48 protein-coding genes (1 of these 48 cut by a window edge) are annotated in these 57,671 nt (G+C 69.7%); 15 read left to right on the forward strand and 33 right to left on the reverse strand.

The features are described 5' to 3' along the window. Positions 1–1,367, reverse strand: the 5' portion of a protein-coding gene (locus tag AB0333_RS07095; RefSeq protein ID WP_366217962.1) for an aminomethyl transferase family protein. The gene continues 16 nt to the left of window position 1, outside the view; 1,367 of the gene's 1,383 nt are visible here — the first part of the coding sequence; its start codon is at positions 1,365–1,367; the stop codon falls past the left edge of the window. Positions 1,368–1,599: 232 nt separating this feature from the next. Here AB0333_RS07095 and AB0333_RS07100 point away from each other — a divergent pair, with 232 nt between their 5' ends. Next, entirely contained in the window at positions 1,600–2,628 is a 1,029-nt protein-coding gene (locus AB0333_RS07100) for an ABC transporter substrate-binding protein (RefSeq protein WP_366217964.1), read from the forward strand. Between the two features lie 111 nt (positions 2,629–2,739). Here AB0333_RS07100 and AB0333_RS07105 read toward each other — a convergent pair whose 3' ends face one another. The 3 genes from AB0333_RS07105 to AB0333_RS07115 all read right to left on the reverse strand — a co-directional run bounded on the left by AB0333_RS07105 (position 2,740) and on the right by AB0333_RS07115 (position 6,598). Continuing rightward, complete coding sequence (locus AB0333_RS07105; protein ID WP_366217966.1) at positions 2,740–4,296, reverse strand: long-chain fatty acid--CoA ligase; 1,557 nt, start codon at positions 4,294–4,296, stop codon at positions 2,740–2,742. A gap of 204 nt (positions 4,297–4,500) precedes the next feature. Then, positions 4,501–5,520, reverse strand: a complete 1,020-nt coding sequence (locus AB0333_RS07110; protein ID WP_366217968.1) for an ABC transporter substrate-binding protein — start codon at positions 5,518–5,520, stop codon at positions 4,501–4,503. A 76-nt stretch (positions 5,521–5,596) separates the two neighbouring features. Beyond that, entirely contained in the window at positions 5,597–6,598 is a 1,002-nt protein-coding gene (locus AB0333_RS07115; RefSeq protein WP_366217970.1) for an ABC transporter substrate-binding protein, read from the reverse strand. Between the two features lie 170 nt (positions 6,599–6,768). Here AB0333_RS07115 and AB0333_RS07120 point away from each other — a divergent pair, with 170 nt between their 5' ends. Further along, positions 6,769–7,242, forward strand: coding sequence for a MarR family transcriptional regulator (locus AB0333_RS07120; protein WP_366217972.1), 474 nt, complete (start codon positions 6,769–6,771; stop codon positions 7,240–7,242). A 176-nt stretch (positions 7,243–7,418) separates the two neighbouring features. Here AB0333_RS07120 and AB0333_RS07125 read toward each other — a convergent pair whose 3' ends face one another. From AB0333_RS07125 to AB0333_RS07145, 5 genes are all read right to left on the reverse strand, one after another. Next, positions 7,419–8,426: an ABC transporter substrate-binding protein gene (locus AB0333_RS07125; protein WP_366217974.1), complete on the reverse strand. Its 1,008-nt coding sequence runs from the start codon at positions 8,424–8,426 to the stop codon at positions 7,419–7,421. Between the two features lie 63 nt (positions 8,427–8,489). Continuing rightward, positions 8,490–8,963 carry a MaoC family dehydratase gene (locus AB0333_RS07130; protein ID WP_366217976.1) on the reverse strand — a complete coding sequence of 158 codons (474 nt, stop codon included), beginning with the start codon at positions 8,961–8,963 and terminating at the stop codon, positions 8,490–8,492. Between the two features lie 107 nt (positions 8,964–9,070). Beyond that, positions 9,071–10,252: an acyl-CoA dehydrogenase family protein gene (locus AB0333_RS07135; protein WP_366217978.1), complete on the reverse strand. Its 1,182-nt coding sequence runs from the start codon at positions 10,250–10,252 to the stop codon at positions 9,071–9,073. A gap of 4 nt (positions 10,253–10,256) precedes the next feature. Continuing rightward, positions 10,257–11,225, reverse strand: a complete 969-nt coding sequence (locus AB0333_RS07140) for an amidohydrolase family protein (RefSeq protein ID WP_366217980.1) — start codon at positions 11,223–11,225, stop codon at positions 10,257–10,259. An 8-nt stretch (positions 11,226–11,233) separates the two neighbouring features. Continuing rightward, complete coding sequence (locus AB0333_RS07145) at positions 11,234–12,163, reverse strand: SDR family NAD(P)-dependent oxidoreductase (RefSeq protein WP_366217982.1); 930 nt, start codon at positions 12,161–12,163, stop codon at positions 11,234–11,236. A gap of 223 nt (positions 12,164–12,386) precedes the next feature. Between AB0333_RS07145 and AB0333_RS07150 the strand changes: the two genes are divergently transcribed. Then, positions 12,387–12,953 carry a MarR family transcriptional regulator gene (locus AB0333_RS07150; RefSeq protein WP_366217984.1) on the forward strand — a complete coding sequence of 189 codons (567 nt, stop codon included), beginning with the start codon at positions 12,387–12,389 and terminating at the stop codon, positions 12,951–12,953. Positions 12,954–13,197: 244 nt separating this feature from the next. Further along, the gene (locus AB0333_RS07155) at positions 13,198–14,553 is read left to right on the forward strand and encodes an MFS transporter (protein WP_366217986.1); all 1,356 of its coding nucleotides are present in this window, start codon (positions 13,198–13,200) and stop codon (positions 14,551–14,553) included. A gap of 169 nt (positions 14,554–14,722) precedes the next feature. On the opposite strand, the gene AB0333_RS07160 is transcribed toward AB0333_RS07155, so the two are convergent. The 11 genes from AB0333_RS07160 to AB0333_RS07210 all read right to left on the reverse strand — a co-directional run bounded on the left by AB0333_RS07160 (position 14,723) and on the right by AB0333_RS07210 (position 25,731). Next, positions 14,723–15,400, reverse strand: coding sequence for a 3-oxoacid CoA-transferase subunit B (locus AB0333_RS07160; RefSeq protein WP_366217988.1), 678 nt, complete (start codon positions 15,398–15,400; stop codon positions 14,723–14,725). 2 nt (positions 15,401–15,402) lie between these two features. Continuing rightward, a complete protein-coding gene (locus tag AB0333_RS07165; protein WP_366217990.1) occupies positions 15,403–16,164 on the reverse strand; it encodes a 3-oxoacid CoA-transferase subunit A in 762 nt (253 codons plus the stop codon). A gap of 217 nt (positions 16,165–16,381) precedes the next feature. After that, positions 16,382–17,587, reverse strand: a complete 1,206-nt coding sequence (locus AB0333_RS07170; protein ID WP_366218111.1) for a thiolase family protein — start codon at positions 17,585–17,587, stop codon at positions 16,382–16,384. 101 nt (positions 17,588–17,688) lie between these two features. Continuing rightward, on the reverse strand, positions 17,689–18,138 hold the full coding sequence (pcaC, locus tag AB0333_RS07175; RefSeq protein WP_366217992.1) for a 4-carboxymuconolactone decarboxylase: 450 nt from the start codon (positions 18,136–18,138) through the stop codon (positions 17,689–17,691). Next, positions 18,135–18,941, reverse strand: coding sequence for an alpha/beta hydrolase (locus AB0333_RS07180; RefSeq protein WP_366217994.1), 807 nt, complete (start codon positions 18,939–18,941; stop codon positions 18,135–18,137). The genes pcaC and AB0333_RS07180 overlap by 4 nt, the downstream gene beginning before the upstream one ends. Continuing rightward, positions 18,938–20,521 carry a lyase family protein gene (locus AB0333_RS07185; protein WP_366217996.1) on the reverse strand — a complete coding sequence of 528 codons (1,584 nt, stop codon included), beginning with the start codon at positions 20,519–20,521 and terminating at the stop codon, positions 18,938–18,940. Before AB0333_RS07185 ends, AB0333_RS07180 begins: the two co-directional genes overlap by 4 nt. Before the next feature lie 244 nt (positions 20,522–20,765). Then, positions 20,766–21,407 carry a protocatechuate 3,4-dioxygenase subunit alpha gene (gene pcaG, locus AB0333_RS07190; protein WP_366217998.1) on the reverse strand — a complete coding sequence of 214 codons (642 nt, stop codon included), beginning with the start codon at positions 21,405–21,407 and terminating at the stop codon, positions 20,766–20,768. After that, positions 21,397–22,122: a protocatechuate 3,4-dioxygenase subunit beta gene (gene pcaH / locus AB0333_RS07195; RefSeq protein ID WP_366218112.1), complete on the reverse strand. Its 726-nt coding sequence runs from the start codon at positions 22,120–22,122 to the stop codon at positions 21,397–21,399. Before pcaH ends, pcaG begins: the two co-directional genes overlap by 11 nt. Before the next feature lie 245 nt (positions 22,123–22,367). Continuing rightward, positions 22,368–23,600, reverse strand: coding sequence for a 4-hydroxybenzoate 3-monooxygenase (locus AB0333_RS07200; protein WP_366218000.1), 1,233 nt, complete (start codon positions 23,598–23,600; stop codon positions 22,368–22,370). Between the two features lie 171 nt (positions 23,601–23,771). Then, positions 23,772–24,686: a helix-turn-helix domain-containing protein gene (locus AB0333_RS07205; protein WP_366218002.1), complete on the reverse strand. Its 915-nt coding sequence runs from the start codon at positions 24,684–24,686 to the stop codon at positions 23,772–23,774. A gap of 115 nt (positions 24,687–24,801) precedes the next feature. Further along, complete coding sequence (locus tag AB0333_RS07210) at positions 24,802–25,731, reverse strand: DUF559 domain-containing protein (protein ID WP_366218004.1); 930 nt, start codon at positions 25,729–25,731, stop codon at positions 24,802–24,804. 337 nt (positions 25,732–26,068) lie between these two features. On the opposite strand from AB0333_RS07210, the gene AB0333_RS07215 reads away from it, so the two are divergent. Further along, the gene (locus tag AB0333_RS07215) at positions 26,069–27,757 is read left to right on the forward strand and encodes an IS1182 family transposase (RefSeq protein WP_366218113.1); all 1,689 of its coding nucleotides are present in this window, start codon (positions 26,069–26,071) and stop codon (positions 27,755–27,757) included. A gap of 56 nt (positions 27,758–27,813) precedes the next feature. Here AB0333_RS07215 and AB0333_RS07220 read toward each other — a convergent pair whose 3' ends face one another. The 3 genes from AB0333_RS07220 to AB0333_RS07230 all read right to left on the reverse strand — a co-directional run bounded on the left by AB0333_RS07220 (position 27,814) and on the right by AB0333_RS07230 (position 30,753). Then, positions 27,814–28,608 carry an ABC transporter ATP-binding protein gene (locus AB0333_RS07220; RefSeq protein ID WP_313816775.1) on the reverse strand — a complete coding sequence of 265 codons (795 nt, stop codon included), beginning with the start codon at positions 28,606–28,608 and terminating at the stop codon, positions 27,814–27,816. A gap of 187 nt (positions 28,609–28,795) precedes the next feature. Further along, positions 28,796–29,695, reverse strand: a complete 900-nt coding sequence (locus AB0333_RS07225; protein ID WP_366218006.1) for an ABC transporter permease — start codon at positions 29,693–29,695, stop codon at positions 28,796–28,798. Further along, positions 29,692–30,753, reverse strand: a complete 1,062-nt coding sequence (locus tag AB0333_RS07230; RefSeq protein ID WP_366218008.1) for an ABC transporter permease — start codon at positions 30,751–30,753, stop codon at positions 29,692–29,694. Before AB0333_RS07230 ends, AB0333_RS07225 begins: the two co-directional genes overlap by 4 nt. 213 nt (positions 30,754–30,966) lie before the next feature. Here AB0333_RS07230 and AB0333_RS07235 point away from each other — a divergent pair, with 213 nt between their 5' ends. From AB0333_RS07235 to AB0333_RS07250, 4 genes are all read left to right on the forward strand, one after another. After that, entirely contained in the window at positions 30,967–31,875 is a 909-nt protein-coding gene (locus AB0333_RS07235; RefSeq protein ID WP_366218010.1) for a LysR family transcriptional regulator, read from the forward strand. A 68-nt stretch (positions 31,876–31,943) separates the two neighbouring features. After that, on the forward strand, positions 31,944–33,059 hold the full coding sequence (locus AB0333_RS07240) for an ABC transporter substrate-binding protein (RefSeq protein ID WP_366218012.1): 1,116 nt from the start codon (positions 31,944–31,946) through the stop codon (positions 33,057–33,059). Further along, complete coding sequence (locus AB0333_RS07245; RefSeq protein WP_366218014.1) at positions 33,056–34,819, forward strand: thiamine pyrophosphate-binding protein; 1,764 nt, start codon at positions 33,056–33,058, stop codon at positions 34,817–34,819. Before AB0333_RS07240 ends, AB0333_RS07245 begins: the two co-directional genes overlap by 4 nt. A 93-nt stretch (positions 34,820–34,912) precedes the next feature. After that, positions 34,913–35,956 (forward strand): ABC transporter substrate-binding protein, encoded by a 1,044-nt coding sequence (locus AB0333_RS07250; protein WP_366218016.1) that lies wholly within the window; start codon positions 34,913–34,915, stop codon positions 35,954–35,956. A gap of 17 nt (positions 35,957–35,973) precedes the next feature. Here the strand turns inward: AB0333_RS07250 and AB0333_RS07255 are convergent, their stop codons facing one another. The 4 genes from AB0333_RS07255 to AB0333_RS07270 form a co-directional block, all read right to left on the reverse strand. After that, entirely contained in the window at positions 35,974–37,608 is a 1,635-nt protein-coding gene (locus AB0333_RS07255) for a dihydrolipoamide acetyltransferase family protein (RefSeq protein WP_366218018.1), read from the reverse strand. A 26-nt stretch (positions 37,609–37,634) separates the two neighbouring features. Continuing rightward, positions 37,635–38,708 (reverse strand): transketolase C-terminal domain-containing protein, encoded by a 1,074-nt coding sequence (locus tag AB0333_RS07260; RefSeq protein ID WP_366218020.1) that lies wholly within the window; start codon positions 38,706–38,708, stop codon positions 37,635–37,637. Further along, positions 38,705–39,901, reverse strand: coding sequence for a thiamine pyrophosphate-dependent enzyme (locus AB0333_RS07265; protein WP_366218022.1), 1,197 nt, complete (start codon positions 39,899–39,901; stop codon positions 38,705–38,707). The genes AB0333_RS07260 and AB0333_RS07265 overlap by 4 nt, the downstream gene beginning before the upstream one ends. A gap of 153 nt (positions 39,902–40,054) precedes the next feature. After that, the gene (locus AB0333_RS07270; protein ID WP_366218024.1) at positions 40,055–41,164 is read right to left on the reverse strand and encodes a histidinol-phosphate transaminase; all 1,110 of its coding nucleotides are present in this window, start codon (positions 41,162–41,164) and stop codon (positions 40,055–40,057) included. A gap of 82 nt (positions 41,165–41,246) precedes the next feature. Between AB0333_RS07270 and AB0333_RS07275 the strand changes: the two genes are divergently transcribed. Next, positions 41,247–41,669 (forward strand): phage holin family protein, encoded by a 423-nt coding sequence (locus AB0333_RS07275; protein ID WP_313818011.1) that lies wholly within the window; start codon positions 41,247–41,249, stop codon positions 41,667–41,669. A gap of 1,578 nt (positions 41,670–43,247) precedes the next feature. Here the strand turns inward: AB0333_RS07275 and AB0333_RS07280 are convergent. Beyond that, positions 43,248–43,709 carry a hypothetical protein gene (locus AB0333_RS07280; protein WP_366218026.1) on the reverse strand — a complete coding sequence of 154 codons (462 nt, stop codon included), beginning with the start codon at positions 43,707–43,709 and terminating at the stop codon, positions 43,248–43,250. 189 nt (positions 43,710–43,898) lie between these two features. Between AB0333_RS07280 and AB0333_RS07285 the strand changes: the two genes are divergently transcribed. Both AB0333_RS07285 and AB0333_RS07290 read left to right on the forward strand, forming a co-directional pair. Further along, positions 43,899–44,513: a flavin reductase family protein gene (locus tag AB0333_RS07285; protein ID WP_366218028.1), complete on the forward strand. Its 615-nt coding sequence runs from the start codon at positions 43,899–43,901 to the stop codon at positions 44,511–44,513. Between the two features lie 175 nt (positions 44,514–44,688). Continuing rightward, positions 44,689–46,185: a DUF1846 domain-containing protein gene (locus AB0333_RS07290; protein WP_366218114.1), complete on the forward strand. Its 1,497-nt coding sequence runs from the start codon at positions 44,689–44,691 to the stop codon at positions 46,183–46,185. Between the two features lie 47 nt (positions 46,186–46,232). Here AB0333_RS07290 and AB0333_RS07295 read toward each other — a convergent pair whose 3' ends face one another. The 4 genes from AB0333_RS07295 to AB0333_RS07310 form a co-directional block, all read right to left on the reverse strand. Further along, on the reverse strand, positions 46,233–47,642 hold the full coding sequence (locus AB0333_RS07295; RefSeq protein ID WP_366218115.1) for an aldehyde dehydrogenase family protein: 1,410 nt from the start codon (positions 47,640–47,642) through the stop codon (positions 46,233–46,235). Between the two features lie 161 nt (positions 47,643–47,803). Further along, entirely contained in the window at positions 47,804–49,318 is a 1,515-nt protein-coding gene (locus AB0333_RS07300; protein WP_366218030.1) for an APC family permease, read from the reverse strand. A 177-nt stretch (positions 49,319–49,495) separates the two neighbouring features. Beyond that, positions 49,496–50,428, reverse strand: coding sequence for a helix-turn-helix domain-containing protein (locus tag AB0333_RS07305; RefSeq protein WP_366218032.1), 933 nt, complete (start codon positions 50,426–50,428; stop codon positions 49,496–49,498). A 224-nt stretch (positions 50,429–50,652) separates the two neighbouring features. Then, complete coding sequence (locus tag AB0333_RS07310) at positions 50,653–51,321, reverse strand: TetR/AcrR family transcriptional regulator (protein ID WP_366218034.1); 669 nt, start codon at positions 51,319–51,321, stop codon at positions 50,653–50,655. A gap of 198 nt (positions 51,322–51,519) precedes the next feature. Here AB0333_RS07310 and AB0333_RS07315 point away from each other — a divergent pair, with 198 nt between their 5' ends. The 3 genes from AB0333_RS07315 (at position 51,520) to AB0333_RS07325 (ending at position 56,030) form a co-directional block, all read left to right on the forward strand. Further along, a complete protein-coding gene (locus AB0333_RS07315) occupies positions 51,520–53,532 on the forward strand; it encodes a primary-amine oxidase (RefSeq protein WP_366218036.1) in 2,013 nt (670 codons plus the stop codon). Positions 53,533–53,647: 115 nt separating this feature from the next. Beyond that, a complete protein-coding gene (locus AB0333_RS07320) occupies positions 53,648–54,223 on the forward strand; it encodes a hypothetical protein (protein WP_366218037.1) in 576 nt (191 codons plus the stop codon). 58 nt (positions 54,224–54,281) lie between these two features. Continuing rightward, complete coding sequence (locus tag AB0333_RS07325) at positions 54,282–56,030, forward strand: amidohydrolase (protein ID WP_366218038.1); 1,749 nt, start codon at positions 54,282–54,284, stop codon at positions 56,028–56,030. Between the two features lie 13 nt (positions 56,031–56,043). On the opposite strand, the gene AB0333_RS07330 is transcribed toward AB0333_RS07325, so the two are convergent. After that, positions 56,044–57,597, reverse strand: coding sequence for a GMC family oxidoreductase N-terminal domain-containing protein (locus AB0333_RS07330; RefSeq protein WP_366218039.1), 1,554 nt, complete (start codon positions 57,595–57,597; stop codon positions 56,044–56,046). Positions 57,598–57,671: the final 74 nt, after the last annotated feature.

The raw sequence follows: 57,671 nt of genomic DNA on the forward strand, positions 1-57,671 counted from the left end.
TACCGGGTCCGCGCGTACTCCTGATAGGGAGCCGGGGCCACGGTGGCACGGATCCTCACCTGCCGGTGGTCCTGGTCCACCTGGGGTTTGCGGGAGACCGGGTCCTCGCCCCAGACGACCTCGACCTCCTCGCCGTCCGTGATGGCCGCGTCCAGGGTGGCCAGGGACATGTATAGCTGGGGGAAGGCCACGTAGCCGGCGTCCGTGGAGATACCCACCCGCTGCGAGCCCCGCACCACCTCGTCCATCTGGTAGAAGCCGTACCGCGCCTTCGGGAAGTCCAGGTACTTGGCCGGGGTGCCGTCCTCCAGCTGGGATCTCACGACGCTGGCCACATCGTCCGCGTTCCACAGCAGCGTGACCTTGCGCCGGGTCTGGTTCTCGGCATGCCGTTCCAGGGCCTGGCGGCGGTGGAAGTCGTGGTCGAACCTCACCGATCGGCCCAGCCCGAAGTCATAGGGCGTGGCGTAGTAGTCCTCCACGTTCTCGGAGTAGAGCGAGCCGCCGATCGAGCCAGCCCGGGCCGCCGGCAGCCACTGCCGGTATTCGGCGAAGTCGTCACTGAAGATCGCGGGGAACGGCGTGGGGATCCAGCCGGACTCCAGGGGCGAGCTTGAATAGGCTTTGGCCCCAACCAGGCGGAGACCGAACTCCTGACCGGCCTCCACCAAGGCCGCGTGGACGGCCTCATGGTCCTCCCAGGGCCCGTAGAACTCGAAGCCGGGCTGGCCGGCCATCCCGTGGCGTAGTGCCTTCACCGTGCGACCGGCGATCTGCACCTCGGCGATGTGGAAGAACTTCACCTCCGGCACGGGGCCACCGAACACCTTCTCCATGACCCGGTCCGCCTCCGGACCCTGGAGTTCGTAGCGGTAGAGGGTGGGCGGGCCCGAGCGCATGTTCGAGTTCGGGTCCAGCCGGTGGTGCACGTCCCGGCCGGCAGCCTGCGCCTTCTCCACGGTGAACCGCACCCAGTCGATGAGGATGTGGTGCCCCACGAGCACCAGGCCCTCGTGCCCCTCGGAGTGGTAGAACAGGATTCCGTCCCCGATCAGGTACCCGTCCTGGTTGACGGAGATCAGCTGTTTGGCCACCCCCGGCCGGAAGGTGGCGAACGTGTTCGGGGAGATGGACGCCAACAGCGGCAGGAGATCGGCCCCGCCCAGGAACAGCTGGGTCATGTGGTGGGACTGGTCCATCAGCGCCACGGTGGTCCGCCAGGCCCGCTGTTCGTCGCGCCAGTTGGTGAACTCCGGGGTGATGGGGAACGTGATGGACGGCCAGTCCTGGTTGCGCAGGAACTCGACCGGGCCTCCGGTCCGTTCGATGGCCTGGGCGAGTGATTCGGTGGCTTCGGTCTGTGACATCGTGATGATCCTCCCGATCGGGACGGGCCTCGATCCCGCGGACAGTCGTCAGGGGATCCACGAGGCCGGTGTGTCCAACCTAGACACGGCGGCCGGTCGGCGAAACCGGCGTTCCCCTTGAAAGGGAAAGGTCCGGCGGCGCCGACCCAAGAGTGCCAGAGTGATCGAGATCACACCAGCCTGCCGGGTGGCGTGATGTCCTCCCCGACCGTTCACCGCCTAGGAGCCAGCCGTGGCCACACCTCGCCGCTTCACCCGCACCACGCTCATCACCCTGACCACCCTCACCGCCGCAGGGCTGATGCTGACGGGCTGCTCCGGTGGCAGCCCGAGCGGCGCGAGCTCCTCGGCGCCCGCCGAGGACGCCGCCGCCGGCACCGATGAGCTGACGCCGGTGACCGTCGGCCTGCTGCCCATCGCCACTTCGGCCGCCGTCCCGCTGGGCATCGAGGAGGGGATCTTCGAGAAGCACGGACTCGACGTGACCATCCAGCAAGGCCAGGGCGGTGCAGCACTCCTGCCGGCCGTGTCCAGTGGGACGGTCGAGTTCGCCGTCGGGAACCCGCAGTCCATCCTGCTGGCGAACAGCCAGGGCCTGGACATCAGGATCATCGCCGGATATTCGACCAGCTACGAGAATGTCGACGACCCGGAGGACCAGGCCCCCAGCGGAGTCATCGCGCTCGAGGAGTCCGGCATCTCCTCCTGGGCGGATCTGGAGGGCAAGCGCGTGGCCGTCAACACGCTGAACACCCAGGGGCACCTGACCATCATGCAGTCCGTGGAGGCGGACGGCGGGGATCCGGAGCAGGTGGAGTTCACCGAGATCGGATTCCCGGACCAATTGGCCCAGCTCGAGCAGGGGAACATCGACGCCGCCTGGATCCCGGAGCCGTTCCTCAGCCAGGGCCGCGCCCAGGAGGGCGTCCAATTCATCGGCGACTCCCTGCGTGCCATCGACGGGCTGTACTCGATGGTGACGTTCACGAACGGTGACTACGCCGAGGCGAACCCCGAGGTGGTGGAGGCCTTCCGGGACGCCATCACCGAATCAACCGAGCTGGCCATGGCGGATGAGGACGCCTTCCGGGAGGCCATCGTCGACTACACCGGCATGGACGCCGCCGTGGTGGACTCGCTCAACCTGGAGTACCTCTCCGGGGAGCTCGATCGCGCCATCCTGGAGGACCTCAGCGCCACCGCCCACAAGTTCGGCTTCCTGGACTCCGAGCCGGACCTGGACCAGACCATCCTGGACTGACCCCAGGGCCGCGGGCACCACGCGGAGGCGGCCCCGCACCGGCAGGATGCCGGTCCGGGGCCGCGGGTGGTCAGCCGAGTCGGCTGGATACCGGTTCCGGGCCGCGGGCGGTCAGCCGAACTGCCGGCGCAGGTCCGGCTTGCGGATCTTGCCGGAGGCGGTGCGGGGCATCTCCTCGGTGAACACCACGGACTTGGGGATCTTGTAGCGGGCCAGCTTGCCATTGAGGTGTCCGATGACCTGCTCCTCGGTCAGCTCGTGCCCCTCCCGGACCACGATCACGGCGCGCGGGACCTCGCCCCACTTCTCGTCCGGGACGCCGATCACGGCCACGGCCGCCACCGCCTCCAGCTGGGAGATCTCCTGCTCCACCTGGGCCGGGTAGATGTTCTCGCCACCGGAGATGATCATGTCCTTGAGGCGGTCGGAGATGAACACGAACCCCTCCTCATCCCGGTAGCCCATGTCCCCGGTCTTCAGCCAGCTGCCGTCCTCGGCCTCCACGAAGGAGTCCCTGGTGGCGTCCTCACGGTTCCAATAGGCCTTGATGACATTGGGGCCCTGGACCTGGATCTCGCCGACCTCGCCGGGAGGGCAGACCTGGCCCAGGGGGTCCACGATCCGCACGAAGGTGTGGAACTGCTGCAGCCCGGAGGAGCCCTGCTTGGGGCGGGAGTAGCGGGCCGGCAGGCTGGTGGCCCCCGGGGACGTCTCGGTCATCCCGTAGCCGTTGGTGAAGGACAGCCCCTTCTTCTCGTAGGCCTCCAGCACGCGCAGGGGCACGGCGGAACCGCCACAGGTCAGATTGCGCAGCGAGGAGATGTCCGCCGACTCCCAGTTCGGGTGTTCGGCCAGCAGCTGGTACGTGGTCGGCACCCCCGAGATGAAGGTGACCCGGTGCTTCTCGATCAGCTCGAGGACGCGGCCGGGCTCGAACCGCGGCTCCAGGACCAGGGTGCCGCCCTTGAGCAGGGTCGGCAGCGCGCCCATGCCCAGCGAGGCCACGTGGAACATCGGCGCGATCATCAGGGACACCGAGTCGGACATGATGTCCATGTCCGTGATGACGTTGAAGCTGTTCCACGTCAGGTTGCCGTGGGTGAGCATGGCGCCCTTGGGCTTGCCCGTCGTGCCGGAGGTGTAGAGGATGATCGCCAGGTCGTCGAGACCCACGGCCACGTCCGGTCGGACGGGTTCGCCGCCGGCCAGCAGCTGTTCGTAGTCGACCGCCTCCAGGTCGCCGTCCTGACGCTCGGCCGGCACCGGGGTGCCATCCTGCACCAGGGCCAGGAGCCCGACGCCGGTCCCCCGGCTTCCCGAGACCGCCAGCGGCTCCATGGTCGTTGAGGCCAGGAGCACGGTGGAGCCCGAGTCGTTGAGGGCGAAGGCGATCTCCGGCGGCGCCAGGCGGGTGTTGAGGGGCACGAACACCGCACCGAGGGAGCCGACGGCGAACAGCGACTCGAGGAACGAGGGGTGGTTCTCGCCGAGGTAGGCCACGCGGTCACCCTGCCGCACGCCGCGCTGCGTGAGCGCGTCGGCCAGCCGGTCGATGCGCACGGCCCAGTCGTCATACGTCAGCTCGCCGGCGGCGCTGATGACGGCGACGTTTCCGGCGGACTTGATGCGGCGGCGGTGGATCCAGTCTCCGATTCCACGGTTGATCATGCGTTCCTACTCCTCGCGGCGGTATGGCGTACGGCAATTGTGCGGCGGACCACACTCCCCCTCATTGTGCGCTATTCCGTTGAGTATTTCAACGATTGTGGAGAACATTCGTGGCACCGCCCCTCCGACGGAACGACGCCGGCCCTCCCGGGAGCACCCCGGGAGGACCGACGTCGCGGAAGGAGCGTGCGGCGATGGATCGGTTTACTGGCCGGCGCCGTCCACCATCAGGTCACTGGTCGCGGGGATCTCCTCGATCAGGCCCATCTCCTGGAGGATCTCGGCCATGCGCTCCAGCGAGGCGATGTTGTGCAGTTGCGGGAACGCCGGCATGGTCAGCTCCTCCACGGTCTCGGAGTCGATCGAGGTGTAGCTGGACAGGATGGCCTTGGCCTCGTCCGGATGGTCCGTGGCGTACTGCTGGGACTCCTTCATGGCCGCGGTGAACTGCTCCACCAGCTCGGGCTCCTGCTCCATCTTCTGGTCCGTGGTGAAATAGCCGGAGACGGACAACTCCTGCACCGGCTCGGCGAAGAACCCGTAGATGTTCCGGGCGCCGCCCTGCTCGGCCATGGTCACGAAAGGCTCGACGGCCGTGATGGCGTCCACGTTGCCGGCCTCCAGCTGGGCCTGCATGTCCGGGAAGCCCACCTCGACGAAGTCCACGTCCTCCACGGCGCCGCCGGCCTGCTTGACGCCCTCATAGGTGGTGGCGTGGTTGATGTTGTTGAGCGTGTTCACGGCGACGCGCTTTCCCGCCAGGTCTTCCACCCCCTGGATGTCGGAGTCGGCCGGGACCATGATTGCGGCCGCGTCGTCGTCGCCGTTGCCGGTGGACTGCGGGCCGGTGGCCACGATCTTCAGCGGCAGGCCGGCGTCACGCCCGATGATCAGCGACGCGACGTTGGAGAAGCCGAAGTCCATCTGCCCCGACTGGACGGCCGGCACGATCGCCGCACCACCCTGGGCCAGGGTCAGGGTGACATCCAGGCCGTGCTTCTCGAAGATGCCCTCGTCCACGCCGAGGTAGATGGAGGCGACGTCGACGATCGGGATGACCCCGACCTCGATGGGGGTCAGCTCGCCGGCAGCCGCGGAGCCGCCGTCCGCGGCAGGTGCGGATCCATCCCCGGCCCCCTCCGAGGGGGAGCCGGAACCGCAGGCGGTCAGGGCGAGCAGGGCGGCCGCAGTGACCGCTGCGGTACGGAGTCTTCTGGTGAACATGGGGGTCTTCTCCTGTGCGAACAGAGGACCGGCCGGGCCCCGCGAAGAGCCCGGCCGATGCGGTGGTGGACAGCCGTTACTGGACGATCAGGTCTTCGGTCGCCGGGATGGCGTCGATCAGGCCGGAGTCCAGGGACAACTCGGCGATCTTCTCGAGGGAGGCGATGTCATGCTCCTGCGGGAAACGCGGCATCGTCAGCTCGTCGATCACGTCCTGCTCGAGCGAGGTGTAGCTCGGCAGCACGGCCTTGGCCGCCTCCGGATTGTCCGTGGCGAACTGCTGGGACTCCTTCATGGCGGCGGTGAAGGCCTCCACCAGCTCAGGATCCTGCTCGATCTTCTGGTCCGTGGTGAAGTAGGCGGCGATCGAGAGGTCCGGCACCGGCTCGGCATACTGGCCGTAGACGCGCTGACCACCGGCCGCCTCCGCCAGGGTCACGAACGGCTCCACGGCACCGATGGCGTCCACGTTGCCGGCCTCCAGCTGGGCGACCATGTCCGGGAAGGCCATCTCGACGTACTCGATGGACTCCGGGTCACCACCCTCCTGCCGCATGCCCTCGGAGATCACGGAGTCATTGATGTTGTTCAGGGTGTTCACGGCGATCCGCTTGCCCTCCAAGTCTGCCAGGCTGGTCGCCTCGGAATCGGCCGGGACCACGATATGAGCAAAGTCGTCGTCGCCGTCACCGGTGGTCTGCGGGCCGGTCGCCACGATCTTCAGCGGCAGGCCGGCGTCGCGCCCGATGATCAGGGAGGTGACGTTGGAGAAGCCGAAGTCCATCTGCCCCGACTGGACGGCCGGCACGATCGCCGCACCGCCCTGGGCCAGGGTCAGGGTGACATCCAGGCCGTGCTCCTCGAAGATGCCCTCCTCCACGCCCAGGTAGATCGGGGCCACGTCGACGATCGGGATGACCCCGACCTCGATGGGGGTCAGGTCGCCGCCGGCGGCCGGCTCGGATCCCTCCGCGGGGGCGGTGGTGGTGCCGCCCTCGGTCGGCGACCCCGAACCGCAGGCGGTCAGGGCCAAAAGGGCGGCGGCGCCGACGGCGGCCACGCGAAGTTTCCTCATCATGATGGTGCTCCTGGAAGGCAAAGTGCGAGATGGCACCGGCCGGGGGTGGACGGTACCTGTAATGTGAGACACAGCCTAGTCAGCCGTGATCCCGGCAGACAAGAGATTTTCATGATTTTGTCAACAATATTGTTTGTCACCCAGATCGTGGCGCGTCAGGAGGCTCCAAGGTGAACGGAACCGAGACCGAACTGGCCCCTCCCCAGGTGTTCCGCAGCCTCGCCGTCCGCCGCCTGCTGAGCCTGCACGGCCAGCTCTGGACCGAACACGTCTCCACGGAGAACACGAGCATCCAATTCGGGCTCCTGCTCTGCCTGGCCCGCTCCGACTCCGGCCTCAGCCAGACCGAGATCGCCGCCCAGCTCGCGGTGGACAAGGCCTCCCTGACCGAGCTCGTCAGCCGCATGGCCTCGCGCGGACTGGTCAGCGTGCACCGCGACGCCCGGGATGGCCGCCGCCGCGTGGCCACCCTGACCGACGCCGGACATGACCTGCTGCAGGAGATGTACGGACCCGCCCTGGAGGTCAACCGCCAGCTCTTCATGCCGCTGACCGAGGCAGAGTCCGAGCAATTGATGGGGCTGCTGGAGCGGGTCCTCGCCCATGCTCCGAACGAGAACACCGCACCCGACGCCGGCCGGTAGCCCAGCAGCACGGACGCGGTACCCCCCCCCAGGCGAACCGGCGACCGGCCCACCGCCCACCGCCCACCGCCCAAGACGCACTTTGCGGGCAGAGATGAGTACTAGTCTCTGCCCGCAAAGCGATGAGGGGCGCTGCGCTGGGACGACAAGGGGCCGGCGTCGGGCCCTCGCGGGTGTTACTGGATGTACAGGCTGGCCGGATCCGGAGCCTCACCGATGAAGCCGTACTTCACGGCCAGCTCGGCCGTCTTGTTGAGCTGATCGGTGCGGATCTCGCCGCTGAGCTCCTCCATCTTGAGGTTCTGGGCGACCTCCTCGGGCAGGTCGATGAACTCCGGCAGCAGCGCGCGGGTGCCTTCCGGGTCCTCCTCCGAGGCGGCCAGGGCCTCGGTCATCGCGGCCGCGAAGTCCGCCACGACCTCCGGGTTCTCCTCGGCATAGGCCCCCGAGGTGAAGGTCACCATGGTGGGCATGCCGGGGATGGCGTCCTGGAAGGAGTAGCCGACGAGAGTGTTGGCCTCATCGGCGAGCACATTGGTCAGGAACGGCTCCGGCACCCAGATGGCGTCCACATTGCCCTGCTCCAGCTGGGCCGGCATGTCCGGGAACGGCATCTCGTTGAACTCGAGGGCCTCCGGGTCCGCCCCGGCCTCCTCGGCGTCGTTCATGATGGTCAGGTCCCCCAGGGTCCGCAGGGCGTTGACGGAGGTGACCTTGCCCTCGAGGTCCGCATAGCCCTCGATGCCGCTGTCAGCCCGCGTGACCACCCCGGCGATGTCATCGCCTTCGGCCAGCGAGTTGGAGTACCCGGCGGCGATACGCATGTCCAGACCCTGATCCACAGCGGTCATCACCGACAGCGGGTTGCCGACCCCGAAGGTGATCTGCTGATTCGAGACGGCCGGCAGCATGGCGGCACCGGCGTTCTGGGTCGAGAGCTCGACCTCGAAGCCGTGCTCCTCGAAGATGCCGTTCTCGATGCCGTACTGCACACCCACCGACGGCGCGATCGGCAGCACGCCAACCGTCACCGGGGTGAGCTCTCCGGAGGCGGCGCCGCTCTCGGAGGCGCCGGCCGACGTCGAGCCGCCATCCTCACCGGTCGGCGAGCCCGAACCGCAGCCGGTGAGGGCCAGGCCCGCCACGGCGGCCGTGGCCATGAGGGATGCAAACTTCTTGTTCATGGATTTCTCCTGGGTTCGTGCCCGGCGGGGGTGCCGGGCGGCGAGAGCCTGAGCGCGGATGCCTCAGGCGTAGAAGCGGGACAGGAACGTCGCGACGACCGCGGGGCGCTCCTGGCCTTCGATCTCGATGGTGCCGTCAGCCACCAGGTGCAGGCCGTTGCCCTTGACCTCGGAGACCTCCTTGACGGTGATCTGCATGCGGATGCGGGAGCCGACCGTCACCGGGGAGGTGAAGCGGACCTTGTCGAGGCCGTAGTTGACCTTGGTCTTGACGCCGGTGACGTCGAACAGCTCGGACCAGAACGGGATGATCAGGGACAGGGTGAGGAAGCCGTGGGCGATCGGAGCACCGAAGGGGCCGTCCTTGGCGCGCTCGGGATCGGTGTGGATCCACTGGTGGTCGTCGGTGGCATCGGCGAAGGTGTCGATCATCTGCTGGGTGACCTCGCGCCACTCGGTGACACCCAGGTCCGTCCCGGCGAGGTTCTTGACCTCGTCGAAGCTGACGACGGTCTTGGCGGTGGTGGTTTCGCTCATGGTGTTTTCTCCTTATGAACTGTGTTCTACATCACAATAGTTGGAAAGTGCAATGGTCTCGGTCCATCGGTGATGAATTCGTGACCCCGCGCTCGGGAGGGAGCGCGCTAGACGAAGGCTCCCACGCCGGTGACGGCACGCCCGACGATCAGGGCATTGATCTCATGGGTGCCCTCGTAGGAGTAGACGGCCTCCGCATCCGCGTGGAAACGGGCGACGTCGGTGTCCAGCGTGATGCCGTTGCCGCCGCAGACCTCACGGGCCAGCGCCACGGTCTCCCGCAGCCGCAGGGCGGTGAACATCTTGGCCAGCGCCGAGTTCTCGTCCTTGTAGGTGCCGGCCGCCTGCTGCTCGGTCAGCTGCACCACCATGCCCAGCGAGGCCGTGAGGTTGGCGAGCATCGTCGCCAGCTTCTCCTGGATCAGCTGGAACCCGGCGATCGGCCGGCCGAACTGCTCCCGCGAGCGGACATAGCGCAGGGCGGCCTCGAAGGCGCCGGCCTGGGCACCGGTGGCCATCCAGGCGACATCCGAGCGCATGCTGCGCAGGCACCGGCTGACGTCCTTGAAGGAGTTGATCCCCTGGAGCCGGTCCGCCTCCTCCACCCGCACGTCCGTGTAGGTGATGTGCGCGTTCTGCATGATGCGCAGGCTGGCCTTGTTCCGGATCAGTTCCAGCGTCACGCCCTCGGCCTCACGCGGGACGAGGAAGCACTTGACCTCACCGTCCGCCTCGTCCCGGGCGAAGGTCGCCAGCACGTCCGACTCGAAGGCTCCACCGATCCAGCGCTTGGCGCCGTTGATCCGCCAGGACCCGTCCTGCTGGCGCCGTGCCGACGTGGCCAGCCCGCCGGCCACGTCCGAACCGTGGTCCGGCTCGGTGAGGGCGAAGACGCCGGTCAGGGAGTAGTCCACGATCTTCGGGTCCAGCTGCGCCACCTGCTCCGCGGAGCCGCCCAGGCGCACCGCGGTGCGGAACAGCCCGGCCTGCGCGTTGAAGTAGGTGCAGACGTTCAGGTCGGTCCGCGCGAGCTCGAAGTTCCGGAAGCCCGTGAGGATGTCCCGGATGGGCTCGCCGGCGGCCTTGAGCGCCGGCGGGTCCATCAGCTGCAGGTCCCGCAGGGGCTGGCGGATCTCGTCCGGGAACGTCGCCGCATCCCAGTGCTCATTCAGATGAGGCTTGACCTGCTCGTCCAGGACGGTGACCAACTCTGCGAGCACGGACCGCTCCGCCGCGGTGAGGCGCTCGGCGAAGCCGTACAGGTCAGAGGGGGTCACGGTCCCGGTCACGGGTTCACGCATCCCGGGCCCCCGGGGTGGAGGCTGAGGCGGAGCCCAGTCCGAGGAGCCGAACGGCGTTGTCCTTGAGGATCAGCGGCCGGACTTCGTCCTTCAGGGGCAGGTCCGCGAAGGCCTTCATCCACTTCTCCGCCGTGATGAGCGGGAAGTCGGTGCCGAACAGCACCTTGCGGGACAGGACGTTGTTGGACTGGCGCACGAGCGACTCCGGGAAATACTTCGGGGACCAGCCGGAGAGGTCGATGTACACGTTCGCCTTGTGGGTGGCGATCGAGTTGGCCTCGTCCTGCCACGGCACCGAGGGATGGGCCATGATGATCGGCAGGTTCGGGTGGTCCGCCGCCACCTCGTCCAGCAGCAACGGATTCGAGTACTTGAGCTTGATGCCGCGGCCTCCCGGCAGCCCGGCGCCCATCCCGTTCTGCCCGGTGTGGAAGATGCACGGCAGCCCGATCCGCTCGAGCTCGGCCCACAGGGGGCGGAACTGCTCGTCCGAGGGGTCGAAGCCCTGGACCGAGGGGTGGAACTTGAAGCCGCGCACCCCCAGCACGTCGGCCTGGCGGCGGGCCTCGACCAGCGCCGCCGGGCCCTTGCGGGGGTCCACGGAGCCGAACGGGATCAGCACGTCATTGTTGCGGGCGCAGCCGGCCACCAGGTCGTCGATGGAGTTCGGCGCGTGGTCCATCTGCGTGCTGGCGTCCACGGTGAAGACCACGGCGGCCATCTTCTGTTCGCGGTAGATCTCACCGATCCGGTCGATCGACGGGGTGCGCTCCTCGGCCTTGAAGTACTTCGACGAGGCCTCCATGATGTCCTCCGGCATGGACACGTGGCCGTGGCCGTCCTTCTCCAGGTGCACGTGCATGTCGATGGCGGTCACCGCCTCGACGTCGACCCGGCACTCATAGCGAACGGCGGCCCCGGCGTTTCCGGCGCTGCCGGTACTCTCGGCGTTGGCACTCATACCGGCGTTCACTTTGCGGCCTCGGGCTGCAGCTCGGCCGGCAGCTCCGGCATCTTCTCACCCACGGACTGCAGGTTCGACTCGAGGACGGCCTTGCCCTCGGCGAGCATGGTCGCGTAGTCCCAGCCGCCCTCGTGGAACTCGGTGGCCACGGGCTCGGGGTGGGACCAGACCTGCAGGCGGTCGCCACCGACGCCGATGGCCTGGCCGGTGATGCCGGCAGCCTCCTCCGAGGACAGGAAGGCGATGACGCCGGCGACGTCCTGGGCCGGCCCGAAGCCGAGCTCCTTGCGGAAGAACTCCGGCATGGCCTCGCCGCGCTCGTCCGCCTCGACGGCCGCCTTGAAGAACGGGATGGTCTTGGTCATGGCGGTGGCGGCCACCGGGATGACGGCGTTGACACAGACGCCGGCCTTCTTCATCTCCATCGCCCAGGTGCGGACCATGCCCACGATCCCGGCCTTGGCAGCGGCGTAGTTGGTCTGGCCGAAGTTGCCGCGCTGGCCGGTCGGCGAGCCGATCGTGACGATGCGGCCGGCGACGCCGTTCTCCTTGAAGTAGGCGTAGGCGGAGCGCACGCACGTGAAGGTGCCCTTGACGTGCACGTTGATGACCAGGTCGAAGTCCTCGTCGGTCATCTTCAGCAGGGACTTGTCCCGCAGGATGCCGGCGTTGGTGACCAGGATGTCCAGGCCGCCGAAGGTGTCCACGGCGGTCTTGACCAGCAGGTCGGCCGTCTCGGAGGAACCGACGGGGGCCACCACGGCGGCGGCCTTGCCTCCGGCCTCAGTGATCGAGGCGACCGCGGAATCGGCGATCTCCTGGTTCACGTCGTTGATGATGACCGACGCGCCCTGGCGGGCCAGTTCCTGCGCGTAGGCGAGGCCGAGGCCTGCTCCGGATCCGGTGACGATGGCTACCTTGCCGTTCAGGGACATGGGTTCTCCTTGCGTGGTGGGGGTTCCAGATCGGTGGATTGGAACGATGCTCGACTACTTCGGTGCAAACGCCCGTAGACGCTTCTGAAGTCCATGACAGCCCATACCGTTGAGAAAGTCAATGATGTACATTCACTAAGAACACCCAGGATCCGGCCGCCACAGGGGTTGCGCCGCTACACTTGAACAAATCAACGATGTGACGAACGGTTGCGAGAAACGTATGTCTACTTCCACCGACAACGCCCCCCACGGCTCTGCCGCCACGGCTCGCGCCGCCGCCGCATCCTCCGCCCCCACCGCGTCGACGCCGGACGGCCCCAGCGGCGCCGGCGACGCTGCCGGCGAAGTGACGGACGGGATCGAGCGTTTCCTGTACTCCAACGTGGCCGAGCAGATCCACTTCCTGACCTCGCGCGCCCGCGGCCGCGGCATCAGTCACGCCAATCACCAGCTGGAGGGGCTGGACCTGAAGGTCCGCCAGTTCTCCGTGCTGTCCCTCGCGGCCAGCGGGCAGAACCCGTCCCAGCGTGAGATGGGCGAGTTCCTGTCCCTGGACCCCAGCCAGATCGTCGCCCTCGTGGACAACCTCGAGCAGCGCGGCGCCGTCCTGCGGGAGACCGACCCGCGGGACCGTCGCTCCAAGATCATCATCGCCACGGACGCCGGCCGCGACCTCCACGCCCAGGCGCTGCAGATCCTCGAGGACTCGGAGGACTACACCCTCTCCACCCTGTCCCCGCGCGAGCGCAAGCAGCTGCGCTCCCTCTTGCTCAAGATCGCCTTCTAGCACCGCACCCCACCTCTCACGGCGCCGGCCACGCACCCTGGACTCACCATCCGGGCGCGTGGCCGGCGTCGTTCTGGCGCGCCCCGATACGGCCATCACTCCTGAGGCGTGAACAACTCAATGGTTGACTTCTTCAAGCATAATGTGTTTCATATACGTATCGTGTTGCAGGTCACAGGAGCGTCGGGGCGGTTCCCCCCGGTGCCCCGCCCACCGCACTTCCCCGTCCAGACTGGAGCACCCCATGTCCACCGACACCACCACGGCCGCCGCGCCGGACCTGGCGTCGCTCGACCCGGCCACCAAGCGCCGAGAGTCCCGCCGCGTCATCCTCTCGAGCTATCTCGGCTCGACGATCGAGTTCTACGACTTCCTGCTGTACGCCTCCGCCTCGGCTCTGGTGTTCCCCACGGTCTTCTTCACCGGCCTGGACCCGTTGGCCGGCGCCATCGCCTCCTACGGCACCTTCGCCGCCGGCTACCTCGCCCGTCCTCTCGGTGGGGCGATTTTCGGCCACTTCGGTGACAAGCTCGGCCGCAAGAAGATGCTGGTGCTGTCCATGCTCATCATGGGCGTGGCCTCCACCCTGATCGGCCTGGTACCCGGCGCGGCGACGATCGGCGGCTGGGGCGCGGTCATGCTCGTCTTCCTGCGCGTCTGCCAGGGCATCGCCGTCGGCGGTGAGTGGGGCGGCGCCGCCCTGATGGCCCTGGAGCACTCCGAGGGCGGCAAGCGTGGCTTCGCGGCCTCCTTCACCAACGCCGGCGCCCCCACCGGCGCCGCCTTGGGCACCTTCGTCCTCGGCACGTTCTCCGCCGTGCTCCCCCAGGAGGAGTTCCTGTCCTGGGGCTGGCGCGTGCCGTTCCTGCTGTCCTTCGCCCTGCTGATCGTCGGCATGGTCATCCGCGCCAAGATCCACGAGTCTCCCATCTTCGAGGCCGCCGCCGCCCAGGCCGAGGCGTCCGGTGAGAAGCGGAAGCTGCCGATCTGGGAGGTCCTGCGCCGGCCCAAGGCCCTGCTGCTGACCATGTTCGCCGGCGCCAGCGGCTTCGGGCTGCAGGTGCTGCTGTCCACCTTCGCCGTCCAGTACTCCACGGACGCCGGCACCGAACGCTCGTCCGTGCTCTACGCCTTCGCCCTGGCCTCGATCTTCTCGATCTTCTTCGTGGTCTGGTTCGGGCACCTCTCCGACCGCTTCGGACGCCGCCCGGTCATGATCGCCGGCCTGATCCTGTTCGTCGGCTTCCTCTTCCCGCTGTTCGGCATGCTCACCTCCACGAACTGGTTGGTGCTGCTGCTGGCCTTCACCATCGCCCTGGGTCTGCACGGCATGATCTACGGCCCGCTGGCCGCCTTCATCGCCGAGCAGTTCGGCACCGGATCGCGTTACACCGGCGCCTCCCTGGGCTACCAGCTGGCCACCCTGCTCGGTGCCGGCTTCACCCCCACCATCCTGGCCACCCTGTACGCGGGTCCCGGCGGCGGCACCTCGATCGTCCCCGTGGCCGTGTTCCTCGGCGCCATGGCTGTGGTCTCCATCATCGCGCTCGTGCTGACCCGCGAGTCCAAGGACCACGACCTCACCACCCACGAGCACTGAACCCGTTTTGAGGGCAGAAATCAGTACTTATTTCTGCCCTCAAAACGAGGGGGAGGCTCCCGGAAGAACAGCACGACGCCGGCCGCGCACCCAGGGCGCGCGGCCGGCGTCGTACGAGGGGCCGGGATGCCCCCGGCGGGGTCAGGACGAGGGAGCCAGGGCTACCGGATCAGGCCCCGACCGTCTCGAAGGTGACCTCGGGGTGCGCCTCGCGGAGCTCCTCGAGGGTGATGCCGTGGAGCTCGCGGACCTTCACCACACCGGAGGAGTCCAGCAGCAGGACGGCCTTGTCCGAGTAGATGCGGGACACGCAGCCCACCCCGGTCAGGGGGAAGGTGCACTCGGGCAGCAGCTTGACGTCGCCCTTCTTGGTGAAGAGGTCCATCATCACGTAGGTGTCCTTGGCGCCGATCGCCAGGTCCATGGCGCCGCCCACGGCCGGGATGGCGCCGGGCTTGCCGGTGGACCAGTTGGCCAGGTCGCCCCGGGCGGAGACCTGATAGGCGCCCAGCACGCAGACGTCCAGGTGGCCGCCGCGCATCATGGCGAAGGAGTCGGCGTGGTGGAAATAGGAGGCCCCCGGCAGTTCGGTCACGGGGATCTTGCCGGCGTTGATCAGGTCACCGTCGACCTGGTCCCCGGTGGCCTGCGGGCCGAAGCCGAGCATGCCGTTCTCGGTGTGCAGCGTGACCTTCTTCTCCGGGGAGAGGTAGTTGGACACGGTGGTCGGCTGGCCGATGCCCAGGTTCACGAAGGAACCCGGCTGGATGTCCTCGGCGATGACCTGGGCCAGTTCGTCCTGGGTCAACGGGGCGTCGGTGCTGCGGAACTCGCTCATCTCGCTCATCCTCACTTCTCGGCGGCCAGCTCGGCCGCGGTCTTGGTGGCCAGGCAGGGCTTGGGCTGGCCGGCGGCAAGGGCTGCGCGTTCCTCGCGCTCCTTCACGCCGGACTCGGTCGGGATCCCCACGACGGTGTCCACGTAGATGCCCGGAGTCACCACGTGCTCCGGGTTCAGCGACTCCTCGAGGACCTCATCCACCTGCACGATCGTGTGGGTGGCGGCGGTGGCCATGACCGGCCCGAAGTTGCGGGCGGTCTTGCGGTACACGAGGTTGCCGGCGGGATCCGCCGCGTAGGCCTTGATCAGGGCGAAGTCGCCACGGATCGGGGATTCCAGCACGTAGTGCTTGCCGTCGATCTCGCGCACCTCCTTGCCCTCGGCCAGCTGGGTGCCGTAACCGGTGGGGCTGAAGAAGCCGCCGATGCCGGCGCCGGCGGCCCGCATGCGCTCGGCCAGGTTGCCCTGCGGGACGAGCTCCAGCTCGATCTCGCCGGCCCGGTAGGCCTCGTCGAAGTGCCAGGAGTCGGACTGGCGCGGGAACGAGCAGATGATCTTGGCGACCCGCCGTTCCTTGATCAGCAGCGCCAGGCCGGCGTCGGCCTGGCCGGCGTTGTTGTTCACCACGGTCAGTCCGGTGGCGCCGGAATCCATCAGGGCGTCGATCAGCTCCATCGGCTGGCCGGCATTGCCGAATCCACCGATCAGCACCGTGGCGCCGTCGGTGATCCGGGAGACGGCCTGGGCGGCCGAGTCCACGAACTCAAGCATCGTTCCTCCTTGTTGCGGGGATGAGAGGGGTTCTGTCCGGCCTGATCCGTGTGGGCCGGGCCGGGCCGGGACCACGACGTCGGCCGGAGCCTTCCCTGCGGAAGGCGCCGGTCCGGCGTCGGGCCGGCGGGTTGAGGTGGTTTTCAGTCGACGTGGGGTGGGTGTTGGGCTCCCAGACCCACCCCACGTCGACTGAAAACGCCAGGGGGAGGTGGTGTCAGGAGCGGGCGTTGACGTTCTCGAGGACCACGGCGAGGCCCTGGCCGACGCCGATGCACAGGGCGGCGACGCCCCAGCGGTCACCCGAGGCCTCGAGGCGGCGGGCCAGGGTGCCGAGCACGCGGGCACCGGAGGCTCCCAGCGGGTGCCCGATGGCGATGGCGCCGCCCCACGAGTTCACGATCGAGGTGTCCACACCCCAGGCGTCGGTGCAGGCCAGCGACTGGGCGGCGAAGGCCTCGTTGAGTTCCACCGCTGCGATGTGCTCCCACGTGATGCCGGCGCGCGCGATCGCCTGATTCACCGCGTCCACCGGCGCGTAGCCGAAGTACTGCGGCTCGTTGGCGGCGGCGGCACGGCCGGCGATGCGGGCCAGCGGCTGCAGGCCGAGGATCTCCGAGGCCTTCTCCGAGCCGAGCCAGGCCGCGGAGGCGCCGTCATTCATCGGGGAGGCGTTGCCGGCGGTGACCATGCCGTTCTCCTTGCGGAACACGGTGCGCAGGTTGGACAACGACTCGGCGGTGGAGTCGGGACGGATGGTCTCGTCCCGGGCCAGGTCCACGTCCGGAACCTGGACGGTCAGGTTGTCATACTTGCCCTCGTCCCAGGCCTTCGCGGCCAGCTGATGCGAGTTGGCGGCGAACTCGTCCATGCGCTCACGGGTGATGCCGTACTTCTCCCGCAGCTGCTCGGTGGCCTCGCCCAAGGAGACGGTCCACTCCTTCGGCATGTTCTTGTTGATCAGGCGCCAGCCGAGCGTGGTGTTGGCCAGTTCAAGGTTGTGCATGGGGAACGGGCGCTCGGTCTTGGGCAGCACCCAGGGAGCGCGGGACATGGACTCGACGCCGCCGATGAGCATGAGGTCGGCCTCACCCACGTTGATCTGGCGGGAGGCGATGATGGCGGCGTCCAGCGAGGAGCCGCACAGCCGGTTCACGGTGGTGCCGGGAATCGAGGTGGGCAGCCCGGCCAGCAGGGTGGCCATGCGGGCGACGTTGCGGTTCTCCTCGCCGGCACCGTTGGCGTTGCCGAAGACGACCTCGTCGATCGCACCGGCGGCGCCTGAGCCGGCCAGCTTCGGGGCGCGCTTGACGGACTCGGCCACCACGAGGGCGGCGAGGTCATCCGGGCGGGTCTTGGCGAGGGCGCCGCCGACCTTGCCGAAGGGGGTGCGGACGGCATCGTAGAGGTAGGCGTCCTGAATGGCGTTCTGGGCGGTCATGTCCAGTCTCCTTGGGGGCTTGGGTGAGTCAGTGGCTGGGGTGAGCCCGGATCACTCCGTGGCTCGGGGCGTGCTGGCGGTCCTCAGAGGTCCTTGCCGGCCGCCAGGTCCTCGTCCACCTGGGCGAAGACCTCCTGGGCCAGCTTGAAGGCGATGTTGGCGGCCGGGACGGAGGAGTAGATGGCGGTCTGCAGCAGGATCTCCTTGATCTCCTCCCGCGTCAGGCCGTTGCGCAGGGCCGCACGGAGGTGCATGGCGGCCTCTTCCCAGTATCCACCCGCGACCATCGCGGAGATGGTGACGGCCGAGCGCATCTTGCGGTCCAGGCCCGGGCGGGTCCAGATGGTCCCCCAGGCGTAACGCGTGATGAGGTTCTGGAAGTCCTCGGTGGTCTCGTCCTTGTTGGCCTCGGCCCGGTCCACGTGGGCGGTGCCGAGGACCTCGCGGCGCACGGCCATGCCGGCGTCGTAGACCTCCTGGGAGGTGCGGTCCATCTGGTGTCCCACCGGCTGGCCGGTCTGGTTCTCGCTCATGCGGTGAAGGCCTCCTTCAGGATGGTGGCGGTCTCGGCGGGCTTCTCGATCGGCGCCTGGTGCGCCACGTCCTGGAGCACGTGGGCCTGACCGGAGGCGACGCCGGCCGCGATCGCCTCGCCGTCGGCCGGCGGGCAGACCCCGTCCTCGGCGCCGTGGAGGGCCACGATCGGCACGGTGATCTCCTCCAGTCGCTCCCGCACATCGAAGCCGCCGAGTGCCTCGCACAGCCGGGCGTAGGAGAAGCGGTCGGCTTCCTGCAGGGTGTGCAGCACGCGGGTGGTGCGCTCGGGGTGCTGCTCGATGAATCCCGGGGCGAACCACTTCTCGGCGGAGCCGGCCACCATGGACGGGGTGCCGGCGGCCTCCACAAAGGTGGCCCGCTCCTGCCAGGCCTCGGTCTGGCCGATCTTCGCGGCGGAGCAGATCACGGCGATGCCGTCGAACAGCTCACCGTGGTCCAGGCCGAGCTGCAGGGCGACCGCCCCGTTGATGGACACCCCGGCGTAGTAGACCTTGGCCCCGGCGGGGATGGTTCCGGCCGCATGCTGGGCCGTCACCAGCTCGGCCACGGCGTTGGCCAGGTCCGCCATGGCGAGCGGCTCGGGGTGGGCCGGGGACTGGCCGTGGCCGGGCAGGTCCCAGCCGATGACCTGGAAGCGGTCCGCCAGCTCGTTGGCGGCTTCCGCCCAGAGGGCCTGGACGCCGGTGCCGAGGCCGGCACCCACGAACAGGACGTCTTTGTCCGGGGCGGCCTCGCCCTCGCCGGAGAGGCGGATGGCGGCGATCTCGGGTGTGCTCACGTGGTGCTCCATTCTGCGAAATTGCGGTACTCGGCGACGAGGCGGTCCACCAGGGTGGTGGCCTCGCCGGTGTAGTTGGCGGGGTCCAGCAGGCCGTCCAGCTCGGCGTCTGAGACGGAGTCCGGCAGGGCGGCGCGCAGCAGGCTCCGGAAGTCGTTCCCCGGCTGCCGGCTGCGCTGCGAGTCCAGGCTGCGGTCCACGATCTCCTGCAACCGTTCTTTGCCGGAACGGGTCGTGCCGGAATCGGCCGCGCCGGAGCCGGTCTGCCCACCGTTCCCCGAGCCAGTGTTCGAGCCACCCTTCCCCGAGCCGCTGTCCGGGCCGCCCTCCTCGAGGAGCGGGGCCAGTTCGGCCATGAGCCGCTCGGAGACCAGCAGTGGCCCCACGCGGTTCAGGTTCTCGACCATGCGGTCCGTGTTGACGCGCAGTCCGGAGACGAGTTCCGCCGTCCGCGCGGCGGCTCCCCCGGCGGTGCGCAGCAGCTGGCGCAGGGCCGGCCACTCGGCGTGCCAGGCGCCGTCCGGGCGCTCCTCGTTGGCGGCGCCGGCGGCGGTGAGGACCTGCGCGAGCGTGCCGGGGGCGCCGAGCGCGCCGGCGTGGATCATCACGGACAGCACGGGGTTCTGCTTGTGCGGCATCGCGGAAGACCCACCGCGGCCGGCGACCAGCGGCTCACCGAGTTCGCCGTTCTCGATCCGGGCGGAGATCAGCACGTCGTTGGCGATCTTCCCGCAGGCCGCCACCACATCGGCCAGCGCGGCGGCCAGCCCGGTGATGGGCATGCGGTTGGTCTGCCACGGCCCGGCGGGAGCCTGCAGGCCCAGTCGCACCGCCAGGTCCTCGACGAGGGTGAAGGCATCGGTGCGGGCGTCCAGCGTCCCGGCGGCCCGGGCCTTGGCCACCCGCCCGGCCAGGGCGGCCATGGTGCCGGCGGCGCCGCCCCACTGGATCGGCAGGTCGGCGGTGGCGTCCTCGAGCCGGCGGCCGGCCTGGGCCAGACCGGACATCCAGCCGGCGGCCCGCAGTCCGAAGGTGGAGGGCAGGGAGTGCTGCGCGAGGGAGCGGGCCACCATGGGGGTGGCGCGGTGCTCGGTGGCCAGCTCCGCCAGGGACCCGACGGCGGCACGCAGGTCCGCCAGGATCGTCCCGGCGACCTGGGCGGCCATCCGCAGCATGGCGGTGTCCATGATGTCCTGGCTGGTGGCCCCGACGTGGATGGCGGCGGAAACCCCGGGCACGGCGGGGGCGGCCTGGGCGGCGCGGGCCCGCATCGCCTGGAGCGCCGGGATGAGGACGTTGCCGCCGTTCTGGCCCGCATGGGCGAGCCCGATCAGGTCATAGTCCGCCAGGTGACGCGGGTCGGCGGCCTCGGCGGCAGCGGCGGCCTGGGCCTCGGTGACCATCCCGTGGTCGGCGAGGACCGCGGTCCATGCGGCCTCGACCTGCAGCAGGTGGAGCAGGTAGCTCGCGTCCGAGGACTGGACCACCGCGGTGGTGCCGGAGGACAGCGGGTCCAGCAGGCCGGCGTCGGCCTCCAGGGCCAGGGCAGTCAGCCCCGGCACTCCGGACAACTCAGCCACACCGAGCGAACCAGCTGAACCGACTGAACCGGCTGAACCGGACGCGGTGGCCTGGTGGTCTGACGGCGACGCGGGCGTGGACATCGGTGGGCGCTCTCCTGGGATGGTGGGGTTGTTTCTAGGCTATCCGCACCGATGGCCCGGCGGGCCTTTGCGTCCGTTCTCGTCACGGAGGCGCAGGTCCCGCCGGGCCATCAGGCGGCGGTGTGCCGGGTGGTGCCGGCACTCATCCTTCGGTACCGGATCAGTCGTGCACCGGGTACTCGATGCCGGGGAACTGCAGGAAGACGGTCTCCTTCTCGCCCTGCAGGTGGATGTCGAATCGCAGGGTCCCATCGGCCTCGCGCTCGGCGATCAGCGTCTGGCGGCGGTCCGCCTCCACGGAGGAGAGCAGCGCGTCCTTCTCGAGGGCGGCGGTGTCCTCCGGCAGGTAGATCCGGGTGTGCAGTTTGTTCATCAGGCCGCGGGCGAAGACCACCACGTGGATGAACGGCGCCTTGCCCTCCTCCGTGGCACCGGGGTTCACGGTGGAGAAGGTGTAGGTGCCCACGTTGTCCGCGGTGGCCCGGCCCCAGCCGGTGAAGGTCCAGCCGTCCCGGACCAGCGAGCCGGTCTCCTGCGGGATCTGCCCGTTCTCATCGGCCTGCCAGATCTCAATCATGGCGTCCGGGATCGGTGCCCCGGAGCCGTCGTAGATGGTGCCGGTCAGGCGCACGGCCTTCGGGCTGGCCGGGTTCACCAGGTGCTGGCCGTCCCGGAAGGGGATGTGCACGTTCTCGTACCCGGAGGCGTAGCCGAAGAACGGGCCGATGGTCTGGCCCGGGGTCGCCACCAGCTTCTCGCCGCCAGTGCGTGCCGATTCAAGCTGGTTCTTCTCAATGCGCATCGTGCTCGTCCTCCATCCAGGTACGGTTGCTGCCGGTCAGGACGATGTCCCAGTAGTAGCCGGTGTTCCACTCGTGCGTGGAGACGTTGTGATCGTAGGTGGCGACCAGGCGGTCGCGGGCCTTCTGGTCCGTGATCGACTGGTAGATCGGGTCCAGGCTGAACAGCGGATCGCCCGGGAAGTACATCTGGGTGATCATGCGCTGGGTGAAGTCCGTGCCGAACAGCGAGAAGTGGATGTGCGCCGGACGCCACGCGTTGTGGTGGTTCTTCCACGGGTACGGGGCCGGCTTGATGGTGGTGAACTCGTAAAAGCCCTTGTCATCGGTGATGGTGCGGCCTACACCGGTGAAGTTGGGGTCCAGCGGCGCGGGGTGCTGATCGCGCTTGTGCACGTAGCGGCCGGAGGCGTTGGCCTGCCAGATCTCCACCAGCTGGTTGCGCACCGCGCGGCCGTCGCCGTCCAGCACGCGGCCGCGGACCACCATGCGCTCGCCCAGCGGCTCGCCGTTGCCCTGGACGGTCAGGTCAGACTCCAAGGTGTGGACGTCCCGGTGGCCGAAGGCCGGGGACCACAGCTCGATGGTCTCCGGGTCGGTGTGGTGCATGTCCTTGGTGGGGTGGCGCAGCAGGGAGCTGCGGTACGGCGGGAAGTTCACGCGCGGCTGGGTCTCCCCGGACGCCGAGTCGTGGATGCCCTTGATCTCGGCGCTGATGGTCTCCTGGGAGTCCTGCGTCGCGGCGGGGTCGAGCACGTGGCTGTTGTCAAAGGTCTCGTCGTCCTCGACGACGGGTCCGGTGTTCTCGGTGATGTCGTTGCTCACGGGCTGCTCCTTTCTACGGTTCTGGTGCTGCAGTGGACGGAATCGTTGACGGTGATGCGGTGGTGCGGGGAGGAGACCGGGCCCGACGTCGGCCGGTCCCCTCCAGCGCCGGCCCGCGGGCCGGCGTCGGGCACCGGTCAGGCGTGCGGCCAGCCGGTGTACGACTCGGCCAGGTATTGCTGGCCGTAGCGCGAGGAGGTGACGGTCTCGAGCTCACCGAGCGCGCGCTTGGTCTCGAACGGGTGGGCGTCCTGGCGGGTGTGGAGCATGGACGTCATCCAGTAGGAGAAGTTCTGGGCCTTCCAGACGCGCTTCAGGGCGGTCTCGGAGTAACCGTCCAGCAGCTCGCGGGAGCCGGTGGCGTAGAACGAGTCGAGGGCCTCGAACAGCACCCTGATGTCCGCGAACGCCAGGTTCAGGCCCTTGGCCCCGGTCGGCGGGACGGTGTGTGCGGCGTCCCCGGCCAGGAACATGTTGCCGTGGCTCATGGGCTCGCGGACGAAGGAGCGGAAGCCGAGCACCGTCTTGTCGAAGATCGGGCCGGTCTTGAGCTGGAAGCCGTCCGGGCCGTCCACGCGCTTCTGCAGTTCGGACCAGATCCGGTCATCCGACCAGTCCTCGGTCTTCTCCGCCGGATCACACTGGAAGTACATCCGCTGGACGTTCGCGGAGCGCTGGGAGATCAGGGCGAAGCCGTGCGGGGAGTTCGCGTAGATCAGCTCCGGCGAGGACTTCGGGGCCTCGGTGAGGATCCCGAACCAGGCGAAGGGGTACTCGATCTTGAAGTCCTGGTGGCCCTGTTCCTGGCCGACCGCGCGGCGGCAGAAGGAGCGGGAGCCGTCGGCGCCCACGAGGATGTCGCAGTGGATCTCGTGGACGGCGTCCGGGTCGGCGCCGGCGGAGACGTCCCGGTAGCGGATCTTCGGGGTGTCCGTCTTCAGGTCCGACACCTCGATGACCTCGGACTCGTAGCGGAGGTCTCCGCCATCCCGCTCCCGGGCCGCGGCCAGGTCGATGAACACCTCGTTCTGGGCGTACAGGGTGACCGTGGCGTCCACGAGGTCCGGGAAGTTCAGCGGGTGGGACTCGCCATTGAAGCGCAGGTCGATGCCCTCGTGCTCGTCCCCGTGGTTCAGCACGCGGCCGTCCACGCCGGACTCCGTGAGCATCTTCACGGCCTGCTGTTCCAGGATGCCCGCGCGGTGGGTGTTCTTGATGGTCTCCTGGTCCCGCAGTTCGACGACCACGTTCTCGATGCCCTGCTTCGAGAGCAGGTGGGAGAGCAGGAGCCCGGCGGGGCCGCCTCCGACGATGCCCACCTTCGTCCGGGTGACCTGTGGTGCATCTGCGCTGCCTCCGCTGGCTGCCATTCCAACTCCTTCGTTGTGCCGGGACTCCGCGGGCGGGCCAGGCCTCACCGCGCGGAGATGTCGTCAAGGCCGCCCACTGCAGGGCCGGGCCTTCTGCCACCAGTGTGATGGAGCGTACAGACGTTTGAGGGATCAATTCTCACGGAGTGAGAAGAAGGACCGCGATGCAGGTCACGCCCCGGTGTCCGGCAGGGCCACCGGCGGGTGCTGCGGGAACACCATGTCCGACGCCGGCATGCCCGCCTGAGGGCCCAGCGCGCGGCTGATGCCGCGAGCCGCGGCCAGCAGCATCGGTGCCAGTCCGGGCCGGAATTCCGAGGAGCGGGGCACCACCACACCGAGGGCCGCCACGGCATGGCCCTCCGGTGTGAGGACCGGCACGGCGACGCCGGTGGCCTCCGAGTCGATCTGCCCATCCGCCGAGGCCCACCCCTGTTGGCGCACCTCGGCGAGAAGCTGGCGGAGTTCCGCCTCGGTCGGGTTGACCACGTTCTGCGCGTTGCCGCGCAGGGCGACCCCGCCCGAGGTTCCGGACGCCCCGGAGCTGGCGGGGCCGGCGTCGTGCCAGGGACCCTTCAGCGGGGCACCGAGCTCAGCGCCATGCTCCGCGAGGAAGGACTCGGTGACGTAGCGGCGGGAGAAGGCGAGCAGGACGAGGCCGAGGGAGGTGGTGAAGGTCGGCATGCGGCCGGCGATGGTGGCCTGGTTGGGCACGGCGCCGCGGGCGGAGAGTCGCTCCAGCACGAGCACGCCGCTGGCGTCCAGGACCGCGATCTGGGTGTGTTGGCGCAGCACCGCCTGGACGTCGTCCATGTACGGCATGGCCGCCTGCCGCAGGGAGGTCCCGGGGGCGGAGCGGGAGGCCAGCTCCCAGAGCTTCATGCCCGGCCCGACGGCGCCGCCCGGCGCCCGCTCGAGCAGGCCCGCCGCCGCGAGCCGGTCCACCCACCGGTAGGCGCTGGGCAGGGGGATGGCGGCGCGGCGGGCGAGGGCGGAGATGGACAGGGTGGGCCGGTCCGTGTCGAAGGCGCCGAGGATCCGGATCAACCGGTCCAGGGTGGTGTCCTTGGGGTGCTCCTCCGCCATACCCCGAGCCTACCGACTGCCCCACTCCCACTTTCCGGGCAGATATTCGGAGTTCGCCAGGCCCGCCGGCTTGTGCGGGCAGAGATGAGTACTCATATCTGCCCGCATAACGCAGTCAATCGGCACGGCGAGCCGGTCGAGCCGGTAGAGGTCGGCGGGCCGGTTGGGACAGGCGGGCACGGACCTGCCGGATGACATCACGGAGATCGTCGTGCAGGTCCTCCACCGTGATCCGGATGACGATCCACCCATGGCGTTCGAACCAGGCATCGCGGCGGGCGTCGATCAGCTGCTGCTCCGGGCTGCGATGGTGCTCGCCGTCGTACTGGAGGGCGACCTTGGCCTCCCGAAATCCGAGGTCAGCCGGGTACGGGTCGCCATCCAGGGAGGTGGCATGGACCTGCAGCTCCGGTTCGGGCAGGCCCGCGTCCACCAGCATCAACCGGACGAGCGTCTCTGTCGGAGAATCCGCGCCCACTCGGACCCGCGGCAACGCGGCCCGCGCCAGGCGGACTCCTTTGAAGCGACCCCCGCGGTGAAGTGCCCTCTCCAAGTCGCCCGGAGTGCTGACCGGTTCCATCCGTCCGCCGTTGAGCCACGGATGCTTGACGAGATGGTCGCCGGCGGCCACCAGGTGAGCCTCCTGACCCGGCCGGAGCAGGGACGCCAGGTCCAGCCACGTGCGCTCCGGACTGGTGCACGGCAAGCCGTGGTGGAGTATGACGTCGGCCGGGTCCAGCGGGCGGCGATGCCCCGTGATCCCGGGACGGCGGCTGCGCAGCTCCGGCCCCGGTCCGGTGATCTGCAGATCCGGCTCGTCGGCGAGCCAGGGCGGCAGCGGGATCCCGTAGAGATGCGCCGCCGACTGGTGGGAGAGGGCTCCACCCGTCACGTCCAGCAGCGCAGCCAGGGACTGTGGGTCCAGGCCATGCTCGGGATCGGGAAGACCGAGCTCGGCCCACCGCGGCAACTCGAGAGGACGATGTCGGTACAGGCCATGGGCGAATCGATCGACATCGGACGCCAGCAGCCTGTCGATCGACACCCCCTGAGCCCGCGCCTGGCCATGGGTAAAAGGGGCGGCGCACAAGTCCTGGGGAAGTGGCCGGCGTCGAGACATGAGGCCAGCATGACGGGCCGGGACACCCTCCGAACCACCGCGATCAGCGAACTGTGGACAACACGCCCGGCTGTCCACAGACCACCCGCCATGAACGCGCTTTGCGGGCAGAAATAAGTACTCATCTCTGACCCTGTTGGTTTATTTGGCGACGCGCCGGGTTGCCTTCCGTGTAGGGGGTGTCGGGGATTGACAGGGTTGGTGGTGCGGTCGTTGTGTCCTGTTTCCCTGTTCTCTGTCGCGGCCGCAGAATGGGTGGGTGATGTCTGTACAGCCGAAGCCATGGCCCGAGGTGCCGGCCGAGACCGCGCGGATCGCCAAGGCGGCGTTCCGGAAGGGATCGTTGCCGATCCGGATCCGGGACATGCTGGGCAACTGGTGTGAGGACGAGTCGTTCGCCTCGGCCTACGGCAGACGTGGCAGGCCGGGGATCTCCCCGGCCCAGTTGGCGGTGGTGACGGTGCTGGCCTTCACGGAGAACCTGACCGATCGGCAGGCCGCGGACGCGGTGCGGGCCAGGGTTGACTGGAAGTACTGCCTAGGCCTGGCTCTGGATGACGAGGGGTTCGATTTCTCGGTGCTCTCGGAGTTCCGGACCCGGCTGGTCGCCGACAGGATGGAGGCCAGGATCTTCGAATTGCTGCTTCAGAAGCTGAAGGACGAGGGCCTGCTGGGCGCAGGTGAGCGCCAGCGCACGGATTCGACCCACGTTCTGGCCGCGGTCCGGTCGCTGAACCGGCTTGAGCTGGCCGGGGAGGCCCTGCGGGCCGCACTGGAGGCATTGGCAGCCGCGGCACCGGATTGGCTGGCCACGGTGATCGACCCCTCGTGGGCCGAACGCTACGGGGCCCGGATCGACACCCTGCATCTGCCGAGCAGTGAAACGAAGAAGCGGGAACTGGCAGTGAGTTACGGCCGGAACGGCCACCTGCTGTTGGATGCCGTGACCGCGCCCGGGGCTCCGTCCTGGCTGACCGAACTACCGGCCGTTCAGGCGTTGCGGCGCATCTGGGTCCAGCAGTACTACCGCAGCATCGATGGCCGCGGCGGGCAGGAGGTGATCCGGCGGGAGCCCCAGGACAAGGGTCTCCCGCCGGGCAGGGCGAGGATCGTCTCTCCATATGATCTCGAGGCCCGCTACAGCGAGAAACGCGGCACCGGCTGGGACGGATACAAGGCCCACTTCAGCGAAACGTGCCACGAACCACAGGCTGACGGCACCCAGCCGGCCCCGAACCTGATCAGCATGGTGGCGACCACCACCGCCACGGTGCCCGATGTGGCGATGACCGAATCCATCCACAACCAACTCGACGAGTACGACCTGGCCCCGGGCGAGCACGTCGTCGATGCCGGCTACACCTCGGCCGAGCTGCTGCTGGCCGCCCGGGCCCGGGGCATCACCCTGATCGGGCCGGGCCTGGCCGATACCTCCGTCCAGGCCCGGACCGGCGGATACACCGCCGGGGCCTTCGACATCGACTGGCAGAACGAGCAGGCCACCTGCCCGCAGGGAAAGACCAGCACCTCGTGGAGCCCGGGCACCCAACGCGGCACACAGGCCATCGTGGTCCGCTTCGCCGTCGCCGACTGCCGCGACTGCCCGGTCCGGGACCGGTGCACCACCGCCAAGGGCAGGGGACGCCAGATCAGCCTGCGTCCCCGCGAGATCCACGAAGCGGTCCAGGCCGCCCGCGCCGAACAGACCACCGAGGAATGGGCCCGCCGATACCGGATCCGTTCCGGAGTCGAGAGCACCATGCGCCAGGCCACCCACGTCACGGGTGTCCGCCGAGCCCGCTACAAGGGCCTGGCCAAGACCCGCCTGGAACACGCCACCGCAGCCACCGCGATCAACCTGATCCGCCTCGACGCCTGGTGGACCGGCCACCCCCTGGACCGAACCAGAACCACCCACCTCCAACGACTCCACTTCACCCTCGCCGCATGACCCAGCCAAATAAACCAACAGGGTCATCTCTGCCCGCAAAGCGGAGGGGTGGGGGGTTACTTGGCCAGGGCGTCTTCGGGGCGGAAGCCCTTCTTGGCTAGCTGGATCTGCTCGTAGACGTGGTGGCGGAGTTCGGAGAACCGCTGGGAGGAGCGGGTCTCGAGCTGGTCGCGCTCGTCCGGCAGGTCGATCAGGACGTCTTCCTGGATCACGGTGGGTGAGGAGGACAGGATGATGACGCGTTCGCCGAGGTAGACGGACTCGTCGATGTCGTGGGTGACGAACAGGATGGAGACGCCGAGCTTCTTCCAGACGCTGCGGACGAGGTCTTCCAGGTCGGCGCGGGTCTGGGCGTCCACGGCGGCGAAGGGCTCGTCCATGAGCAGCACCTGGGGCTGGTAGGCCACGGCGCGGGCGATGGCCACGCGCTGCTGCATGCCGCCGGAGAGCTGCCAGGGGTACGACTTGGGCACGTGGGCCAGGCCGACGGCCTCGAGCGCGTTGTCCACGAGCTCGTCCCGCTTGGCCTTGTCCATCCCCGCGTTCTTCAGGGGCAGTTCCACGTTGTCCCGCACCCGCATCCAGGGGAACAGGGAGCGGCCGTACTCCTGGAAGACCACGGCCATGGACTTCGGCGGGCCGGTGACCTTCTTGCCGTGCAGGGTGACTTCCCCGGCACTGGGTGCCAGCAGGCCCGCGATGCACTTGAGCAGGGTCGTCTTGCCCGAGCCCGAGGGCCCGACCAGGCAGGCCAGCTGGCCCTGGGGCAGGTCGAAGGTGAGGTTCCGGACGGCCTCGATGTCGCCGCCGTCGGTGTGGTACACCTTCTTCATGTTCCGCACGGAGAGCATGGCCTCGCCGTCCGGCATGGTCTTGCCGACGGTGATCAGTCCGTCCGGGGTCTCGGCCACGCCGCCCTGGGAGATGACGGTGCCTGCGGTGGAGGTCTGGTCAGAAGTCATGATGGCTTCCTTTTCGGTGTGAGACGGGGGGTATGCATCAGCGTGAACTGGGTCGGGGCTGACGGGTTCGGTGGGCTCAGGCTGCATTCTCGATCTCCCTCAGGCCGTGGTACCAGCGCAGCACGTTGCGCTCGATGAGCTGGAAGATAAAGGACATGATCACGCCGATGATGCCCAGCAACACGATGCCGGACCACATCTCCGGGATCGCGAAGGACCGCTGGAACTGCACGATCGTGAAGCCCAGCCCGGAGGAAGCGGCGAACATCTCGGAGATCACCATCAGGATCAGCGCGATCGACAGGGACTGGCGGATGCCGGCCATGATCTGCGGCATCGCCGAGGGCAGGATCAGGTAACGGACCCGGTTGAAGCCGGTGATCCCGTAGGTGTGCGTGGTGTCCGCCAGGACCTCGTCCATCGAGCGCACGCCCTCGATCGTGTTGAGCAGGATCGGCCAGAGCGCACCGGAGATGATGACCGCGACCTTCATGTCGTCCCCGATGCCGATCAGCAGCATCAGCACCGGGATCAGCACGGTCGGCGGGATCGCGCGGAAGAACTCGAGGGTGGGCTCGGTCAGGGCGCGCAGCCAGCGGACCGAGCCGATCAGTAGGCCGCCGACGATGCCGATGATGATCGAGCCGGCGATGCCGAACAGCAGGCGGGTCAGCGAGGGGATCACGTCCGTGGTGATCCGGTCCCCGGTCCAGGTCTCGAAGAAGGTCTCGACCAGCAGTGCCGGGGTGGGCACGAAGAAGTTCTTCTCCCCCACCGCGGTGGAGATGTACCAGATCAGCACGAGAATCACGGGCAGGGCCGCGATGAAGAACAGGCCCTTGACCGCGCCCCAGGCCCGCTTGGCGCCCGGGGACTTCTTCGCGGGGGACGACGTCGGCGCCGACCGGGAGGTGCCCGGTCCGCCTGCCGCTTCGGTCAGGTTGACGGGAGTGGCGAGGGGGGCATCGGCGCTCATTTGGCGACCTCCGTTCGGACCGAGGAGTGCCAGGACAGCACCTTGCGCTCGATCATGCGCATGACCAGGTTGATGAGGACGCCGAGCAGGCCGGTCGCCAGGATGAGGGCGTACATCGCCACGTAGGAGCCACCGGACTGGGCCTTGGCGATCTCGGCACCCAGGCCCGGGTTGCCGATGATCAGCTGGGCGGTGATCGCCAGGATCAGGGCCACGGCCGAGGCCAGTCGCACGCCGGTCATCAGGTACGGCAACGCCGTGGGGAAGATGACGTAGCGCAGCCGCGCCAGTGGACCGAGTCCGTAGGACCGGGCCGTGTTCATGGCCACGTTGTCCACGTCCGCCACCCCGTACAGGACCTGGATCAACACCTGCCAGAAGGACGCGTACACGATCAGCAGCAGTGCCGACTCGATCTCCACGCCGAACAGCAGCACAGCCAGCGGGATCAACGCCACGGACGGCACCGGGCGCATGAACTCGATGGTCGAGTTCGTGAACCGGCGCAGGAACGTGGACGAGCCGATCAAAAAGCCCAGCACGGTCGCGGAGATGCACGCGATCAGCATGCCCAGCAGCCACTGCCACATCGTGTCCCCGACGGCCTGCCAGAACGCGGTCAGACCGAAGTTCCGGAACAGGTCCGCGATGGCCGCCGAGGCCGGGGGCAGGAACGTCGGATTCACGATCCCGGTGCGCGGCAGCACCTCCCAGATCACCAGGAAGCCCAGCAGGCCCACCAGCCCCAGGGACTTGGTGCCCCAGTTGCGGCGCGGCTTGCGCGTGGCCCGGGACGGACCGGACGACGTCGGCCGACCGGTCACCCCGGACTGCGCCACCGAGGTGCGCGGCGCGGCCGGATCCGGCCGCGTGGGGATGTCGAGGCCGGCCACGGTGGCCGCATCGGTGTGCCGCCGGGTATCTCCGCGGCGGCGGTCGGAACCACTGGAGGACTCGAGACGGTGCAACCGCTCAATCTCCGATTCACGGTGGGTGTCTCCGGACCCGCCCGGGCCATGGTGGCCCGGCGCGCCGGTGGACGGGGTTGATTCAGTCATCGATCGAGGTGCTCCGCTCGCGACAGGGGGTGGTCGTTGGGGACGGCTATGCTGACATTTTCGTCAACAATATTGTGACCCGTCCCACAGGCTGTGACCAGACTAGACACGAGTGTGACTTAGTTCAACAGTTCAACAATATTGACTTTCAAGTGAATTTCCGCCCGAGGGAAGCCGACTCCCCCGGCGGACCGCGTCACCCAGGAGGCACGCATGCTCGACCTGAACCTTATCCGGGTCTTCGTCGCGGTCATGGAGGAGGGCACCCTGACTGCCGCCGCGGCGCGCCTGAACCTCACCCAGCCCTCCGTCACGCACTCCGTCAACCGCCTCCGCCGCGCCACGGGCGATGAGCTGTTCGCCCGCTCCGGCCGCGGGGTGGTGCCGACCCGGGCGGCCCGCCAGCTCTACGCCGAGGTGGCCACCATGCCCGCCGCGGCCGACGCTGCGGTGGCGAGCCTCGCAGATTTCGAGCCCGCCCACGCCGCCGCCACCTTCCGGATCGCCGTCACCGACCTCGGTCAGCTGGTGTTCCTGCCCCGGCTGGTCCCCGCCCTCGCCGCCACCGCACCCGGCTGCAGCCTGGACGTGGTTCAGCTGGACACCACCACCGCCGCGGACCTGCTGGCCGCCGGAGACCTCGACCTGGCGATCGCGTCCGCCCGCCCCCGCGGCGAGGTCCACGCCCTGCCGCTGCGCCGTGACCGCTACGTCTGCATCGCCCGCCGCGGCCGGCTCGGGCCGGCCCGCCCGACGGCCGAGGACATCTCCCGCGCCGCCCGGGTGGTCATTCGCGGCTCCACTGGCCACACGCTCATCGAGGACCGCATGCCGCCACCCGCCGGCGGGTCCGTGGCCGTCTCCAGCTTCTCCGCCATCCCCGCCCTCGTGGCCGGTACGAATCTGATCGCCTTCGTGCCGGAGATCCTCCTCGCGGAGTGGTTCCACGCCTGGGACATCGAGCAATGGCCCCTGCCCTACGAGGACACCGACGTGACCGTGCACGCCTACGCGGCGCCCCGCCCGCCGACCTCGGCCACGGCCTGGTTCGTTCCGTGGGCCGTCGACCAGCTCCAGGACCTCGGCACCACGAGCCACACCGCCCGGGCGCAGAACCTATAGATCAGATCTATGCCTGACACGCAGAACGATCATTGGACCGCGTGTGATCCACACCATACGGTGCCTCTATGACCCCTCCATCACAGACGCCTCCGTCACCGTCGCCTTCGCCGACGCCCACCCGGCTCCGCAGCCGACCCCTCGCGCACCGCGGCCGCCTCCGGTCGCTCACGTCCGGCGTCGGGCTCGTCGCCCTCAGCCTCACCGTCACCCTCGGACTGGCCGCCTGCGGTTCCGGCTCCCCGTCCGGCGGGTCCGGCGATGAGGAGGCGACGTCGGCCGGCACCGAGGCCGGCGGCGGCGCGGAGGACCTGACCCCCATCCGCGTCGGGGCCATCCCCATCGGTGACGTCGCCCCGATCCACGTCGGCGTCAAGGAGGGCTTCTTCGAGGACGAGGGCCTGGACGTCGAGGTGGTGAACACCTCCGGCGGCGCGATCGCCGTGCCGGGCGTGGTCGCCGGTGATTATGACTTCGCCTTCGGCAACACCGTCTCCCTCATGGTGGCCCGTGACCAGGGCCTGCCGCTGCAGTACGTCGCCAACGGCACCACCACCACGGGCGAGGAGGGCAAGGACTTCGCGGCCGTCATCGCCCTGGAGGACTCCGCACTGGAGACGACCGCGGACCTGCAGGGCCAGACCGCCTCCTCGAACAACCTGATGAACATCGGCGACACCTCCATCCGCCTCGCCGTGGACAACGCAGGCGGTGACGGCGCGGATATGGACTTCATCGAGCTGGCCTTCGGCGATGCCGCGGCCGCCGTGCAGAACGGCCAGGTGGAGGCGGCCCTCGTCCTGGAACCCTACCTGACCCAGTCCCTCGACGCCGGCCTGAAGGCCGTGTCCTGGCCCTACGCCGAGGCCCACCCGGACCTGGACATCGGTGGCTACTTCACCACGGAGGAGGTCATCGAGCAGCGGCCGGAGGACGTCGAGGCGTTCACCCGCGCCATGCGCAAGTCCATGGAGTACAGCCAGGAGAACCCGGACGTGGTCCGCGAGGTGATCGGCGAGTACACGGAGACGGACCCGGAGATCCTCGAGCGCATCACCCTGCCGCGCTTCAAGGCCGATTTCTCCCGCGACGCCATGACCGCCCTCGGTGAGGCCGCCGTGAAGTACGGCGTCATCGATGAGGCCCCGGACCTGGACGCTCTGCTGCCGGAGGGGACCCCATGACCACCACGGCACTGCAGCACGAGACCACCACGAAAGGACCCCAGACAGCCATGAAGGTCAGTGAGGCCGTCGGCCGCATCATCGCCCGGATGGGCGCCGCCCACGTCTTCGGCGTGGTCGGCTCCGGCAACTTCCGGGCCACCAACGCACTCCTCGCCCCGAGCGAGGAGCGTCCGGACGGGGTGCCGTTCACGGCGGCCCGGCATGAGATGGGCGCCGCCTGCATGGCCGACGCCTACTCCCGCTCCACCGGGCGGCTCTCCGTGGTCACCGTCCACCAGGGCTGCGGACTGTCCAACGCGCTGACTGGCATCGGCGAAGCCGCCAAGTCCCGCACCCCGGTGCTGGTAATCTCCGGGGACACCCCCGGCGGTCAGTACGGTTCGAACTTCTACATCGACCAGGACAAGGTCGTCGAGGGCATGGGCGCGGTGCCCGAGCGGCTGCACTCCCCCGCCTCCGCCGTGGCGGACACGATCCGCGCCGTGACCCGCGCCGTCAACGACCGGCGCACCGTGGTGCTGTCCATGCCCCTGGACGTCCAGGAGGGCAGCATCCCGGAAGCCCAGCGCGCCCTGGTGGACTCCGTGGCCCCTCCCGTGCCGCCCACGCCGGCCGGTGCCTCGCCGGAGGCGGTCGAGCGGATCGCCGAGCTGCTGGCCAGCGCCGAGCGCCCGGTGATCGTGGGCGGTCGGGGTGCCGCGGCCGGCGTCGGGCCCATCCGGGACCTGGCCGAGCGTGCGGGTGCGCTGCTGACCACCTCGGCGGTGGGGCGCGGGCTGTTCCACGAGGATCCGTGGCACCTGGACGTGATGGGCGGCTTCTCCACGGACGGGGCCGCCGAGCTGGTGCGCCAGGCCGACGTGATGCTGGTGTTCGGCGCCGCCCTGAACCGGTGGACCACCCGGGACGGCACGCACCTGCGGGGCAAGACCGTCATCCAGGTGGATGACACCCCGGCCGCGTTCGGACTCCACTACCCGGTGGACCTGACCATCCTGGGCGACGCCGGCCTCACGGCCGCCGCTGCCGCCGTCGCCCTGGGCGAACGGCTGGCGTCCACCGGGGGCACGCAGACGGGCTACCGGACCGAGGAGACCCGCGCCCGGGTGGCCGCCTCGTTGCACTGGCGGGACCAGCCCTTCGAGGACGTCTCCGAGCCCGTGATCGAGGGGGAACCGGACAGCGGGCGGATCGATCCGCGGCTGCTGACCAACCGGCTGGACGAGATGGTGCCGATGGAGCGCGTGGTGGTCCCGGACGGCGGCAACTTCAACGCCTACCCGGCCATGCACTTCCGCGTGCCGGACAACACGGGGTACTGCGTGCCGCTGGCGTTCCAGTCGATCGGCCTGGCCCTGTCCAGCGCCATGGGATCCCAGTTGGCCTCCCCGGACCGGATCGCGGTGGCCGGCGTGGGTGACGGCGGGCTGCTGATGTCCCTCGTGGAGCTGGAGACCGCCGTGCGGCTGCGGATGCCGCTGATGGTGGTGGTCTACAACGACGCCGCCTACGGAGCCGAGGTGCACCACTTCGTCCATGAGACCGACCGCCTCGACACGGTGCAGTTCCCGCCGACGGACATCGCGGCCATCGCCGCCGGCTTCGGCTGCGCGTCGGTGACCGTGCGCCAGGAATCCGACCTGGGCGCCGTGCAGGAGTGGCTCGACGGGCCGCGCGACCGCCCGATCCTCATCGACGCGAAGATCGCCGACTTCCCCTCCTGGGTGCTGGCCCACAGCTTCGCGGCCGGCGAGTAGCCCCACCCACCATCGTTTTGAGGGCAGAAATGAGTACTCATCTCTGCCCTCAAAGTGATCTGGTGCCGTCCCCCGAACGCCAGAGGAGAAACCATGAGCACCCGAATCCACCCGTCCTCCCTCCTGACCCGCCGACGCCTCCTGGCCGTCGGCACCGCAGCCGTCGTGGTCGGCACCGCTGCCGCCTGCGGGCAGGGTGACCCCTCCGGGAGCGGCGACACCGGTGAAAGCCCCGATGCGGCTGGCGGCTCGGCCGGCGGCTCCGGCGATCTGCGCGCGGTGACGGTCGGAGCGATACCGATCGTCGACGTCGCACCCCTGCACCTGGCGAAGGAGCAGGGCTTCTTCGAGGAGGCCGGCCTGGACGTGACGATCGAGTCGACCTCCGGCGGTGCCATCTCCTTCCCGGGCGTCGTCTCGGGCCAGTTTGACTTCGCCTTCGGCAACGTGGTGTCCATGATGGTGGCCCGCTCGCAGGGCATCGGCCTGAAGTTCTTCTGCTCCGGCAGCACCACCACGGGCGAACCCGGTAACGACAACGTCGCGCTCGTCGCCGCCCCGGACTCCGGATTCGAGAGCATCCGCGACCTGGCGGGCAAGACGCTGTCCTCGAACCAGCTGGCGAACATCGGGGACACCGCGTGCCGCCAGGTCATGGACAAGGCCGGCGGAGACGGCGGGTCCTTGGAGTTCATGGAGATGGCCTTCCCGGACGTCCAGGCGGCCCTGGAAAACGGGCAGCTCGACGCCGGAGTGGTGGTGGAACCCTTCGTCACCCCGGCCCTGGAAGCCGGCATGGTGGCCGTCTCCTGGCCGTATGCGGAGGCCAACCCCGAGCTCGACACCGGCGGATACTTCGCGAGCGAGGAGACCCTCGAGAACGATCCGGACCTGGTGCGGTCCTTCCGGGAGGCCCTGGTCCGCAGTCTGGAGTATGCCCAGCAGAATCCGGACGAGGTCCGCCGGATCACCGGCACCTACACCCAGACCCCGCCGGAGGTGCTGGAGACGATGAAGCTTCCGCGGTTCCGGTCTGAGTTCAACCTGGCGGCCCAGGAGGAACTGGCGGAGACCGCCCGCACGTACGGCACGGTCACCGGGGAGCTGTCCGTCCCGGACATGTTCGCAGCACTCTGAGGTGAGGTGATCCGGGGCTACTCCAGCAGGAGGGCCGGCTCCTCCATGATGGCCGCGACGTCCGCCATGAAGCGCGCCGAGAGGTCCCCGTCCACCACGCGGTGGTCGAAGGAGCCGCCCAGGGTGGTGATCCACCGCGGGATGACCTCCCCGGAGACCACCCACGGCTTCTGCCGGACGGTCCCGAAGGCCACGATGGCCACCTCGCCACGGTTGATGATCGGCGTGCCCGTATCGATGCCCAGCGCGCCGATGTTGGTGATCGAGATCGTCCCGTCCGCCATCTCCGCCGGTTGCGTCTTGCCATCCCTGGCCCGCCGGGCCAGGGTCCCGAGGGCCTCGGCCAGGTCACGGAGGGTCAGCTCGTTGGCGTTCTTGACGTTCGGCACGAGCAATCCACGCGGGGTCGCGGCGGCGATCCCGAGGTTCATGTAGTGCTTGACCAGGATCTCGTCTTCCGTCCACGAGGCGTTGACGTGCGGGTTGCGCGCCGCGGCCCAGATGACGGCCTTCGCGAGGATCAGCAACGGGGTCACCTTCACGCCCTCGAACTCACGGGAGGTCTTGAGGCGCTTGACGAACTCCATGGTCCTCGAGGCGTCCACGTCCACGAAGATGGAGACGTGCGGGGCATCCCGGTACGACTCGGAGACCGCTGCGGCCGTCGCCTTGCGCACCCCCTTGACGCGGATCCGTTCGGTGCGCCGTGAGTTGTCACCGGCGTCCGGCATCCAGAACGACGCGGAGGTGTCGATGTTCGTCTCCCGCTCGGCCAGGTAGTCCTCCACGTCCGTCCGTGTGACCTCGCCGAACTGTCCCGTGGCCCGCACCTTGGTCAGGTCCACCCCCAGTTCCTTCGCGATGCGCCGCACCGGCGGCTTGGCCAGCACGCGCTCGAACAGCCCTGCCACCTCCGTCTGGCGTTCGCGTCCGGCGGCCACCAGGTTCCCGACGGCGGCCGGCAGCCGCAGCCCGCGCGTCACCGGAGCGCTCGGGGCGCTGGAGGCGCTGGAGACGCTGGGGGCTACTGAGGCGGCCGGGGCGGTGAGGTCCGCGGCGTCTCGGGTGGGCTTCTCCCGCAGCGACGGGCTCCAGGACGGCGCCACCGCGGCCTGGCCGGACGGCTTCCGCGGGCGCCGCATGGCCGCATCCGCCTTCGGCCCGGAACCGGTCAGCGCGGCACCGGAACCGCCGGCAGCGGCCCCACCGGCCGCACCACCGGCGGTCCCCTCAGCAGCATCGCCGGCGGACGACCGCGCGGGATCGCCGCCGTCGGTCGGCACAGGGGCCTCCTCGCCGACGCCGTCCTCGGCGCTGTCACCGGATGCTGCTCCCGCTCCGGCCGGCATCGTGTATCCGGTCTCCATAGCCGCGGGGGCCGCCGGGGCCGAGCCCTCCGGGGATCCGTCCGGGGAGGCCTCTGTGGTGATGCCGATGATGGGGGTGCCGACCTCGATGGTCTGCCCGGACGGGGCCATGAGCTCGGCGACGGTGCCGGCATAGGGGCTGGGCAGCTCGACCAGGGACTTGGCGGTCTCGATCTCGCAGAGGACGTCGTTGACGGCGACCGTGTCTCCCACAGCCACGCGCCACTCCGTGATCTCGGCCTCGGTCAGGCCTTCGCCGACATCCGGCAGGGTGAAGATCTCCATGGTGCCTCCCGGCAATCAGTAGGCGTTCAGTACGCGAAGGTGCGGTCGACGGCGTCGAGGATTCGGTCCAGGTCCGGCAGGTACTGCTCCTCCACACGGGACGGCGGGTAGGGCAGGTGGAAGCCGCCGACGCGGATGATGGGCGCCTCGAGGTGCAGGAAGGACCGCTCGGTCAGGCGGGCGGCGATCTCCCCGCCGAGCCCGCCGAACGTGGGCGCCTCGTGGGCGACCACCATGCGGCCGGTCTTCTCGAGGGAAGCCTGCAGGGTGTCGAAGTCGATCGGGGACAGTGAACGGAGGTCCACCACCTCGACCGAGCGCCCGTCCTCGGCTGCGGCGTTCGCGGCGGCCAACGCGACCGGGACCAGAGGCCCGTAGGCGGCGATCGTCACGTCCGTGCCTTCGCGCACCACCTGGGCCTGGAAGGCGCCGAGCCCGCCGTGGCCCTCCGCGGCCAGGTCGACCTGGCCCTTGAGCCAATAGCGGCGCTTGGGCTCGAAGATGATGACCGGGTCCTGCGACTGGATGCCCTGGCGTGTCATCCAGTAGGCGTCCTGCGCGTTGGAGGGGGTGATGATCCGCAGGCCGGGGGTGTGGGCGAACAGCGCCTCGGGTGATTCCGAGTGGTGCTCGATCGAGCCGATGCCGCCGCCGTAGGGGATGCGGATGGTCACCGGCACGGTGGCGGTGCCCCGGGTGCGGGCACGCAGCTTGGCCAGCTGGGTGGTGATCTGGTTGAAACCCGGGAACACGAAGCCGTCGAACTGGATCTCGGTGACGGGCCGGTAGCCGCGCAGGGCCAGGCCGATGGACGTGCCGATGATGCCGGACTCGGCCAGCGGTGAATCCACCACGCGACCGGCGCCGTAGGTGGCCTTCAGCCCCTCGGTCACCCGGTAGACGCCGCCCAGGGAGCCGATGTCCTCGCCCATGAGCAGGGTCTTCGGATCGGCGGCGAGTTCATCCGCCAGGGCCCGGTTGATGGCCTTGGCGATGGTCAGGGTCTCGACGGCGGCCGCGCCGTCGGCAGGCTGGCTGGGCCGCTCGGCTGAGGGCGCTCCGGGCCGGCCGCCCGGCAGGGTGGTGCTTTCGGCGGTCATGCCCGACGTCCTTCCTCTGCTCCATCAGCCTCGTCTGCTGTCTCTGCGAATCCGGCCTGCCACGCACGGTGCCAGGCCTTCTCCTCGGCCACGAGTGGGTGGGGTTCCGCATACACCGTGTCGAACACGGCCTCCAGCGGCGCGATGGCGTCTCCGGTCATGGCCAGCACGGCCTCGCGGCTCTGGGCGGCCAACCGCTCCCCCTCGGCGGCGACGTCGGCGAAGAAGGCCTCCGGGTCGGCGCCGGCGGCCCCGGTCGCCCGCAGGTACTTCTCCAGACGGGCCATCGGGTCGACGCCGGCCCAGGCCGACTCCTCGTCCCGAGTCCGGTACTTCGTGGGGTCATCGGCGGTGGTGTGCGCCCCGACCCGGAAGGTGTGGGCCTCCACGAGGACGGGGCCGGCTCCGGTGCGGGCCTGTTCCGCCGCCCACGCGGTCACGGCGTACATGGCCAAGGGGTCGTTGCCGTCCACGGTGACGCCCTCGAAGCCGTAGCCCGCGGCGCGTTGTGCGAGCGGGACGCGGGTCTGGGTGGAGGCGGGCACGGAGATGGCCCACTGGTTGTTCTGGCAGAAGAACACCACGGGCAGGTTGAAGCTGGCGGCGAAGACCATGGACTCGTGGACGTCGCCCTCGGAGGAGGCCCCGTCCCCGAAGCACGCCAGCGCGATCTGGCCCTCGCGCTGCAGGCGGTCGGCGTCCCAGCCGGCCTGGTCCCGCTGGATGCCCCAGGCGTAGCCGGTGGCGTGCAGGGTCTGGGCGGCGAGCACCAGGGTGTAGGGCTGGAGGCGGTGGTCCTCGGCGGTCCAACCGGCATGCGCGGCCCCGCGGAACAGCTCGAACAGTTGGCCCGGGGTGACGCCGCGGCCCAGGGCGAAGAGATGCTCGCGGTAGGTCGGGAAGATCCAGTCGGAGTCGTGCAGCGCGGCCAGGGCGCCGGCCTGGGCGCCCTCCTGGCCGATGGCGGGGACCCAGAGGGCGAGTTGGCCCTGCCGCTGCAGGGAGGTGCCCTCGGAGTCCACCCGGCGCTCGGTGGCCATGAGCCGGTACATCCGCTGCAGGGCCGCCTCGTCGAGGTCGGCGAGGTAGGGCGTGAACCTGGCGTCCTCGTGCAGGGTGCCGTCGGCGTCCAGCAGGCGGACGGCGCCGTCCGGCAACTCGGTCACCGTGGTCGGCGGCTGCGGTTCGTTCACGTGGAACTCCTTCTCCCCCGGCACGTCCGGCGCCGGTCCGGGGTCAAGCCTAGTCCCGCCGGCCCCTACTCGCGCGTTGAACGACGCCGGACCAGCACCTTTCGCTGCCTCCGCCGCGCCCGCGGCACGCACCCGGAGGGTGGGGCTGGGAGGCTAGGCGGCCGGCGTCGGGCCTGCGGGGAAGTCCTCACAGACCTGGAGGAAGCGCGTGTTGGCCTCCTCCTCGCCGATCGTGACGCGAACGCCCTCGGTGCCGAAGCCGCGCACGGCCAGCGCCCGGCGGCCGGCCGCCGCGAGGAACTCGGGCGTGCGGTCACCCAGGGGCAGCCAGACGAGGTTGCCCTGGGAGTCGGGGACGTCCCAGCCGAGGGCGGCCAGGCCGGCCAGCACGCGCTCTCGCTCGGAGACGACCGTCGCCACGCGTTCGTTGACCTCGTCGATGTGGTCGAGGGAGGCGATGGCAGCCTGCTCCGCCACCGAGGACACGGCGAAAGGTGTGGCCAGGACACGCAGGTACTGGGTGACGTGCGGGTGGGAGATGGAGTACCCGACCCGCAGATTCGCCAGCCCATGGGCCTTGGAAAACGTCCGCAGCACTGCCACGTTGGGGTGCCGGCGATAGACCTCCACGGCATCGACGGCGTCCGGCTGGGTGATGAACTCGGTGTAGGCCTCGTCAAGGACCACCAGCACGTCCTGCGGCACCTTCGCCAGGAACGCCTCGACCTCCGCCCCGGTGAGGGCGGGTCCCGTCGGGTTGTTCGGCGTGCAGACGATGATGACGCGGGTGCGCTCGGTGATGGCCGCGGCCATGGCGTCCAGGTCATGGCGGAAATCGGCGGTCAGCGGGACCTGGATGTCCTTGGCCCCGGCCGCCCGGACGACGATCGGGTAGGCCTCGAAGGAACGCCACGCGTAGATGACCTCGTCCTGGGTGCCGTCCGGGTGCGTGCCGGCGTAGGTGGTGATGATCTGCGTCAGCGCCCCGAGGGAGCCGGCCCCGGTGACGATGTCCTGCGGGGAGACCTGGAGGTGCTCGCCCAGGCGCTCGCGCAGGGCGGTGGACAGCGGGTCCGGGTAGCGGCAGATGTCCGTGAACCGCTCCAGGACCGCACGGACCGCGGGCACCGGGCCGAACGGGTTCTCGTTGGAGGAGAGCTTGTAGGGCGTGAGCCCCTCCACCGGGGCGGCGGGCTTGCCCGCCGCATAGGCCGGTAATTGGCTGAGGACCGGGCGCGGGCGGATGGGCTGCGGTTCGTTCATGGCTCACCAGCCTAGTCGCGGGTCGCGAACAACTGACGTGCCCCCAGGGCGTGTCCACAGCGGGGCGTGGGACGATGGCCCCATGGTGAAGTTCCTCCTCCGCGTCATCGTCAACGGCCTGGCCCTCTGGGTGGCCACCCTGATCCTGCCCGGCATGGAGGTCATCCCCTCCGACACCTTCGGCGACACCGGCGACACCACCCTGAACACGGTGATCGCCTACCTCGTCATCGGGCTGGTGTTCGGCGCCGTGAACGCGGTGGTCAAGCCGGTCATCTCCCTGCTCTCCCTGCCCCTGACCTGCCTGACCCTGGGCCTGTTCACGATCATCATCAACGCCGGCATGCTCATGCTGACCGTCTGGCTGACCTCCTATCTGCCGATGCAGGTCACGGTGGACGCGTTCTGGTGGACGGCGGTCTTCGCGGCCGTCATCATCTCGATCGTGTCCATGCTGGCCAACGGCGTCCTCGGCCTCTCCGGCGCGAACTCCCGGCGGGACTGACGCGCCGTCCTCGCCGTCCGCGCCGTCTGCGGCGGCGAGGACGGATGACGCGGGTTGCCCGGGCGGATCCGTTCCAGCTGCACCGATCGGGTCACGCCGCCGGCGGCGGTCAGGGTGCCGAGATGGGCCAGGGCCGGCGCCCGGTGGGCCACCTCCGGATCGGCGTCGATCCGTTCGCCGTGGAACCGGTAGTTCTCGAACAGGTGCCCTGACATGAGGTCCCGCCCCTCGGGATACAGCTCCTCCCGGTACCCGCTCACCGTGATGGTGGCCCGATGGGCGCCCTGCGGGTTGGGCCGGCCGTCCGCAGCGGCCGGCAGATCCTCCTCGTGCTCCAGGTGGACGGTCTCCACTCCCTCGGGGACGGCCATCTCCCCCGTGGGCGATCCGATGGTCATCAGCCCCTGCACGTCATAGGCCGCCGCGATCCTCGGGTCGGCGGCGGCCCGCGCGGCATGCATGCCGCCCTGGCTGTAGCCCGTCAGCACGAGGGCGTCGCCCTGGCCGGCTCCCGCCTGGCGGAGCGCATCGTCGATCGCCGCGGTCATGTGCTGCGAGTCGAAGGCCAAGGCCTCGGCGTTGCCATCCATGCTCAGGGGGTTGGTGGACCAGCCGCTGGCGTCCTTGGAGTCACCCGGCTGGGTGCCGGGGATCGCCACCAGCCACACCGTCTCCGGGGTGCCGGGAGCGCCGGGGGTGATCCGGGTGATCTGGATCGAGCCCGGGGCCGCCGCGCGCGCCCGGTCCAGATGGTCCATGACCTGCGTGATGGTGCCCCGCCCCTCGGGCGTCCACGTCTCGTCCCACTCGTCGGCCAGGGGAACCTTCTCCTGGGTTCGAACCGGGCCGATCTGAACGATCCCGGCCCCCGAACCCAGCACCGTGAGCAGCGGCCACAGCCGCTCTGGCCCGGACAGGGCACCGCTGACGCCCTCATCCCGGGCCGCATAGCCGGCGGCGTCCGAGGCCACCCGGAATCCCACACCGAGCCCCAGGGACAGTGTCCCGAGCAGCCCCGCGATGACCTCGGGAGCGGCCTGCACGGCCAGTTCCGTGATCGGCTGCGGGATGGGCTGGTTGGAGAGGGCGAGCACTGCCGCGGAGACGAAGGCGGCATGGCCGGCCAGTTCGACGACGGCGCGCTGGGCGGCCGCCTCCGCGTCGCGGTAGGCCTCGGCGGCAGACCGCACGCCGAGGTACAGCACGTCGGCCTCGGCACTGATGGACAGCAACCCGGAGGACAACGTTGCCGTGCGTGCCGCCAGAGCCCGGCCCGCTCCGGTCTGGGCCGCCGCCAGGGCCAGGACGGAGCCCGCCCCCGCGGCCCGCATGGACAGGGCCGCCGCCTCGTCCGTGGCCGCCGCCAAGAGGAAGCTGCCCCGTTCCAGATCGTCCAGGTTGGCGTGGATGCTCGTCGGCCCACCGCGGAGGGAGAACGACGGCGGCGCCTCGCCACGCCCGTCCTCCGTCCGTCCGGGAACGCCGTCCACTCCGTCCAGGAGGCCAGGACGGCCGACGCCGGCGGGCACGGTCGCCGTCATCGTGCCGGGTGCGGCCGCGGCCAGCGGTCCCGCCACCTCAGCACATCCCCAGGGTGGCGGCGCTGGCCACCGTGGCCTTCACCGTGTTGAGGCTGGCCCGCAGCTGACCGATTCTCCCGTGCAGCTCATCGATCGCCACCCGGGCCAGCACCGCGGATTCCTCCGCCAGCTCGGCCAGGTCCGCGGCCCGCCCGCGCAGGCGGTCGCCCCGGTCCAGGAACGCAGTGCCGGCCGGCGAGCGCCAGTCCAGGACCGAGAGGCGGTGGACTGATGCGGCCACGCCGCGGGTGCCCGTCCCGACCAGCCGCAACTCCTCGACCACCTGGTACAGCTGTGCCACCGCCGCCTCCAGGAGACGGAGCTGCTGTTCGTCTCCGAAGAGGACGTCCAGGGCCGTCCCGACCACCGGGCACAGCACGTCCGGATCGATGACCGGAAGGGGCAGTGTCCCGCCCACCAACCCGTGGACCATCGGCGCTCCACCGTGGGGTACTGTCATGCCCGTCCTCCCGCCCTGCGCTGCCCCGGTTTCCGCCGGCCACAGCCCCGTCATTCCTGCTGTCCCCGACGCTAGGCACTCCCCTCGGCTCGCGGGTGACTGTCAGGGGCTAGTGGGGATAAGACCAGAGCACGTGGCGTGCTGTGGAGGACGGCACGGCCGCACCGGAGGTGCTGGAAGACTGTCCCCATGACCAACCCCCGCACTGAGTTCGATCCGGCACACCTCGGCGACCGCGAGACGACCCTGCTGGTGAAGTCGATCCTCATCCCGAGGCCCATCGCCTGGGTGGGGACCGTGGACGCACACGGCACCGCGAATCTGGCCCCGCACTCGTTCTTCACGATGGTCTCCGAGGAGCCGCCGATCGTGATGTTCTCCTCGACCTCGCGCAAGGACTCCCTGACCAATGCCGAGGCCACCGGCGAGTTCACCGTCTCGCTGGTGGCCCGGCGGCAGTTCGAGGCGGCCAATCAGACCTCGGCGCGCTATGCCCCGGAGGTGGACGAGTTCCAGGCCGTGGGCATCGAGGCCGAGCCTTCGGCCGTCGTCGCGCCTCCGCGGGTGGCCGGTTCGCCCGCGGTCATGGAGTGCACCGTGGAACGCATCATCGAGGTCGGAGGGAACCACATGGTGCTCGGCCGCGTGGTGCAGGTGGCGGTGGACACCGACACCCTGGACACCGATGCCCGCGGCCGGACGCTTCCCCTGGCGCAGCGGCTCGATCCGCTGACCCGATTGGGGCGCAACGAGTGGGGCACCCTCGGTGAGGTGCTGGCGATCGACCGACCGCAGGGCGCGTAGCCCGGCGGACGTCCGGCCCGGGTGCTAGCTTGACGTCGTGGCCTCGTCGATCTCCCCCTCCGCTCCGTCAGCTCCCGAAACCCCTGGATCTCCCGCCCAGAGCACGCCCTCGGCGTCCGCTCCCGGGGGGGCTGCGGGCCCGGCCGGGGCCGCCTCGTCCGCTGCGCCGAATGGGCTGCCGGGGCACCGGACGGGCTTCGACCGGGAGAGCTACATCGAGCTGCAGTCCCGCCACATCGAGGAGCGGCGCCAGGCGATCGGCGGCAAGCTGTACCTGGAGATGGGTGGGAAGCTCTTCGACGACCACCATGCCTCGCGCGTGATGCCCGGCTTCACCCCGGACAACAAGATCGCCATGCTGGAGCGCATCAAGGACGAGCTCGAGATCCTCATCTGCCTCAACGCGAAGGACCTGGAACGCCAGAAGGTCCGGGCCGACCTGGGGATCCCCTACGAGGAGGACGTGCTGCGGCTGGTGGACGTGTTCCGCGAGCGCGGCTTCCTGGTCCAGCACGTGGTGCTGACCCAGTTGGAGGACTCGAACCAGGTGGCGCAGGCCTTCAGTGAGCGCCTCGAGCGGCTGGGGCTGACGGTCGCCCGTCACCGCGTGATCCCGGGCTACCCGCAGGACACCAGGCGGATCGTCTCCGAAGAGGGCTTCGGGCTGAACGACTACTCCGAGACCACCCGGGACGTCGTGGTGGTCACCGCACCCGGGCCGGGCTCCGGCAAGCTCGCCACGTGCCTCTCGCAGGTGTACCACGATCACGCCCGGGGCATCTCGTCCGGTTATGCCAAGTTCGAGACGTTCCCCATCTGGAACCTGCCCCTGGACCACCCGGTGAACCTCGCCTATGAGGCCGCCACCGCGGACCTGGATGACATCAACCTGATCGACCCGTTCCACCTCGCGGCCTATGGCGAACAGGTCACCAGCTACAACCGGGACGTGGAGGTGTTCCCGCTCCTGAAGGCCCTACTGGAGAAGCTCACCGGTTCCTCCCCGTATGCCTCTCCCACAGACATGGGCGTGAACCTGGCGGGCAGCTGCATCGTGGACGATGAGGTGTGCCGCGAGGCCTCCCGCCAGGAGATCGTGCGCCGCTACTACAAGGCCCTGGTGGATGAACGCAGCAACGACCGCGAGGCGGACATCTCCGAACGCGTGGCCATGGTGATGTCCCGGGCGGGCTGCGGCACCGAGGACCGCGCCGTCGTCGCCCCCGCCCTGGCGATCGAGGAGGTCACCGAGGCTCCCGGCTCCGCCATCGAGCTGGCCGACGGGACCATCGTCACCGGCAAGACCTCCGGCCTGCTGGGCTGTTCTGCGGCCATGCTGTTGAACGCGCTGAAGCACCTCGCCGGGATCGAGGACAGCGTCCACCTGCTCTCCCCCGCCGCGATCGAGCCGATCCAGACCCTCAAGACCGAGCACCTGGGCTCTCGGAATCCGCGGCTGCACACGGACGAGGTGCTGATCGCCCTCTCCGTCTCCGCCGCCGCGGATCCGCACGCGCGGGCGGCGCTGGCGCAGCTGCGCAACCTGACCGGCTGCGACGTCCACACCACCACCATCCTGGGCACCGTGGACGAGGACATCTTCCGCAACCTCGGCATGCTGGTCACCTCGGAGCCCCGGTTCCAGCGCAAGGCGCTGTACCGCAAGAGGTGACCCCGGGGTCGGGCCCGACGCCGGCCCGCCCCCGGATCAGGTGTCGGTCACCAGCTGGTGACCTTGGGCAGCGCGACCGACTTCAGACCCTCGACGCCGAACTCGAGCCCGTATCCGGACTTCTTGACGCCGCCGAAGGGCACCCGTGGGTCCACGGCCCCGTGCTTGTTGATCCACGTGGTGCCGGCCTCCAGCCGTGCCGCCACCGCCCGGGCCTCGTCCAGGTCGGTACCCCACACGGAGGAGCCCAGGCCCACGTCGAGACCGTTGGCCCAGCCGATGACCTCGTCCAGGGTGGTGTACTTGACGATCGGCAGCGCCGGACCGAACTGCTCCTGGGCCACCAGCGGGTTGTCGTTGTCCACGTCCGCCACCAGGGTGGTCGGGTAGAAGTAGCCGGGCTGGTCCTGCTGCGGGTCGCCACCGGTGAGGATCCGGGCGCCGGCGGACCGGGCCTGCTCGACCAGTCCGGAGACGATGTCGAACTGCTGCCGGTTCTGCAGCGGCCCGAGGACGTTCTCCTCTTCAAGCCCGACGCCCATGGGCATCTTCTTGGCCACGTCCACCAGGGCCTCGCACATCTGGTCGTACTGGGACTCGTGCACGTAGAGCCGCTTCAACGCCGCGCAGGTCTGTCCGGTGTTGATGAAGGCCCCCCAGAAGACGCCTTCGGCGATCGCCTCGGGGTCGGCGTCCGGCAGGACGATGCCGGCGTCGTTGCCGCCCAGCTCCAGGGTCAGCCGCTTGAGCGTGTCCGCGGCGGAGCGCATGATCGCCTGGCCGGTGGAGGTGGACCCGGTGAACATCAGCTTGTCCACCCCGGCGTGGGCCGTCAGGCCGGCACCGAGCTCGCCGCCACCGGGCACCACCTGCAGCACCCCGGCCGGCAGCACCTGGTTCAGCACGGCGCCCAGAGCCAGCACGGACAGCGGGGTGTACTCGGAGGGCTTGAGCACCACGGTGTTGCCCATCCGCAGGGAGGGTGCGATCTGCCAGATGGAGATCATCATCGGCCAGTTCCACGGACCGATTGCCCCGACCACTCCCACCGGCACGTACTCCAGGACCGCCTGGCCGGACTCGTCGTCCACGAGCACCTCGGGCTCGAGCTCGAAGGCGGCATTGGCCCGCAGCCAGGACGCGCAGGCCCCGACCTCGAAGCGGGCGTTCGGCCCGTTGAGCGGCTTGCCCTGCTCTCGAGACAGCAGTTCGGCCAAGGCCTCGGCCGAAGCCTCGATGGCGTCCGCGGCCCGGTTCAGGGACGCGGAGCGGTCGGCGTGCGAGATGCCCGCCCACCCCGACTGGGCCGCGCGGGCGGTGGCGACGGCGGCGTCCAGGTCCGCCTCAGAGCGCTGCGGCGCGCGTCCGACGACGGCCCCGGTGGCCGGGTCCTTCATCTGGACTCCCTGCCCCTCGGGTGCCTGGATCGCGGCCAACAGCGCCTCGTAACTGGTCAGGTCGGTGACGGACGGCGTCGTCTGGGTGGTGGTCTCGGAGGTCATCATGGTCCTTTCATCGGAGGCCGGCGGTTCGGAAAGCCGGCCGAGATTCACTAACAGGGGCTCGAGGCGGTTACGGCACGGGGAGGGCCAGGTGGTGGTGCCCGGCGTCGGGAAACTCAGTCCAGTTGACCACCCGCACCGATGCCCCGGTAGGTCTCGGGCCGGCGGCTGCGCAGCCCCCACGCCCACAGGGTCCCGAGCAGTCCGGGCACCAGCACGATGGCCGGCAGCAGCCAGCTCAGCACGCTGTACCCCTCGGAGCCGATCAGCACGTTGAAGTTCGCCACGATCATCACGAACAGGACGATCAGTCCCACTGCCGCCAGGCCAGGCGCCACGACCCGGGTCCAGAACGAGTACTCCGCGGCGAACCGGCGAAGGAAGCCGAGCACGGCCAGGGAGGTCAACGCCATGAGCAGCACCAGGCCGAAGGCGCCCATGTTCGTCAACCAGGTGAAGAGCGTCAGGACCGGGAAGAGCGGATCATCGGAGCCGGCTCCGGCGAGGCCGAAGACGAGGATAACCACCAGGGCCACCCCGGACTGGGCCAGCGAGCCGGCCACGGGGGCACCCGAGCGCCGTCCCGTCCGCTCCAGCCAACCGGGCAGGACGCGCTCGCGCCCCAGGGCGAAGAAATACCGGGCCACGATGTTGTGGAAGGCCACGAGGGCGGCGAACAGGCTGGTGATGAACATCAGGTTCGCCAGGGTCACGAACCACTCGCCGGCGTTCTCGGCGAGGAAGACGAACATCAGGTCGGGGCCGAACTCCTGGGAGCGGGCGATGACGTTCGAGGCACCTTCGCCGACCACCATGGCCCAGGAGGAGAACGCGTAGAACAGGGCGATGACGCTGATGGCGATGAGCGTGGCGACGCCCGCCGTGCGGCGCGGGTCCTTGACCTCCTCGTTGTAGATGGCGCCAGACTCGAAACCCATGAAGGCGGCGATGGAGAAGGCGAGGGCCGCACCGACGCCGCTGGCGAACAGCTGGTCGGGGACCAGGCCGTCGGCCGTCACGCCCTCGGGCGCGGCGCCGAACGACATCACGTCGAAGACGACCACCACGAGGAACTCCAGGGCCACGACGATGCCGAGGACTTTGGCGGAGAGGTCCACGCGGTTGATGCCCATCAGGCCCACCACCACCCACGCCGCCAGGGCGCACACCCACCACGGCACGGAGAGGCCGATGACCCCGGCGAGGAAGGAGGACAGGGCGAAGCCGAACATGCCGGCGATCCCGATCTGCATGCAGTTGTAGGCCACGACGGCCACGAGCGACGCCCCCACTCCCACGGGCTTGCCGAGCCCTTTGGCGATGTAGGCGTAGAAGGCACCGGCGTTGTGGACATGCCGGCTCATCGCCGCATAGCCGATGGAGAACAGCACCAGCACCACGCCGAGCACGATGAAGGACAGCGGGATGCCGACGAGTGAGGTGACCGCGAAGTTGCTGGGCACGCCTCCGGCCACCACGGTCAGCGGGGCGGAGGCGGCGATGATCATGAAGACCAGCGCAGGGATGCCGATCCGGCGCGCGCCCAGGCGTCCGCCGTCGACCAGGGGTGGCCGGTCGGTGCCCGGGGTGGCCCCCGGAGCACTGCGCCGGGTGGTGGTGGGGTGGGACATCGTCGTCTCCTGGGTCAGGACCGGCGGTGGGGGGATCCGGTGCCGGTGGGCCGTCCACGCCGGGCCCGGATGCAGGCTCCGGCGAGGATTGCCACCAGACTGGCCCCACCGGGGGCCCGGCGGCTTGGCCCTGGGGGCACGGCCCTTGACGATCCGCGCACGACGTCGGCCGTCACCTCAGCGGTGCGCGTGGCGGAACTGCGCCGGGGACTGGCCGTACTCGGCCCGGAACAGGCGCGAGAAGTGGGCCGGGTCCGCCAGGCCCCAACGAGCGCCGATCGCCCCGACGGGTGTGTCCCGGTGAAGGGGATCCTGCAGGTCCCGGCGGCAGTGCTCGAGCCGGCGCTCGCGGATCCACCGGGCCACGGTGTGATCCGTCCGGCCGAAGAGCTGGTGCAGCGCGCGGGTGGACAGATAGTGGGCGGCGGCGATCATCTCCGGTCCCAGATCCGGATTGGCCAGCTGGGACTCGATGAAATGGTGGACCCGGCGCAGCAGCCGTGCCTGCTGGGTGTCCTCGGCCCCGGGGCGCGAATAGAGCTCGTCCGCCAGGACGGTGGCCAGCAGATCCACGACGTTCAGTGCCAGCCGATGGCCGATCGGACCGTCCAGCGTCGGCAGCATCGCCCCGATCTGGGTGATGAACGGGGCTACCGCCTGGCCGAGGCGGTGGCCGGCACCCATGGTGGTGGCCGTCAGCTCCCGGACGTCGTCGGCGGACAGCCCCGTGAGTTGGCGGGGGAACATCAGGACCAGGGTGGAGAAATCGTCGTCGAAGGACAGCGAGTAGGGCCGCTCCGTATCGTAGATCGCCAGGTCGCCGGGCTGCAGGAGCGTCTCCCGCCCATCCTGTACCAGCAACCCGTGGCCGCTGACCTGGAGATTGAGCTTGTAGTACCCGGGACCGGCCCGGCCGATGAGTTCCGGAGTGCGGATCACGGCATGCGGACCGGCCGTCACCTGCATCATGGCCAGCTCCCGGAGGCGCCGGCCCGCCAGCAGCCCGGAGAACATCCGGGGCCGCGCCTGCTCGGCCTCGAGCGGCACGAAGGAGTCGGAGATGAGCCGGCGCCACCGGACGAAGTCGGCGGCCGTTTCCTGCTGGTACATGGTGGACCTCCTGGAGACGGGAGTGGGTGTTCCCGGGACAGGCCTGGAGGGGGAAGAGCACCGGCCACCTGCCGGCGTCGTGGATGTGGCCCGGGTCACGTGTGCAGACCACTGTAGGCGGCCCGGCCCCCCGCGTCACCGTTTTCTCTCCGCCCGGAGGAAAACCGCACACCCTTCCGGCTGCCCAGGCGCGCCACCGGGCGCATCCGGCCCGAGCCCTGCTGTCAGCGAGCCGCGCGCAGGTGGGCCAACTGGGCGGCCAATTGCCGCTCCAGGTCCGCGGGGGTCGTTGCGGCCCGGTCGATGACCGCGGAGATCTGGCTGCCGAGCATGAAGTTCAGCAGCACATCGCCACTGGAGGGGATGTCCACCCCGGCGTCGAGATCGCCGGCCTCGCGGGCCTGATCCATCCACGTGGCCATCGAGCGGCGCCATTGGGCCATGGAGGCATTGTTGAGCTCACTGCCCCGCAGCTCATGCGCCGCCTCCTGCCAGAAGGAGATCACCACCCGCGCCTCGTCCAACCGGTCCGCGTCCAGCGGCAGGACCTCGCGGCAGAACGCCTCCAGGGCCATCAGGCCCTCCCGGCCCCGGGTGGCCACCGCCACCCGCTGGTTGGTCCGATCGAAGACGAAGGCGTAGGTCGCCTCGATCAACGCGGCCTTCGTGGGGAAATAGGGCTTCAGAGAGCCATTGGCGAATCCGGCCTCCGCTGCGATCTGACGCATGGTGGCCGCGGAGAGGCCCCGCCGGGCGATGATCCGCCAGGTCGCCTCCACCAGCTCCCGCTTGCGTTGCTGATGGTCCACCACCTTCGGCATCCCCGCCCCTTCCGCCCTGGTGCCGCGGCCCCGCCGCACGAGCCGTGCCGCTGTCACCGTCGACTCGAACATTCTGCCACCGAGTCCGTCGGCGTCGAGCAGCGGACTCTTGCCACCACCGCCGCCGGCGTTTATTCTCTACAACTGTAGAAGTAAACAGTGACCCAGCTCACTGTGCCTCACGGCCCTCGTCCCGCCCCTGTGACCCCGCCCGTTTGATTCCCGCCCCGTCGGCTCCGTCGACGTCCCGTCCCCCCGAAAGGACCGGCCATGACTGCCACCGATTCCAGCGCCCGACCCCCCGCCGAGACATCACCGGAACCCGCCTCGGGCGCCTTCGCCCTGCAGACGCCCGACGAGATCAGCGCGGTCCGGGACATCCTGGCTGATGGCGGGCTCTTCTCCGATGCGGTCCGGATGGCCTATCTGGGCCTGGTGGAACCCGCCCGGGGTGCCCCGGTCGATTCGCCCCTCGACCGCCGGTTCCGGGTGTTCCTGCTGGACACCGAGGGCGGCCCGTCCCGGGACGTCGTGGTGTCCACCACCCATCGGCGCATCGAGTCCGCCCTCGATCTGGACACGGCCACCACGGGCGAGCTGCCAGTCCTGGAAGAGGAATTCGAGGTGGTCGAGTCGGTCCTCGCCCAGGATCCGCAGTGGCTCGCCGCCCTGGAGAAGCGCGGCCTCCCCGTGGAAGAGGTCCGCGTGGCCCCTCTGTCCGCCGGCGTGTTCGAGTACCCGGAGGAGAGCGGTCGGCGCATCCTGCGTGGACTGGCCTTCCACCAGCAGCATGAGACCGATTCTGCCTGGGCCCATCCCATCGACGGGCTGGTCGGCTACGTGGACGTGGCCCACCGTTCCGTGGACCAGGTCATCGATCTGGGCGTGGTCCCCGTCCCCGTCGAGCACGGCAATTACACCGATCCAGAGCTGACCGGCCCGGCGCGCACCTCGCAGAGGCCGATCGAGATCACCCAGCCGGAAGGACCCTCGTTCACGGTGACGGGCGGCAACCATGTGGAGTGGGAGAAGTGGTCACTGGACGTCGGATTCGACATGCGGGAGGGCCTGGTGCTGCACAACATCGCCTTCCAGGACGGCGAGCGCCGGCGCACCGTCCTGGACCGGGCCGCCATCTCCGAGATGGTGGTGCCCTACGGCGACCCGTCGCCGGTGCGGTCCTGGCAGAACTACTTCGACACGGGCGAGTACCTGGTGGGCCAGTGGGCCAACTCCCTCGAGCTGGGCTGTGACTGCCTGGGGGACATCACCTACCTCTCCCCCTGGGTGGCCAACAACACCGGCGAGCCCCGGCAGATCAAGAACGGCATCTGCATGCACGAGGAGGACTGGTCCATCCTCTCCAAGCACACGGACCTGTGGAGCGGCGTCGCCTACACGCGCCGCAACCGCCGTCTGGTGATCTCCTTCTTCACCACCGTCGGCAACTACGACTACGGGTTCTACTGGTACCTCTACCTGGACGGCACCATCGAGTTCGAGGCCAAGGCCACCGGCGTCGTGTTCACGTCGGCACTCCCGGACGGCCCCACGGACCACGCTTCCGAGCTGGCTCCCGGCCTGGGGGCACCGTTCCACCAGCACCTGTTCAGCGCACGCCTGGACTTCGCCCTGGACGGCGGCGTGGGCCGCGTGGTGGAGGAGGACGCCGTCCGGCTGCCGGTCTCCGCACAGAACCCGCGAGGCAACGCCTTCACGCGCCAGCACACGGTCCTGGCCACCGAGCAGCAGGCCATCCGGGACGCCGACATGTCTGTGGGGCGCACCTGGCTGGTGACGAATCCCGAGTCCACCAACCGGCTGGGCCGGCCGGTGGGCTACAAGTTGCACCCCGAGGGTCAGCCGACACTGCTGGCGGCCGAAGGCTCGTCCATCCATCGACGGGCCACGTTCGCCTCGAAGGCACTCTGGGTCTCCCGGTACGCGGAGGACGAGCGATACCCCACCGGCGACTTCCCGAACCAGCATGCCGGCGACGGCGGCCTGCCGGAGTGGACCGCCCAGGACCGGCCGATCGACGGCGAGCGGATCGTGCTCTGGCACACCTTCGGACTCACCCACTTCCCGCGGCCCGAGGACTGGCCGATCATGCCCGTCGACCACGTCGGCTTCCGGCTGCGCCCCGAGGGTTTCTTCGACCGCTCGCCGGTGCTCGATGTCCCGGCACCGGCCTCCGGCCACTGCTGCATCCCGGGGGACGGCAGTGAGCCGTCCGGCGGCTCACAGGACAGCCAGGACCATGGCGGCTGCCACTCCCACTGAGTCCCGGCTCGCGGGAGTTGGGACGACGGACCGTGGCACCGCCTCGCGGCCTGGTGTCCGCACGGTCGCGGCGTCACGGACCGCCGGAGACGCCCGGTCACGCAGAACGGCCAGGGTGGCGACCTGGGTGGCCGCCGCCCTGGCCACCGGCTCGGTTCCCCTGCACGCCTGGATGCTGGTCTCTCATGCCCACGGCCCCGCCCTGACAGTGCTGATGGCAGTCATGGCGCTGTGGTGCTGGTGGTGCGGTGTCAGAGCAGTCCGGGCCATCCGGGTCCCGGGACTGCCGGCAGGGGCGCCCGGACCGGGAGGGGCGTCCCTGCGCCATCTGTGGATCATGGCCCAGGCCATGGCCCTGCTCCACGTCGCCCTGCTCACCGGGTTCCCGGGTTCAGGCGCCCACCTGCACGGTGGCGAGCCGCCCGGCGTCGTCCCCGCATCCGGTCTCGGCGCCCCGGCCGGCGTCGTCCCCGCATCCGGTCTCGGCGCCCCGGCCGGCGTCGCCCCCGGTTCCGGTCCCGCCACCCAGGCCGGCTTCGGCGGGGTGGCGGAGCCGCTGCTCTGGGTGGTGGTGCTCGAGTTGGCAGTCTGCTTCGCGTGCGCCGTGGCGCTGCGCGCGGGCCGCCTGGATGCCACCACCACGCTCTCGACGGCTACACCTCCCGCCCAGCCAGCCTGCGGCCATACCTGACCAACGACCACCCGAACCGCTCCCTCGACTCGATCCGCCGTGGCGAAAGGAACCGACCATGACCCCGACTCACTCCTCCCCCGATGACGCGCCGGGCCCGTCCTCTGCCGCGCCGGACCCAGAGCCCCGGTCAGCGTCCAGGCGGCCCCTGGTTCTGACCGGAGCGCGCATCTTCACGGCCGATCCCGACCGTCTGTGGGCGGAGGCCTTGGCCGTGGCCGACGGGCGCATCCTGGCCGTGGGCACCGTGGCTGAGGCCGAACACGCCGCGGACGCAGACGCCGAGCGCATCGAGGCCAATGGCGCACTTGTCATGCCCGGATTCTGCGATGTCCATATTCATCTCGGCCTGGGCGGACGCCAGCTGGCCTGGGAACTGCCACTGCTGCCGACCGACTCCGCCGAACAGATCCTGGCCAAGGTCCGCGAGTGGAGCACTGATCGGGGGCCGGACGAGTGGATCGCCGGCGGGATCGTGGGATCCACGATCATGGACACGCTCGCCAGCGTCGAGATGCTCGCAGCCCTGGACGAGGCCTCGGGCGGCCGCCCCGTCATGCTCCGGGACGACTCCATGCACAATCGCTGGGTGAACTCACGGGCCCTCACCCTCATGGGCGTGGAGGCGGACACCGCCGATCCACAGGACGGCACCTACGTCCGCGACCCGGACGGGCGGTTGACCGGTGTGTTGTGGGAGATGGCCTCGCAAGTGGCCGAGGCCGCCGTGGCTGACGGGATCGAGGACCTGGAGGCCTATCTGCGCCGCGCGCTCGTGGAGGGGCTGGGTGCCGCGCACTCCTTCGGCATCACGTCCATGCAGGAGGCGGCGACCATGGAACCGACCTTGCGCGCCCTGCAGCAGATGGATCACGCCGGCGAGCTCACGGCCTGGGTGGTGACCTCCATGCCGGCCCAGCCCTTCCTGGAACCGGGACCGGTGGGACCAGAGCTGTTCGAGGCGGCCGTTCAGTACCGCAGCGAGCATGTCCGCCCGGACTTCGCCAAGTACGTCCTCGACGGGGTCCCGATGACCCGCACCTCCGCCATGCTGGCGCCGTACCGCTGCGGCACGGACCAGCACTCGAGGGACGATCGGGGCCACCTGATCTGGGATGCCGAGGAGCTGCGCGCTTCCCTCGCGGACACCGTCGCCCGCGGACTGGGAGCCAAGTTGCACGCCACCGGCGATGCCGCGGTGCGGTTGGCCCTGGACGCCGTCGAGCACGTGCGGAGCCTGTATGGCGGCGCACCACGCTTCCACGTGGCGCACGCCGAGTACATCGCCCGCGAAGACCTGCCGCGCTTCGCCGCCCTGGACGTGGTCGCCGACGCCTCGCCGTACATCTGGTACCCCTCCGTGATCCAGTCCTCCATCGCCCAGCAGGTCACAGCGGAGGTGTTCGAGGACAGTTGGCCGATGCGGGACCTGGTGGACTCCGGAGCCGTGGTGGCCGCCGGATCGGACTGGCCCTGCGCCCTGCCCAGCCCGGATCCATGGGTGGGGCTCCAGACGATGGTCACGCGGCGCAGCCCCGACGGGTCCCAGCAGGGGGCGCTCAACGCCGGTCAGGCCTTGACCGTGGAGGAAGCCGTTGCGGCGTTCACCCGTGAGCCGGCACGCGCCATGGGCCTGGAGGACGTCACCGGGCGCCTGGCACCGGGGCTCTCGGCCGATTTCATCCTGGTGGACCAGGACGTCTTCGCCGTGGATCCGGAACAGATCCATCACACGCGGGTGCTGCAGACCTGGTTCGCCGGCCGACCGGTGTACACGGCCGCCGCGGCCGCCCCGGGGTCGGCCTGACCTTCGGGCGGGGTCAGAACGGGGTGACGCCGGTGATCGCCGCGGCCGCCTTCTCGCCGATGAGGACGGCCGGGGCATTGGTGTTGCCGGTCGTCACCTGCGGCATGATCGAGGCGTCGGCGACCCGGATCCCCCGCAGTCCGTGCACGCGGAACGTCTCCGGATCCACCACCGCTTCCTCCCCGGCGCCCATGGCGCACGTGCCGACCTGGTGGTGATACGTGGTCGTCGTGTTGCGGATGTACTCCACCAGCTCCTCGTCGGTGTCCCCGACGCCGGGGCCGGGGAAGAGCTCCACCGCGCCCCAGGCGGCGAGGGCCGGCCGTCGGGCGATCGACCGGCATTGGCGCACTGAGAAGAGCATGGCCTCGAGGTCGGCACGCTCGGTGTAGGCGCCGAGGTCGATCCTGACCGGATCGTCGGCGCCGGGCCCGGACAGGGTCAGGGACCCGCGGGAGTCCGGCCGCACCATGCCCGCGAGCAGGGAGAATCCCTCCTCGGGACCTTCCATGAGCTCCCCGGCCGTATTCGTGTACATCGGCACGGAGAAGAAGATCGGCTGGGTGTCCGGCGCCGGGCTGTCCTCGCTGGATTTCGCCCAGTAGTGCACCTGCGCGGCCGCCACCTCCGGTGCGGGCAGGGGTTCCTCGGTGGTGCACACCACCGGGACCAGCAGGTGATCGTGCAGGTTCTGCCCGACGCCGGGCAGGTCCAGTTCCACCTCCACGCGCACCTCGCGCAGGTGGTCTGCTGGGCCGATCCCCGAGCGCAGGAGCAGCTCGGCCGAGCCGATGGCCCCGGCGGTGAGGACGACTTCCCGCGCCGAGTAGACGGCCTTCTCACCGTCATGGCTGAGTTCGACGCCGGTCACGGCCCCGCCGTCGAGCACCAGGCGGTGCGCCCGGGCGCCGGTGATCAGGGTCAACCGAGGGTGGTCGGCGATCGGCTTGAGGTAGGCCCGCCACGTGTTGAACCGGACGTTGTCCCGGAGGTTCAGCTGCATCCAGCCCACGCCTTCCACCGAGCCCGCGTTGTAGTCCGGGTTCTCCGGCACGCCCTCCTGGACCGTGGCGTCATACATGGCTTGCTGGATCGGGTGGCGGGGGTACTCGGTGGTGACGTCGAGGGGCCCGTCGTGGCCGCGAGTCCGCGCGTCCCCGTCGCGGTAGGCCTCGATGGCCTGGAAATACGGCAGGACCTCCTCCCAGGCCCAGCCGGTGCAGCCGCCCTGGGCCCAGGCATCGAAGTCCCGCCGATCCCCGCGGACCCAGATGGTGGCGTTGAGGGCGTGAGATCCGCCCAGCACCTTGCCGCGGGGCAGATGCACCCGGCGGCCGTTAAGCTCCGCCTGCGGCTCCGTGAAGTAGTTCCAGTCCACGTCCGATCCCCAGAGGAACCCCAGCCGCGAGACGTCATCGATGTCCGGATTGAGGTCATGCTCTCCGGCCTCCACCAGCGTGACGGAGTGCCCGGCGTCGAGCAGGCGGCGGGTGAGGACGCAGCCGGCCGATCCGGCTCCGATCACCAGGAAGTCGGTGATGGCGGGGGCGGTGGTGCTCTCTGGCATGGGTGTGCTCCATTCGGCGTCGGGCGAGGTCAGGCAGCGTGATAGCCGTCACCGTAGGGGACGGCCGCCACGGT

This window comes from Citricoccus sp. NPDC079358 (genome assembly GCF_040702545.1).
Classification (GTDB): Bacteria; Actinomycetota; Actinomycetes; order Actinomycetales; family Micrococcaceae; genus Citricoccus.

Bases quoted from the DNA above. Each gene is read 5' to 3' on its own strand.
- AB0333_RS07105 (WP_366217966.1), bottom strand. From the start codon at position 4,296: ATGATCAACCGTGGAATCGGAGACTGGATCCACCGCCGCCGCATCAAG.
- AB0333_RS07110 (WP_366217968.1), bottom strand. From the start codon at position 5,520: ATGTTCACCAGAAGACTCCGTACCGCAGCGGTCACTGCGGCCGCCCTG.
- AB0333_RS07115 (WP_366217970.1), bottom strand. From the start codon at position 6,598: ATGATGAGGAAACTTCGCGTGGCCGCCGTCGGCGCCGCCGCCCTTTTG.
- AB0333_RS07125 (WP_366217974.1), bottom strand. From the start codon at position 8,426: ATGAACAAGAAGTTTGCATCCCTCATGGCCACGGCCGCCGTGGCGGGC.
- AB0333_RS07130 (WP_366217976.1), bottom strand. From the start codon at position 8,963: ATGAGCGAAACCACCACCGCCAAGACCGTCGTCAGCTTCGACGAGGTC.
- AB0333_RS07140 (WP_366217980.1), bottom strand. From the start codon at position 11,225: ATGAGTGCCAACGCCGAGAGTACCGGCAGCGCCGGAAACGCCGGGGCC.
- AB0333_RS07145 (WP_366217982.1), bottom strand. From the start codon at position 12,163: ATGTCCCTGAACGGCAAGGTAGCCATCGTCACCGGATCCGGAGCAGGC.
- AB0333_RS07150 (WP_366217984.1), top strand. From the start codon at position 12,387: ATGTCTACTTCCACCGACAACGCCCCCCACGGCTCTGCCGCCACGGCT.
- AB0333_RS07155 (WP_366217986.1), top strand. From the start codon at position 13,198: ATGTCCACCGACACCACCACGGCCGCCGCGCCGGACCTGGCGTCGCTC.
- AB0333_RS07160 (WP_366217988.1), bottom strand. From the start codon at position 15,400: ATGAGCGAGATGAGCGAGTTCCGCAGCACCGACGCCCCGTTGACCCAG.
- AB0333_RS07165 (WP_366217990.1), bottom strand. From the start codon at position 16,164: ATGCTTGAGTTCGTGGACTCGGCCGCCCAGGCCGTCTCCCGGATCACC.
- pcaC (WP_366217992.1), bottom strand. From the start codon at position 18,138: ATGAGCGAGAACCAGACCGGCCAGCCGGTGGGACACCAGATGGACCGC.
- pcaG (WP_366217998.1), bottom strand. From the start codon at position 21,407: ATGCGCATTGAGAAGAACCAGCTTGAATCGGCACGCACTGGCGGCGAG.
- AB0333_RS07200 (WP_366218000.1), bottom strand. From the start codon at position 23,600: ATGGCAGCCAGCGGAGGCAGCGCAGATGCACCACAGGTCACCCGGACG.
- AB0333_RS07205 (WP_366218002.1), bottom strand. From the start codon at position 24,686: ATGGCGGAGGAGCACCCCAAGGACACCACCCTGGACCGGTTGATCCGG.
- AB0333_RS07215 (WP_366218113.1), top strand. From the start codon at position 26,069: ATGTCTGTACAGCCGAAGCCATGGCCCGAGGTGCCGGCCGAGACCGCG.
- AB0333_RS07220 (WP_313816775.1), bottom strand. From the start codon at position 28,608: ATGCTCTCCGTGCGGAACATGAAGAAGGTGTACCACACCGACGGCGGC.
- AB0333_RS07225 (WP_366218006.1), bottom strand. From the start codon at position 29,695: ATGAGCGCCGATGCCCCCCTCGCCACTCCCGTCAACCTGACCGAAGCG.
- AB0333_RS07230 (WP_366218008.1), bottom strand. From the start codon at position 30,753: ATGACTGAATCAACCCCGTCCACCGGCGCGCCGGGCCACCATGGCCCG.
- AB0333_RS07235 (WP_366218010.1), top strand. From the start codon at position 30,967: ATGCTCGACCTGAACCTTATCCGGGTCTTCGTCGCGGTCATGGAGGAG.
- AB0333_RS07240 (WP_366218012.1), top strand. From the start codon at position 31,944: ATGACCCCTCCATCACAGACGCCTCCGTCACCGTCGCCTTCGCCGACG.
- AB0333_RS07245 (WP_366218014.1), top strand. From the start codon at position 33,056: ATGACCACCACGGCACTGCAGCACGAGACCACCACGAAAGGACCCCAG.
- AB0333_RS07250 (WP_366218016.1), top strand. From the start codon at position 34,913: ATGAGCACCCGAATCCACCCGTCCTCCCTCCTGACCCGCCGACGCCTC.
- AB0333_RS07255 (WP_366218018.1), bottom strand. From the start codon at position 37,608: ATGGAGATCTTCACCCTGCCGGATGTCGGCGAAGGCCTGACCGAGGCC.
- AB0333_RS07260 (WP_366218020.1), bottom strand. From the start codon at position 38,708: ATGACCGCCGAAAGCACCACCCTGCCGGGCGGCCGGCCCGGAGCGCCC.
- AB0333_RS07270 (WP_366218024.1), bottom strand. From the start codon at position 41,164: ATGAACGAACCGCAGCCCATCCGCCCGCGCCCGGTCCTCAGCCAATTA.
- AB0333_RS07275 (WP_313818011.1), top strand. From the start codon at position 41,247: ATGGTGAAGTTCCTCCTCCGCGTCATCGTCAACGGCCTGGCCCTCTGG.
- AB0333_RS07280 (WP_366218026.1), bottom strand. From the start codon at position 43,709: ATGACAGTACCCCACGGTGGAGCGCCGATGGTCCACGGGTTGGTGGGC.
- AB0333_RS07285 (WP_366218028.1), top strand. From the start codon at position 43,899: ATGACCAACCCCCGCACTGAGTTCGATCCGGCACACCTCGGCGACCGC.
- AB0333_RS07300 (WP_366218030.1), bottom strand. From the start codon at position 49,318: ATGTCCCACCCCACCACCACCCGGCGCAGTGCTCCGGGGGCCACCCCG.
- AB0333_RS07305 (WP_366218032.1), bottom strand. From the start codon at position 50,428: ATGTACCAGCAGGAAACGGCCGCCGACTTCGTCCGGTGGCGCCGGCTC.
- AB0333_RS07310 (WP_366218034.1), bottom strand. From the start codon at position 51,321: ATGTTCGAGTCGACGGTGACAGCGGCACGGCTCGTGCGGCGGGGCCGC.
- AB0333_RS07315 (WP_366218036.1), top strand. From the start codon at position 51,520: ATGACTGCCACCGATTCCAGCGCCCGACCCCCCGCCGAGACATCACCG.
- AB0333_RS07325 (WP_366218038.1), top strand. From the start codon at position 54,282: ATGACCCCGACTCACTCCTCCCCCGATGACGCGCCGGGCCCGTCCTCT.
- AB0333_RS07330 (WP_366218039.1), bottom strand. From the start codon at position 57,597: ATGCCAGAGAGCACCACCGCCCCCGCCATCACCGACTTCCTGGTGATC.